49 protein-coding genes, 9 tRNA genes and 2 rRNA genes (2 of these 60 only partly in view) are annotated in these 49,409 nt (G+C 54.2%); 31 read left to right on the forward strand and 29 right to left on the reverse strand.

Features of this window, described 5'->3' with window-relative positions; translation table 11 throughout:
- Together JQC75_RS13235 and JQC75_RS13240 are read right to left on the reverse strand one after the other, a co-directional pair.
- On the reverse strand, positions 1–565 hold the 5' portion of the coding sequence (locus JQC75_RS13235; protein WP_239002011.1) for a DUF2804 domain-containing protein. The gene continues 467 nt to the left of window position 1, outside the view; only the first 565 of its 1,032 coding nucleotides appear in the window; it begins with the start codon at positions 563–565; its stop codon lies off the left edge, out of view.
- 242 nt (positions 566–807) lie between these two features.
- On the reverse strand, positions 808–1,368 hold the full coding sequence (locus tag JQC75_RS13240) for a porin family protein (RefSeq protein WP_203324541.1): 561 nt from the start codon (positions 1,366–1,368) through the stop codon (positions 808–810).
- Between the two features lie 142 nt (positions 1,369–1,510).
- Between JQC75_RS13240 and JQC75_RS13245 the strand changes: the two genes are divergently transcribed.
- The 4 genes from JQC75_RS13245 to JQC75_RS13260 all read left to right on the forward strand — a co-directional run bounded on the left by JQC75_RS13245 (position 1,511) and on the right by JQC75_RS13260 (position 4,602).
- Positions 1,511–2,071 carry a YajG family lipoprotein gene (locus JQC75_RS13245; protein WP_203324542.1) on the forward strand — a complete coding sequence of 187 codons (561 nt, stop codon included), beginning with the start codon at positions 1,511–1,513 and terminating at the stop codon, positions 2,069–2,071.
- Between the two features lie 21 nt (positions 2,072–2,092).
- Positions 2,093–2,680 (forward strand): peptidylprolyl isomerase, encoded by a 588-nt coding sequence (locus tag JQC75_RS13250; RefSeq protein WP_203324543.1) that lies wholly within the window; start codon positions 2,093–2,095, stop codon positions 2,678–2,680.
- A 65-nt stretch (positions 2,681–2,745) separates the two neighbouring features.
- A complete protein-coding gene (locus JQC75_RS13255; RefSeq protein ID WP_011760664.1) occupies positions 2,746–3,072 on the forward strand; it encodes a hypothetical protein in 327 nt (108 codons plus the stop codon).
- Between the two features lie 129 nt (positions 3,073–3,201).
- Positions 3,202–4,602 carry an AmpG family muropeptide MFS transporter gene (locus tag JQC75_RS13260; RefSeq protein WP_203324544.1) on the forward strand — a complete coding sequence of 467 codons (1,401 nt, stop codon included), beginning with the start codon at positions 3,202–3,204 and terminating at the stop codon, positions 4,600–4,602.
- A 13-nt stretch (positions 4,603–4,615) separates the two neighbouring features.
- Here the strand turns inward: JQC75_RS13260 and JQC75_RS13265 are convergent, their stop codons facing one another.
- On the reverse strand, positions 4,616–5,101 hold the full coding sequence (locus tag JQC75_RS13265; protein WP_011760666.1) for a YajQ family cyclic di-GMP-binding protein: 486 nt from the start codon (positions 5,099–5,101) through the stop codon (positions 4,616–4,618).
- A 198-nt stretch (positions 5,102–5,299) separates the two neighbouring features.
- Here JQC75_RS13265 and JQC75_RS13270 point away from each other — a divergent pair, with 198 nt between their 5' ends.
- Together JQC75_RS13270 and JQC75_RS13275 are read left to right on the forward strand one after the other, a co-directional pair.
- Positions 5,300–5,662, forward strand: coding sequence for a VanZ family protein (locus JQC75_RS13270; protein ID WP_380796523.1), 363 nt, complete (start codon positions 5,300–5,302; stop codon positions 5,660–5,662).
- Entirely contained in the window at positions 5,659–6,561 is a 903-nt protein-coding gene (locus tag JQC75_RS13275) for a ketopantoate reductase family protein (protein WP_203324545.1), read from the forward strand. Before JQC75_RS13270 ends, JQC75_RS13275 begins: the two co-directional genes overlap by 4 nt.
- A 27-nt stretch (positions 6,562–6,588) precedes the next feature.
- Here JQC75_RS13275 and JQC75_RS13280 read toward each other — a convergent pair whose 3' ends face one another.
- The 8 genes from JQC75_RS13280 to hemA all read right to left on the reverse strand — a co-directional run bounded on the left by JQC75_RS13280 (position 6,589) and on the right by hemA (position 14,291).
- Entirely contained in the window at positions 6,589–7,464 is an 876-nt protein-coding gene (locus JQC75_RS13280; protein ID WP_203324546.1) for a DMT family transporter, read from the reverse strand.
- 90 nt (positions 7,465–7,554) lie between these two features.
- Positions 7,555–8,403 carry a 3-deoxy-8-phosphooctulonate synthase gene (gene kdsA, locus JQC75_RS13285; protein ID WP_203324547.1) on the reverse strand — a complete coding sequence of 283 codons (849 nt, stop codon included), beginning with the start codon at positions 8,401–8,403 and terminating at the stop codon, positions 7,555–7,557.
- A 45-nt stretch (positions 8,404–8,448) separates the two neighbouring features.
- Positions 8,449–9,687, reverse strand: coding sequence for a DUF819 family protein (locus JQC75_RS13290; protein WP_011760671.1), 1,239 nt, complete (start codon positions 9,685–9,687; stop codon positions 8,449–8,451).
- Between the two features lie 48 nt (positions 9,688–9,735).
- Positions 9,736–10,524 (reverse strand): transglutaminase family protein, encoded by a 789-nt coding sequence (locus JQC75_RS13295; protein WP_203324548.1) that lies wholly within the window; start codon positions 10,522–10,524, stop codon positions 9,736–9,738.
- On the reverse strand, positions 10,521–10,919 hold the full coding sequence (locus JQC75_RS13300; protein WP_203324549.1) for a SirB2 family protein: 399 nt from the start codon (positions 10,917–10,919) through the stop codon (positions 10,521–10,523). The genes JQC75_RS13295 and JQC75_RS13300 overlap by 4 nt, the downstream gene beginning before the upstream one ends.
- 152 nt (positions 10,920–11,071) lie before the next feature.
- Positions 11,072–11,929: a peptide chain release factor N(5)-glutamine methyltransferase gene (gene prmC / locus JQC75_RS13305; protein ID WP_203324550.1), complete on the reverse strand. Its 858-nt coding sequence runs from the start codon at positions 11,927–11,929 to the stop codon at positions 11,072–11,074.
- 3 nt (positions 11,930–11,932) lie between these two features.
- Positions 11,933–13,024, reverse strand: a complete 1,092-nt coding sequence (gene prfA, locus JQC75_RS13310; protein ID WP_203324551.1) for a peptide chain release factor 1 — start codon at positions 13,022–13,024, stop codon at positions 11,933–11,935.
- Between the two features lie 16 nt (positions 13,025–13,040).
- Positions 13,041–14,291, reverse strand: coding sequence for a glutamyl-tRNA reductase (hemA, locus tag JQC75_RS13315; protein WP_203324552.1), 1,251 nt, complete (start codon positions 14,289–14,291; stop codon positions 13,041–13,043).
- Between the two features lie 229 nt (positions 14,292–14,520).
- On the opposite strand from hemA, the gene lolB reads away from it, so the two are divergent.
- The 3 genes from lolB (at position 14,521) to JQC75_RS13330 (ending at position 17,019) form a co-directional block, all read left to right on the forward strand.
- Entirely contained in the window at positions 14,521–15,144 is a 624-nt protein-coding gene (gene lolB, locus JQC75_RS13320; RefSeq protein WP_203324553.1) for a lipoprotein insertase outer membrane protein LolB, read from the forward strand.
- Positions 15,144–15,992, forward strand: coding sequence for a 4-(cytidine 5'-diphospho)-2-C-methyl-D-erythritol kinase (gene ispE / locus JQC75_RS13325; protein WP_203324554.1), 849 nt, complete (start codon positions 15,144–15,146; stop codon positions 15,990–15,992). Before lolB ends, ispE begins: the two co-directional genes overlap by 1 nt.
- Positions 15,993–16,071: 79 nt before the next feature.
- Positions 16,072–17,019: a ribose-phosphate pyrophosphokinase gene (locus JQC75_RS13330; RefSeq protein ID WP_011760679.1), complete on the forward strand. Its 948-nt coding sequence runs from the start codon at positions 16,072–16,074 to the stop codon at positions 17,017–17,019.
- Positions 17,020–17,438: 419 nt separating this feature from the next.
- On the opposite strand, the gene JQC75_RS13335 is transcribed toward JQC75_RS13330, so the two are convergent.
- The 9 genes from JQC75_RS13335 to JQC75_RS13375 form a co-directional block, all read right to left on the reverse strand.
- A tRNA-Gln gene (locus tag JQC75_RS13335) sits at positions 17,439–17,513 on the reverse strand.
- 44 nt (positions 17,514–17,557) lie between these two features.
- Positions 17,558–17,634 (reverse strand) — tRNA-Met (locus tag JQC75_RS13340).
- 1 nt (position 17,635) lies between these two features.
- A tRNA-Gln gene (locus JQC75_RS13345) sits at positions 17,636–17,710 on the reverse strand.
- A 23-nt stretch (positions 17,711–17,733) separates the two neighbouring features.
- Positions 17,734–17,808, reverse strand: a tRNA-Gln gene (locus tag JQC75_RS13350).
- Positions 17,809–17,847: 39 nt separating this feature from the next.
- A tRNA-Leu gene (locus JQC75_RS13355) sits at positions 17,848–17,932 on the reverse strand.
- A 29-nt stretch (positions 17,933–17,961) separates the two neighbouring features.
- Positions 17,962–18,038, reverse strand: a tRNA-Met gene (locus JQC75_RS13360).
- Between the two features lie 174 nt (positions 18,039–18,212).
- Positions 18,213–19,304 (reverse strand): redox-regulated ATPase YchF, encoded by a 1,092-nt coding sequence (gene ychF / locus JQC75_RS13365; protein ID WP_203324555.1) that lies wholly within the window; start codon positions 19,302–19,304, stop codon positions 18,213–18,215.
- 37 nt (positions 19,305–19,341) lie between these two features.
- Complete coding sequence (pth, locus tag JQC75_RS13370; protein ID WP_203324556.1) at positions 19,342–19,929, reverse strand: aminoacyl-tRNA hydrolase; 588 nt, start codon at positions 19,927–19,929, stop codon at positions 19,342–19,344.
- A 211-nt stretch (positions 19,930–20,140) separates the two neighbouring features.
- A complete protein-coding gene (locus JQC75_RS13375; protein ID WP_203327227.1) occupies positions 20,141–21,322 on the reverse strand; it encodes an FAD-dependent oxidoreductase in 1,182 nt (393 codons plus the stop codon).
- A gap of 196 nt (positions 21,323–21,518) precedes the next feature.
- Between JQC75_RS13375 and JQC75_RS13380 the strand changes: the two genes are divergently transcribed.
- From JQC75_RS13380 to JQC75_RS13410, 7 genes are all read left to right on the forward strand, one after another.
- A complete protein-coding gene (locus JQC75_RS13380; protein WP_203324557.1) occupies positions 21,519–21,818 on the forward strand; it encodes a hypothetical protein in 300 nt (99 codons plus the stop codon).
- Between the two features lie 174 nt (positions 21,819–21,992).
- Positions 21,993–23,417, forward strand: a complete 1,425-nt coding sequence (gene miaB, locus JQC75_RS13385) for a tRNA (N6-isopentenyl adenosine(37)-C2)-methylthiotransferase MiaB (protein ID WP_203324558.1) — start codon at positions 21,993–21,995, stop codon at positions 23,415–23,417.
- A 148-nt stretch (positions 23,418–23,565) separates the two neighbouring features.
- Positions 23,566–24,636, forward strand: a complete 1,071-nt coding sequence (locus JQC75_RS13390) for a PhoH family protein (protein WP_203324559.1) — start codon at positions 23,566–23,568, stop codon at positions 24,634–24,636.
- The gene (ybeY, locus tag JQC75_RS13395) at positions 24,626–25,087 is read left to right on the forward strand and encodes an rRNA maturation RNase YbeY (RefSeq protein WP_203324560.1); all 462 of its coding nucleotides are present in this window, start codon (positions 24,626–24,628) and stop codon (positions 25,085–25,087) included. Before JQC75_RS13390 ends, ybeY begins: the two co-directional genes overlap by 11 nt.
- A gap of 30 nt (positions 25,088–25,117) precedes the next feature.
- Entirely contained in the window at positions 25,118–25,996 is an 879-nt protein-coding gene (gene corC / locus JQC75_RS13400) for a CNNM family magnesium/cobalt transport protein CorC (RefSeq protein WP_203324561.1), read from the forward strand.
- A 59-nt stretch (positions 25,997–26,055) separates the two neighbouring features.
- Positions 26,056–27,594: an apolipoprotein N-acyltransferase gene (gene lnt / locus JQC75_RS13405; RefSeq protein WP_203324562.1), complete on the forward strand. Its 1,539-nt coding sequence runs from the start codon at positions 26,056–26,058 to the stop codon at positions 27,592–27,594.
- Between the two features lie 129 nt (positions 27,595–27,723).
- Positions 27,724–28,965 carry an EAL domain-containing response regulator gene (locus JQC75_RS13410; RefSeq protein ID WP_203324563.1) on the forward strand — a complete coding sequence of 414 codons (1,242 nt, stop codon included), beginning with the start codon at positions 27,724–27,726 and terminating at the stop codon, positions 28,963–28,965.
- A 33-nt stretch (positions 28,966–28,998) separates the two neighbouring features.
- On the opposite strand, the gene JQC75_RS13415 is transcribed toward JQC75_RS13410, so the two are convergent.
- Positions 28,999–29,499: a zinc ribbon-containing protein gene (locus JQC75_RS13415; RefSeq protein WP_011760690.1), complete on the reverse strand. Its 501-nt coding sequence runs from the start codon at positions 29,497–29,499 to the stop codon at positions 28,999–29,001.
- A 119-nt stretch (positions 29,500–29,618) separates the two neighbouring features.
- Here JQC75_RS13415 and leuS point away from each other — a divergent pair, with 119 nt between their 5' ends.
- The 14 genes from leuS (at position 29,619) to lipA (ending at position 43,523) form a co-directional block, all read left to right on the forward strand.
- Positions 29,619–32,198: a leucine--tRNA ligase gene (leuS, locus tag JQC75_RS13420; RefSeq protein ID WP_203324564.1), complete on the forward strand. Its 2,580-nt coding sequence runs from the start codon at positions 29,619–29,621 to the stop codon at positions 32,196–32,198.
- Between the two features lie 95 nt (positions 32,199–32,293).
- Positions 32,294–32,788 carry an LPS-assembly lipoprotein LptE gene (locus tag JQC75_RS13425; RefSeq protein ID WP_203324565.1) on the forward strand — a complete coding sequence of 165 codons (495 nt, stop codon included), beginning with the start codon at positions 32,294–32,296 and terminating at the stop codon, positions 32,786–32,788.
- On the forward strand, positions 32,788–33,816 hold the full coding sequence (gene holA, locus JQC75_RS13430) for a DNA polymerase III subunit delta (RefSeq protein ID WP_203324566.1): 1,029 nt from the start codon (positions 32,788–32,790) through the stop codon (positions 33,814–33,816). The genes JQC75_RS13425 and holA overlap by 1 nt, the downstream gene beginning before the upstream one ends.
- A 1-nt stretch (position 33,817) precedes the next feature.
- On the forward strand, positions 33,818–34,465 hold the full coding sequence (nadD, locus tag JQC75_RS13435) for a nicotinate-nucleotide adenylyltransferase (protein WP_203324567.1): 648 nt from the start codon (positions 33,818–33,820) through the stop codon (positions 34,463–34,465).
- 73 nt (positions 34,466–34,538) lie between these two features.
- Positions 34,539–34,865 (forward strand): ribosome silencing factor, encoded by a 327-nt coding sequence (rsfS, locus tag JQC75_RS13440; RefSeq protein ID WP_203324568.1) that lies wholly within the window; start codon positions 34,539–34,541, stop codon positions 34,863–34,865.
- Entirely contained in the window at positions 34,865–35,335 is a 471-nt protein-coding gene (gene rlmH, locus JQC75_RS13445) for a 23S rRNA (pseudouridine(1915)-N(3))-methyltransferase RlmH (RefSeq protein ID WP_203324569.1), read from the forward strand. Before rsfS ends, rlmH begins: the two co-directional genes overlap by 1 nt.
- A 40-nt stretch (positions 35,336–35,375) precedes the next feature.
- Positions 35,376–37,232 (forward strand): penicillin-binding protein 2, encoded by a 1,857-nt coding sequence (gene mrdA / locus JQC75_RS13450; RefSeq protein WP_203324570.1) that lies wholly within the window; start codon positions 35,376–35,378, stop codon positions 37,230–37,232.
- Positions 37,229–38,335: a rod shape-determining protein RodA gene (gene rodA / locus JQC75_RS13455; protein WP_203324571.1), complete on the forward strand. Its 1,107-nt coding sequence runs from the start codon at positions 37,229–37,231 to the stop codon at positions 38,333–38,335. The genes mrdA and rodA overlap by 4 nt, the downstream gene beginning before the upstream one ends.
- A gap of 9 nt (positions 38,336–38,344) precedes the next feature.
- Positions 38,345–39,334, forward strand: coding sequence for a lytic murein transglycosylase B (gene mltB, locus JQC75_RS13460; RefSeq protein ID WP_203324572.1), 990 nt, complete (start codon positions 38,345–38,347; stop codon positions 39,332–39,334).
- A complete protein-coding gene (locus JQC75_RS13465; RefSeq protein ID WP_203324573.1) occupies positions 39,315–40,151 on the forward strand; it encodes a septal ring lytic transglycosylase RlpA family protein in 837 nt (278 codons plus the stop codon). Before mltB ends, JQC75_RS13465 begins: the two co-directional genes overlap by 20 nt.
- Before the next feature lie 100 nt (positions 40,152–40,251).
- A complete protein-coding gene (locus JQC75_RS13470) occupies positions 40,252–41,427 on the forward strand; it encodes a serine hydrolase (protein WP_380796520.1) in 1,176 nt (391 codons plus the stop codon).
- Positions 41,428–41,542: 115 nt separating this feature from the next.
- Complete coding sequence (gene ybeD, locus JQC75_RS13475; protein ID WP_203324575.1) at positions 41,543–41,809, forward strand: DUF493 family protein YbeD; 267 nt, start codon at positions 41,543–41,545, stop codon at positions 41,807–41,809.
- A gap of 96 nt (positions 41,810–41,905) precedes the next feature.
- Entirely contained in the window at positions 41,906–42,556 is a 651-nt protein-coding gene (gene lipB / locus JQC75_RS13480; protein ID WP_203324576.1) for a lipoyl(octanoyl) transferase LipB, read from the forward strand.
- Position 42,557: 1 nt separating this feature from the next.
- Positions 42,558–43,523 carry a lipoyl synthase gene (gene lipA, locus JQC75_RS13485; protein WP_203324577.1) on the forward strand — a complete coding sequence of 322 codons (966 nt, stop codon included), beginning with the start codon at positions 42,558–42,560 and terminating at the stop codon, positions 43,521–43,523.
- A gap of 83 nt (positions 43,524–43,606) precedes the next feature.
- Here lipA and rimI read toward each other — a convergent pair whose 3' ends face one another.
- On the reverse strand, positions 43,607–44,053 hold the full coding sequence (gene rimI / locus JQC75_RS13490) for a ribosomal protein S18-alanine N-acetyltransferase (RefSeq protein ID WP_203324578.1): 447 nt from the start codon (positions 44,051–44,053) through the stop codon (positions 43,607–43,609).
- A complete protein-coding gene (locus JQC75_RS13495; RefSeq protein WP_203324579.1) occupies positions 44,053–44,322 on the reverse strand; it encodes a hypothetical protein in 270 nt (89 codons plus the stop codon). The genes rimI and JQC75_RS13495 overlap by 1 nt, the downstream gene beginning before the upstream one ends.
- Positions 44,323–44,428: 106 nt before the next feature.
- Between JQC75_RS13495 and JQC75_RS13500 the strand changes: the two genes are divergently transcribed.
- A complete protein-coding gene (locus JQC75_RS13500) occupies positions 44,429–44,896 on the forward strand; it encodes a Dps family protein (RefSeq protein WP_203324580.1) in 468 nt (155 codons plus the stop codon).
- A 97-nt stretch (positions 44,897–44,993) separates the two neighbouring features.
- Here JQC75_RS13500 and JQC75_RS13505 read toward each other — a convergent pair.
- The 6 genes from JQC75_RS13505 to JQC75_RS13530 all read right to left on the reverse strand — a co-directional run.
- A tRNA-Trp gene (locus tag JQC75_RS13505) sits at positions 44,994–45,070 on the reverse strand.
- A 415-nt stretch (positions 45,071–45,485) separates the two neighbouring features.
- Positions 45,486–46,487 carry a DUF4382 domain-containing protein gene (locus tag JQC75_RS13510; RefSeq protein ID WP_203324581.1) on the reverse strand — a complete coding sequence of 334 codons (1,002 nt, stop codon included), beginning with the start codon at positions 46,485–46,487 and terminating at the stop codon, positions 45,486–45,488.
- Between the two features lie 938 nt (positions 46,488–47,425).
- Positions 47,426–47,502: transfer RNA gene (locus JQC75_RS13515), tRNA-Asp, on the reverse strand.
- Between the two features lie 23 nt (positions 47,503–47,525).
- A 5S ribosomal RNA gene (gene rrf, locus JQC75_RS13520) occupies positions 47,526–47,641 on the reverse strand.
- 69 nt (positions 47,642–47,710) lie between these two features.
- Positions 47,711–47,786, reverse strand: a tRNA-Val gene (locus tag JQC75_RS13525).
- Positions 47,787–47,878: 92 nt separating this feature from the next.
- Positions 47,879–49,409 (reverse strand): 23S ribosomal RNA (locus JQC75_RS13530); it runs 1,363 nt beyond the window's last position.

Here is a 49,409-nt window from a genome sequence, read left to right on the forward strand (position 1 = left end):
GGCTGCCTTTCACATTCAAGGCATTGTGCTTTTGGGTGTAAGTCCAGCCGCTGTAGCCAGTGGGGCTGCAAAGTGCCATTGGCAGCGAAAGCGGCAATGCCTCAAGCTGCAACTCGGCCTTGAGTGGCAGGCCGTCCAGCACCAAATCCAGCGCCACCGACCAGAGTCCATCCCGACGGTTTATGCTGACCCCAGCCATGGAGCTGGAAGCCGACACCGGCGAAGGGCCAAGGGTAAAGCTGCCCGGTGGCCTTATCCAGTGCTTCTCATACACACGGTTTTTGCTTTTATCGTAGACGTAGCAAAAGCCGCTGCCGAGATAGCGGATATCAGCCAGGGCGATGCCTATCAGGTAATTGGGGGTGTTGACGGCGATAAACTCGAACTGTTTATAACCAAAATGACGTTGTAAGCGGGAGGCAGGCTTATCCATCTCGTTGGTCAGGATAAAGCTATCCAGCCCCAAAGACGCCACCGGGCCATCGAAGTGACCAAAGCGCGGGCGCCCTGCGGCCATCAGGCAATCCTGGATCCCCAAGGTTTTGAATGTGGCTGAATTGGTCATCCCCGGTGTGCTTGTTGAATGTTCCATCGTGCGATTTATTCTTTTTTTGGTTTTTTACTCTAACGCCGATTGTCGGCAGATTAAAGCCCGGCGTTACTGATTTGTAAAAACACCCTTGTGTGCGCCTCGCTGGCGGCCAAGGGCATCACCTGACCCAATAAGCAGCCGCACCGGTCACAGACAAAAACGCCCTCAAAGGAGGGCGCTATCAACGTCGAAACAGCCAGGTCTGCCAACAATCATCAAAACTGCCAGGAAAAGGCGATATTAACGCTCTGCACTTCGAGCTGTTTCAAATCTGTGTACTGGTACTCAACCCCCAGTCCAAAACCAGAGTGGAATCTGTGCTGCCAGCCGACCGCGCCAAAAAAGCCTTCGGCGTCTTCTTTGATGCGGGAGTCATCCAGATCGTATGTGATATTGGAAAAGGCCATCCCCGCTTTGGCATAGACGCTGTTGCCACGGGAGAAATTGTATTGGCCATACACTGCGGCCCGGTAGTTGGAGTACTCAAGCTCTCTCACATCCGACATTACATCGAACATGGCGCTGTAGGCACCGCCAGTCCCCTGGCCATAGCTGAGTTCCATGCCCCAATGACTGCTCAGCATATATCTGTACCAGATATCGTACTTGAATCCGTCACCGGCATCCCAGTGCTCACCATCACGGCTTTCATATTCCTGAGTACCGTAGCCCAGATTAACCCCTGCGATGTGAGGGCTGACTTCAGCCCGTACTTCAGCACTGGCAATACCCATCGCTATCAGTGTACTCATTACACTTAAACTGAATAGTTTCATTGATTTCCCTATGATTGGATGCGATTAGCAAAACGAGCATGCCAGAGACAAACTGAATGGTTCCTGAACTGGATTTCATTGACTGGCGATGGCGAACAAATCTGGTATTCTGATGCCACTTTTGTCTCGTATTGGATCCAAGATGAAGAAATCCTTAGCCGTATTGACTGCCATTCTGACCCTCAGCGGCTGCGCGGGCAGCCCTTCCAATTACCTGGCACTGAGCCCCGATGCTCCCGCCATTGCCAGCAGCGCCAGTGGGCGCATTGCCTTGAGCACTCAGGATGCCAGAAGCACCAACAACGCCGTGCGTATCACCAAAGGGGATGAGCCTGCCAAACTGCTGGGCACGGGTGAGTCGCCCGTGATTCAGCTGGGCAATCTCTTCCGCCAGTCTTTCAGTAATAAAGGCTTTCAGCTAGACCCGGCCGCCACCAACGTGCTTGAGCTGAAATTGGAACGTTTACAGTCAGATATCAATGAAACCTTGCTGGGTTACGAGGCCGCCAACGAAATTATCATCAGTGCCTATGCCCGTAACGAACAGCAGCTGTTCAGCAAGCGCTACACCGCTAAAGGCACCATGAAGGGACCGCTCAGCCTGGATCTGGCCACCCTGGAGCTGGAAATGAATAAGCTCATCACCCAGCTTGCCGGCGACATAGTCAACGACCCCGAACTGACCCAATTTCTGACGCAATAACAACGAAAAAGGAAACCATCAATGAAATGGATCATCGCAGCCCTGATGCTGGGTATGTCAAACATGACTCTGGCGGCCAAAGTGGACATTCAGCCAGACAACCTCTATCCCCAGGTTGAAATGCACACCACCATGGGCAAAATCGTGGTGGAACTCGACCGCACCCGCGCGCCAATAACCGTGGATAACTTCCTGACTTACGTTGTGAAAGGCGATTACGACAACACCATATTTCACCGCATTATTCCGGAGTTTGTGGTGCAGGGCGGTGGCCTTAACCCCAAACTGGAGGAGCTGCCCGAGTCGGCGCCTATCGTAAACGAGTCTGGCAATGGCCTGTCCAACGCCTTTGGCACCATCGCCATGGCAAGGGAGAATAATCCCCATTCAGCCACCCGCCAGTTCTACTTCAACGTGGCGGACAACACCAAGCTAGACCCTTCCAAGCGCCGCTGGGGCTATGCCGTATTTGGAGAAGTGGTTGAAGGACGCGAAATTTTGGAAGCCATGGCGGTGGTGCCCACAGAGCACAACAGCAAACTCAACTGGCCCGATGTACCTGTAACCCAAATCGTGCTCAAGTCAGCCAAATTGTTGCCAAGAAAATAAACTGTGTTTTGAGTCAGCACTCTAAAGCTGGCTATACTCAGATGGCAAAACAAGGAGGCGATACGATGACACCAACGGATTTCATCGATAGCAAAGCGCCCCAATTGGCTCAGTATGGAAGAGCGTTCTTGAGTGATCAGCTCGATTATCGCGAAATCCAGCTGTATTTATGGGATACCCTCGAGGAGTGGCAACAGTTGTCACCCCAGGGTGAAGCGCAGTCTGACACTGAAAGGGTGTTTTGGCATCTGATGCACTGCTTTGACCGCTGGCCCGTTTGGGTGCTTCGCGGCAATCTTTTTCTGCGAAAGCAGCTACAGGACTGCTGTGATTACCTGAGCATTGGCGGTCAGATCCCGGGCGGCTGCATCGGTGTACGACCAGCATCCTGACTCTGTCCCCAAGACCCGCCAATGGCGGGTCTTTTTTATGCGGTCAGCGGATTAACTTTTGCCAATCCGCTTGACCCGGGCTTGGCAAAGTAAGTTATTCTAGAGCCCCTTTTCGCCAGTCCGACCATAATGTATTTACCTACCGCTGCCTTAATCAGACTCTGGGATCTTCTGGAGGTATACCGCCATCGTCGGGTGCTGGTGATGCTGTTTCTGGGGTTCTCCGCCGGTTTACCCCTGATGCTGGTGTTTTCTACCCTGTCATTCTGGCTGCGTGAAGCCGGTGTCGATCGCACGGCCATCGGCTATTTCAGCTGGATTGCCATTCTGTACGCCTTCAAGTGGCTCTGGTCCCCACTGGTGGACCGCATGCCGCTGCCGGTGTTCTCTAAACTCTTTGGGCGGCGCAGGGGCTGGATGTTGTTCGCCCAATTGATGCTGATTGCCGCGATAGCAGGCATGGCCAGCAGCGACCCCAAGGACAGCCTCACCTACATGGCGGTGTGCGCCCTGATGGTGGCTTTTGCCTCGGCAACGCAGGACATAGTGATAGATGCCTTTCGCATTGAATCTGCCCCCCAGGAGATGCAGGCGGCCTTGGCGGCTGCTTATCAAATTGGCTATCGCTCGGCCATGATTATTGCCACCGCAGGAGCCCTGACCATTGCTGCCTGGGTCGCGCCGGAAGCCGATGGATACCGGCTCGCATCCTGGCAAACCGCCTACATGGTGATGGCGGCCCTGATGCTGATTGGAGTGATAACCACCCTGTACGCCAAAGAGCCCGCCGTCGACCAGGGACGCGCCGACGCCATGGAAGCCGAGATGCGTGAGCGCCTCAGCGAGAAATACTCTCCCCGCACGGCCGCGGCCTTATCCTGGGTTTATAACGCAGTCGCCGCGCCCTTTATCGATTTTTTCAAACGCTACGGCAAGAGTGCCATCCTGATATTGGCGCTGATTTCCTGCTACCGGATTTCAGACATAGTCATGGGGATTATGGCAAATGTGTTTTATGTGGACATGGGCTTTTCCAAAGAGGAAATTGCCTTTTTGAGCAAGGTGTATGGCCTTATCATGACCCTGGTGGGCGCCGCCTTCGGGGGCGTTTTGCTGGCGAAATACGGCACCATGCGTATCCTGTTTCTGGGCTCGCTCCTGGTAGCCACCACCAATCTGCTCTTTGCTTGGCAGGCGGTGGTCGGTTACAACATGGAGCTGCTGACGCTGGCAATATCCATCGATAATTTCAGTGGCGGTATCGCCACAGCGGCCTTTATCGCCTATTTATCGAGCCTGACCAGCAGCGGCTACAGCGCCACCCAATATGCGCTGCTGTCGTCTATCATGTTGCTGTTTCCGAAGTTTATTGCCGGTTTCTCCGGTGCCTGGGTCGATGCCTTTGGCTATGTGAACTTTTTCATCACCGCCAGCCTGATTGGTCTGCCGGTATTGCTGCTGGTGTGGCTGGTAGAAAAGGTGTCCCCCCCTGCCCGCGCAGATGTAAAGGGCAGGCAGGTGTCAGACTGAACCGGGACTTGAATCAATCGCGGAAATTATTGAACTGAAACGGCTGGCCCAACTCGGATGTGCGGGCCAGTTGCATAATGGCCTGCAAGTCGTCGCGCTTCTTGCCGGTGACCCGAATCGAATCCCCCTGAATTTGCGCCTGTACCTTTACCTTGCTGTCCTTGATGAGCTTGATAAGCTTTTTCGCTACGTCCTGCTCAATGCCCTGCTTGAATTTCACATTCTGCGCAAAGGTTTTGCCTGTGTGCACTATCTTGTCGTCCACTTCCATGGCCTTGGCATCCACGTTGCGTTTGGCAAGCTGACCCCGAAGGATATCCACCATCTGACGACACTGGAAATCAGACTCGGAACGCAGGATAACCACCATATCCTTGAAGTCCACGCTGTACTCAACTCCGCGAAAATCGAAACGGCCATCCATCTCCCGGCGGGTGTTTTCCACGGCGTTTTTCAGCTCTACGGCATCCACTTCCGAAACAATATCAAATGACGGCATTTTTTAACCCCTTGAAAAGCAAAACAGGCCTCTGACGGAACGGGCCTCAATCCGAATAGAGCATAGTGTAACGATCCGGCCAGCACAGGTGAAGCCCCAAGTCCATCGGTGAAGACACAGAGTTTTACAGGCCGGTGAGTGACTTTGGCTGTACATTTCCCTATCATGGGCGCCTATGTCTACCAACGAAAGTTCCGCGTGAAGAATCGGCAGTTTCTGTTCAAAGTCATTTTGGTGATAGCCCTGTGTATCACCAGCTATCTGGTCTTTTCCAAACCCAGCTATACCCAGTCTATTCCTCACCTGGACAAGGTGGGGCATTTCGGCACTTTCTTTGGTTTGGCCTGGCTCACCCAACTGGCGTTCAAACCACGCTGGTACATCATGTTGCTGGCTCTGGCCGCGTACGCCGGTTTGATTGAAGTCATCCAGTCGCGCCTGCCCTACCGCTCCGCCTCCTGGGGCGATATCGCCGCCGATCTTGCCGGTGTGGCCGCCTTCTTCCTCACTGCCTGGCTGTACCGCAAGTATCTTCGCGCCTCGAGGCTTGAGGGCGTATGAGCCAAATAGGCATCCTGGGTGCTGGCGCCGTTGGCCAGTTGATAGGGCATCAGTTGGCGGCATCGGGCACCTTGCCCATGCTGATTGACCGGCAGTTGCATGCCATCAGCGAACTGCTCACCCTTATGGACTTAAACGGTAACCCAAGCACGCTGCGCTTCACCAAGCCCGAGTACAATTCCCCCCCACTTGGCAAACTTGACCTCCTTATCGTTACCGTAAAGGCCTATCAGGTAGTTGAAGCCGTGACCCGGGTGCTCCCCGAATTATCACCGCACTGCCACCTGTTATTGCTGCATAATGGCCTCGGCCCCCACGAGCAGGTCGCTGCCATGTTAAATGGCCGGGGCTTGACCCTTGGCACCACCAGCCAGGGAGCGCTGCGCCTAAGCAAATACGACCTAAAACAAACCGGCAGTGGTCTCACGCAATTTGGTCATTGCATGGGGCCCGCCATGGCGCCAGAGCTTAAAGCCTCGCTGCTCAGTGCCATTCCCGGCAGCGAGTGGGTCGAGGCCATACTGCCAGCCCTGTGGCAAAAGCTCGCCGTCAATGCCTGTATCAATCCCCTCACCGCCATTCACGGCGTCTGTAATGGGGAGCTGGCAGATGATGCCTACCAAGCGACTATTGCCGCGGTGCTGAGGGAACTGGTTGAGGTCGCCAGGACTCAGGGCATGGCGTTACAGGAAGAGAGCTTGTCTGCCCGTGTGTATGAGGTCATTCGCCTTACCGCATCCAATCGCTCCTCAATGAGGCAGGATGTGGACCATAGGCGCAAAACCGAGATTGATGCCATCAATGGCTATCTGGTGAGCCTTGGCAATCGCCACGGCGTTGCCACGCCAACCAATAAAGCGCTGGTCGATGCCATTCACGCCCTGGAGCGACGCTTTTAAGCCACGCCTCCAGTTATTGCGGCCACATCATTGAGGCCACATCACCATGATGGCGGCAAGCGCAATCAGCACCAGCGCGGCCATGTCCCTCACCTGCACTTTTTGCTTCAGATACCAGCTTGACACAAGCATCATAAAGAAGATTTCCACCTGCCCCAGGGTTTTCACATAGGGGACGGCGGTAAGCGACATGGCCGAGAACCAGCCAATGGACCCCAGGCAACTGCTGACACTGATAGCCAACGTCAGCCGGTTTCTTACCATCATGGCCTTAAGCTCATCAGGCTTTCTTATCAGCAGCCACAGCAGCAAAATCACCGTTTGGATCAGAATAACCAGCAAGAGCACCCAGGCGGCTCTATGGGGGAAAGGCACATCGAGGCAGAGGCTTGCTTCACGTACCCAGAGGGACGTCAGCGCAAAGGCACTGCCGCTGGCAAGCCCCAGCAGCAAGGTTTTGGGCGACAGGGTACTGAGCCCGCCCTTGCTTGAGAGCATAAACACCGCCACAGTGCCCACAATCACCCCAAGCCAGCCAAAGAGCGACAGGCTGGTACCAAAGAAGGCCACCCCAAGTATGGCCGCTACCAGCGCCTCGCTCTTGGCAAGCCCGGCGCCAATGGCAAAGTTTTTAAGCTGAAACAGCTTCACCATTAAGGCAGTAGCGAGAATTTGCATCAGCGCCGCCCCGAGAATAAACCCCAGCGCATCCGCGCCGAAGGTGGGAATGGCCGCATCCTGCCACAGGTATAACCCGGCCAGATACAGTGCAGCCAACGGACCTGCATAGAGAAAGCGCGCCAGGGTCACCCCAAGCACGCCCACATCGCGGCTGAGCTCACTTTGAAAGGCGTTGCGCCAGGCCTGCATAAAGGCCGCCATCAGGGTGAACAGCACCCACATACAAACTCTCCCTGATCTCAATTCCCCAGAACAAAAAACGCCCGGCAGAGCCGGGCGTTTGAGCATATCACAGCCAATTGGCGCTGTGATTTACTTGCTGGTGTCCAGAGCAGGAAAAGATTTCACCAAATCATCCACGGCTTTCATCTGGGCCAGATAAGCTTCCAGTTGATGCAATGGTAGGGCGCAGGGGCCGTCGCACTTGGCGTTGTCGGGATCCGGATGCGCTTCGATAAAGAGACCGGCCAGACCCAGCGCCATACCGCTGCGGGCAAGCTCGGTTGCCTGGGCGCGGCGACCACCGGCAGAATCTTCACGGCCACCGGGGCGCTGCAGCGCGTGGGTCGCATCGAAAATCACCGGATAACCACTTTGCTTCATCTCATCCATGCCCAGCATGTCCACCACCAGGTTGTTGTAACCAAAGCAGCTGCCACGCTCACACAGGATGATCTCGTCGTTACCGGCCTCGTTGAATTTCTTCACGATGTGGCGCATCTCGTGGGGTGCCAGAAACTGTGGCTTCTTCACGTTGATGATGGCTCCTGTCCTGGCCATGGCAATCACCAAGTCAGTCTGGCGCGCGAGGAAGGCCGGCAGCTGAATGATGTCCACCACTTCGGCAACGGGGGCACACTGATAAGGCTCGTGCACGTCGGTGATGAGTGGCACATTGAAGGTATCTTTGATTTCCTGGAATATCTTCAGGCCTTCTTCCATCCCCGGACCGCGGTAGGAATTGATGGATGAACGGTTGGCCTTGTCGAAAGAGGCCTTGAACACGTATGGGATCCCGAGCTTTTGGGTCACTTCCACATACTGCTCGGCAATCCTCATGGCCAGATCCCGTGACTCAAGCACGTTCATGCCGCCAAAGAGAACAAAGGGCTTGTCATTGGCAATGGTGATATCGCCAAGTTGGATTGTCTTGATACTCATCTAAGCCTCTCAAAGAATAAACCGGCGCAGGCGCCGGTGGAAAAATCAGCCCACTAGCTGCAACAGTTGGCCACAGAGCCAGGCCATATAAGTGCCCAAAGCATAACCGAACACGGCCAAAAGCACACCTACCGGAGCCAAAGACGGGTGGAAGGCCGCGGCCACAACCGGGGCGGATGCGGCGCCGCCCACGTTAGCCTGGCTGCCGACCGCCATATAAAACAGCGGCGCCTTGATAAGCTTGGCCACCAGCAGCATAAAGCCCGCGTGCACCAGCATCCAGGTAATGCCAAGCAGGAAGTAAATCGGCGTCTTGAGGATTTCACTCACGTCCATGTGCAGGCCAATGGTAGCCACCAGCACATACAGGAAGGATGACGCCACCTTGGAGGCACCTGCCGCTTCCAGATGACGCAGCGGGGTAAAGGACAGCGCCAGACCGGCAGTCGTCACCAACACCACCAGCCAGAAGAAGCCGGAAGTCAGGCTGTACTGTTTGGTCCAGGGGAAGTGCTCGGAAAAGAAGGGAGCCAGGAAATCCGCTGCGATATGGGCAAAACCTGTGACACCAAAGCCCACCGCCAGAATAAGCATCAAATCGGTCAGGCTGGGGTTACGCTCATTTTCCGCCTTGTACTTTTCAACCTTCTCTTTAAGCGCCTCGATGGCACTGGTATCGGCGCCGGTTTTGGCATCGATTTCTTTGGCGCGGGAGGCCATAAATAGCAGTACCGCCATCCACACGTTGGCCACAATCACGTCGACGGTGATCATCACCGAAAACACACTGCCGCCCACCTCATAGATTTCTTTCATGGCCGCCTGGTTGGCACCGCCGCCAATCCAGCTGCCGGCTAGCGTAGTCATGCCACGCCATACAGAATCCGGCCCCATATCGTTGGTCAGGGAGGGGTCAATGGCCGACACCAGAAGCAGCGCCACCGGACCACCAATCACAATCCCCAGGGTGCCGCAGAGGAACATCACCACCGCTTTTGGCCCAAGCCCCATAATGGCCTTGAGATCCACCGACAAAATCAGCAATACCAAACAGGCAGGCAGCAGATAACGGGTGGCAACAAAATACAGCTGCGAGCTGTGGCCATCGACTATGCCGAAGGTGTTGAGCAGCGAGGGCAGGAAGTAGCACAGCAGCAACGCCGGGACAAATTTATAGAATTTTTGCCAGCTGGGGTGGCTGTGGGTGTAAAACACAAATCCCAAAATAATGGCCAAAAAACCCAGTACAGTTGCGTCGTTGGTAACCAATGGCGCCGTTGTCATCCTTTCTTCCCCCTGAAAGTGTTTATTATTTTGTAAGGTATGCGGTTGTTAATGCAGGATTTCGTGATGCTCACCCAGCTCGCGCAGCTGCATCTTCACCAGCTCCACGACAGGATCGTGGGGGCTTAAGTCGATAAACTGCCTGAGGTCGGCTTCTGCCGCCCGAATGGCACCCAGCTGCTGGGCAATAAAGGCCCGTTCACGAATGAGCATGGTGTCGTCGGGATGCCAGTCGAGCAGCATATTGCTGCAGGCCAGTGCCACATCAAAGCGCTGCTGCACTATGGCACCCGCCTTAAGCTCACCCAACATACGGCCAATGAGCGCCTTTACTCCGGAAGGCTTCACATAGGCCGGCTTCATTGGCGCCCAGTTACCCAGCTCGCCACGCACCAGCGCATGTACCCGTTTGCGGTCGATAATCTCGCCACTGAGCGGGTCGATTAACAGTTTTTTCTTCCCGTCCCTCATGCAAAGGAGGGTATGGCCGGGCAATAAAATGGGTTCAAGTGGCAAATCCAGTTGCTTGGCGAGCAGCATCAACACTGTGGCCAGCGTGGTACTGTTTCCCTGACGAAACATCAGGGTGTGTGCCAGACTCGCCGCCTCAAGGCTGAAGTAGTCATCCTTGGCTCGAAAGCCCAGATCCCGGTAAAACCAGCTAAGCAATGCCTTGAGTCTGGCATCCCGGTCCACCAAATAATGGCTGAGCACACCACCGGCGATTTCAAGCCAGGCCCACTCGGCTTTTTGCCGGTCCGCGAGCCCCAAATGCGCAAGTACATCCAGCGGCGTCTCCGGCAGGGAAACACCGTCTGCTAAGGAAAATTCACTCATGATGCCAGCATTATGGCCTGTTTAAAGACGGCGATTTTGGCCGCATACACGACCCAGGCGATGGCGCCAAGGAAGGCAAAAAAGCGGAAAAACTTATTGCGGTTGGACTTCATCGCCATGATGGCGAGCAGAATATAGGCAACCACAGCCAGGATTTTCTCGGTCAACCAAGGGTCAACGAAGGGATACTGTTTGATAAGGAAACACATCAGCAGACCCGAGAGCAAAAGACAGGTATCTATGATGTGAGGCGCAATGCGCATGACCTTTTTCTGCAGCAGGGCAGATTCTCTTAATTTGAGCACGAAACGCACCACAAAAAAGATCACACTGATTGCCACCAGCGTAAGGTGCAGATGCTTGAAAACGGGATAGAGGTTGTTGATGGATTCCATAGCCTGGCTGCCTTTTGTAAAAGAGTCCTGAAACTAAATGCCCGAAAAACAAAGGCGCTAGTGTACCCGAATCCTTAAGCCCTTACCAATGCTGCCCTCACCTGGGCAGGCCTTGGCTAATGTTGCTCTCAATAAGGGGGCCCAAAGTGGCCTCAGGCATCCTCACCATGCCACAACCCAAGGGTGCAGCGATCGTTGGAGCCAAAGTCCCGCACGGTGGCGACCTTGTCATACCCGAGAGATATCAGGGTTTCCCTCAGTTTCAGCGCCTGGGCAAAGCCGTGTTCAAGCAGCAGATACCCGCCCACATTCAGGTGTTCCCGGGCATGCTTGGCGATATGGTTCAGGTCTGCGTAGCCTTCGTCGGCGGCGGTGAGCGCGCTCAAAGGCTCAAAACGCACATCCCCCATCGCCAAATGCTCATCGTGCTCATCGATATAAGGCGGATTGGAAACAATCAGGTCAAAATCGTCATCCTTCACCGCGCTGAACCAATCGCTCTGGAGGATTTCCACCTGGGTTAAACCCAGTTGCTCACGATTGGCCTTGGCAAGGGCGACTGCATCATCCACCTTATCCAGCGCCGTAATGCGCCAGTTGGGGCGCTCACTTGCCAGCGCCAGAGCAATGGCGCCTGTGCCCGTGCCCATATCCAGCACCCTGGCGTTATCCGGCAGCGGCAGATTGAGCGCCGTCTCCACCAACATCTCGGTGTCAGGCCGTGGAATAAGGGTGGTTTCATTCACCAAAAATTTCAGTGACCAAAACTCCCGCTCGCCGAGAATGTGCGCCACAGGCACACCTTTGGCGCGGCGGCTCACCAGCTGCTCGAAGTGTTTCCACTGCTCGATGGTCAGCGGCCGTTCGGGCCAGGTGTACAGGAAGGTGCGATTTTTACCCAGGCAATGCTGAAGCAACACCTCGGCATCCAGGTTGGCAGACTCGCTGCTGGAGGCCAGAGTGCTGAAACCCCATTGTAAGGCTTCGCCTATGGTGGATTGGGCTGCCAAGGTTTACCCCTGCTCATCCGCCAGAGCCGCCAACAGATCGGCCTGGTGTTCCTGTACTATGGGTTCGATAAGGGCGTTCAAATCCCCTTCCATCACCTCATTCAGGCGGTACAGAGTCAGGTTGATACGGTGGTCGCTCACCCGTCCCTGAGGGAAGTTGTAAGTGCGGATACGTTCAGAGCGATCGCCGCTGCCCACCAGATTGCGGCGGGTGGTGGCTTCGGCGCTGCGGCGTTTCTCATCTTCGGCCGCCTGCAAACGGGCTACCAGCACAGACATGGCTCGGGCCTTGTTTTTGTGCTGCGAGCGCTCGTCCTGACACTCCACCACAGTGCCCGTGGGCAAGTGAGTGATACGGATGGCCGAGTCGGTTTTGTTCACGTGCTGACCACCGGCGCCCGAGGCGCGGAAGGTGTCGATACGCAGCTCAGATGGATTAATTTCGATAGCTTCTGCTTCGGGCACTTCGTGCAACACCGCCACGGTACAGGCCGAGGTATGTACCCGGCCCTGGGATTCGGTTTCGGGCACCCTTTGCACCCGGTGGCCACCGGACTCGAATTTGAGTTTGCCGTATACGCCATCGCCGCTGAAACGGGCGATCACTTCTTTGTAGCCACCATGTTCGCCTTCGTTGGCGCTCATGATTTCCACCTGCCAGCGCTGGGTTTCCGCATAACGGCTGTACATGCGGAACAAGTCGCCGGCAAAAATGGCGGCTTCGTCACCGCCGGCGCCGGCACGGATTTCAACAAAGGCGTTGGCTTCGTCGTTGGGGTCTTTGGGCAGCAGCAGGATTTGCAGCTCGGCTTCGAGCAGTTCCAGGCTGGCTTTGGCAGATTTGATTTCTTCCTGGGCCATTTCTTTGAGCTCAGGGTCGTCCTCTTCCAGCATTTCTTTGGCGGTTTCCAGGTCGGCTACCGCCTGCTGATAAGCCTTGAAGCCTTTTACCACGTCTTCAAGCTGGGCATATTCTTTGGACAGGGCGCGAAAACGGTCCTGATCGGAAATGATGCTGGCGTCGCTGAGCAGCGCCAATACTTCTTCGTTGCGCTCGAGCAAGCCTTCCAGCTTGCGGATGACGGATTCCTTCATTTAACTCTCAAAAGTCTCAGTGTTTATCCAGGCCGAGCGCGGTCCGAAGTTGCCCCAGAGTATTGAGGTCCCCCTGACGACTGGCAGTCGTCAGGGCCTGAGTCGGCGCATGGATCAATCGATTGGTCAGCTTATTGGCAAGCTCCAGAATAACCTGCTCGCCATCGGCGCCCTGCGCCAGCTTATTGAGGGCCCGTTCTACCAATTCATCTTTGATTGCCATACTGGCAGTGCGATATTCGCGAATACTGTCTACCGACTCCAGTGAGCGGATCCAATCCATAAACAGGAAAGATTGCTCCTGGGCTATCACTTCGGCTTGCTCGGCCGCCTCCTTACGGGAGGCCATATTCTGTTCGATGATGCTCTGCAGATCGTCGACCGTGTACAGGAAGGCATCGTCGAGTTCACCGACTTCTGCCTCAATATCACGGGGAACTGCTATATCAACCAATAACATAGGTTGATGTCGACGCTGCTTGAGTGCCTTTTCTACCATGCCCTTGCCAAGAATGGGCAGCGGGCTGGCGGTAGAGGATATCACGATATCAGCCTTTGGGAGAAAATCCGGTATTTGTGAGAGCGTAATAGCGGTGGCGCCAAACTCTTCGCACATGGCCTGGGCTCGCTCCACGGTGCGGTTGGCCACCACCATGGAAGACACGCCGTTTTCTTTCAGGTGCCTTGCCACCAGCTCTATGGTTTCACCGGCACCAATCAGCAACACCTGGGTGGATGCCAGTGAAGAAAAGATGTGTTTGGCCATGCTGACGGCAGCAAAAGCCACAGACACGGCAGCAGTACCGATTTCGGTTTCGGTTCGGACTTTCTTGGCCACCGAGAAGGTACTTTGGAAGAGGCGATCGAGGGTGACTGCCACAGTGCCGGCTTCTTTAGCCTTGGCAAAAGACTGCTTCACCTGACCAAGAATTTGCGGCTCGCCCAATACCAGCGAGTCCAGCCCCGAGGCTACCCGCATCAAGTGCCGCACCGCTTCCTGCCCTTCATGGTGATACACACAGGGCATCAGCTCGTCATGGCTCAGGTTGTGATAACTCTCCAGCCAATGGATGACTTCCTCGGCACGGGCGTTATTGCAGTATAGTTCGGTGCGGTTACAGGTAGAGACAATCACCGCCTCATTGGATGAGGTGGTACAGGCGAGGCTTCGCATCGCATCATGGATTTTGTCCGGGGAGAAGGCGACCTTTTCGCGAAGATCGACGGTGGCCGTTTTATGGTTTATCCCGATTGCTACAAGGCTCATCTGACTCTTTCTGGATCCTGTGCGGCGCTTGTTTGAATTACGCCATTCTACTGAATTGGGGCCATTAAAAACAGAATAGGCTTAACAAAACCGAATAAAGATCTCTGTTGTTATCCACTTTTTCCATCAATGCGGGGGCGAAAACCGTCCGCAGCCAAAAAGCGGGTAAGGCCATTGGTATAATTTTTAAAGCCCTCGTATCATAAGGACTTATTTAATTCAGTCATAGATGATTAACTTGCGCCGATTCACAAAATTCACTCTTGCCGGTCTCACAAGCCTTCTTCTGCTCAGTGGTTGCAGCCTGACGCCAACGGTGGCGCTGCAGCCTGTCAGCGTCCAAAGTGCCAGCGATGCCAAGGCCTGGGAGCTTAAAGGCAAGCTGCTCATTCGCACCAATGGCGACAAGGTTTCGGCCAACCTCTTCTGGCTGAATACCCCTGACAATGCCGAACTCAGACTCACCAGCATGCTGGGCACCACTGTGCTGCTGCTGACCCAAAACCGGGATGGTGCCACCCTTGAAGTGGATGGCAAGAGTTATTCAGACCCGAGCCCGCAGCGGCTGCTCGATGGCTTGAGTGGCTTTACTCTGCCCATCGATGCCCTGCCCTACTGGATAACCGGCCAGCCCATGGCGGGTGACGAAGTCGAGTACGATGCTCTCAATCGCCCCAAGACCATCATCAGCGCCGATGGCCTGTGGAGCATCAGCATTAGCAGCTGGCAGACTCAAAGCGGTGCATCTGTGCCACGCACGCTGGATCTCAAACACGCCAGCGCGTCTATCAAGCTACAAACCAATGAATGGCAGGCACTGGCCAGTGCCCATGGTTCGAAAGGAGCCCAATAATGCCTGTATCCCTCGCCTGGCCTGCACCGGCAAAACTCAATCTGTTTTTGCACATCAATGGCCGTTTACCCAATGGCTACCATGAGCTGCAAACCCTGTTTCAGTTTATCGACCATGGCGACTGGCTGGATTTTAAAGTGCTGAACACCCCTGAGCTGAAGCTGCACTCCAATCTCGGTCATGTTGTCGCCGACAGCGATAACTTAATTCTGAAAGCCGCAAAATCTTTGCAGAACGTCACAGGTTGCACCCGGGGCGCCGAGATCTGGCTCGACAAACGCCTGCCCATGGGAGGCGGACTTGGCGGGGGTTCATCGGATGCCGCCACCACACTGGTGGCACTCAATGCCCTGTGGCAGCTGAATTTGGATAAAAAAGCCCTGATGGATATCGGCTTAACCCTTGGCGCTGATGTACCTGTTTTTATTAACGGAATCGCGGCTTTTGCCGAAGGTGTTGGTGAAAAGCTGCAACCAGTGGACGTCGCCGAGCCCTGGTATCTGGTGCTGGTACCAGACGCCCATGTTTCTACTGCCGAGGTATTTCAGCACCCTGATTTACCAAGGAATACGCCCAAGCTGGACATGGCCTCACTCAGCCCTGAACAGTGGGCGAATGATTGTGAGGCTCTGGTGTGTGCCAAATACCCCCAAGTTGCCAATGCCTTAAGCTGGCTGGTAGAATATGCGCCGTCCAGAATGACCGGAACCGGTGCATGCGTGTTCGGGGAATTCGGCTCGCAGCAGGCCGCGCTGGAGGCGTTGGCTCAAAAGCCATCTGATATGCAGGGCTTTGTTGCGAAAGGACTGAATCGTTCGCCGTTGGAGTTGAGACTCGCTCAGCTTTAAACTACTTCTGCGCTGCACGCCAGGGAACGCGCGGCAGCAGCTACACTAAAATATCAAGCAAACGCCTGAGGTTCATACAGTGCCCGACATCAAGCTCTTTGCTGGGAATGCTACCCCCAGTCTCGCGAAAAAGATTGCCGACCGTTTATTTTGCAAACTTGGAGAGGCTGAGGTAGGCCGTTTCAGTGACGGTGAAATCAGTGTCCAGATCAACGAAAATGTACGTGGTGCTGATGTTTTCATCATTCAATCCACTTGCGCCCCCACCAATGACAACCTGATGGAACTCATTGTGATGGTCGATGCCCTGCGCCGCGCCTCAGCCGGTCGTATCACCGCCGTCATCCCTTACTTCGGTTATGCCCGTCAGGACCGCCGTGTGCGCTCTGCCCGTGTGCCTATCACCGCCAAAGTGGTTGCCGACTTCCTGTCCAGCGTAGGTGTTGACCGGGTACTGACCTGTGACCTGCACGCCGAGCAGATCCAGGGCTTCTTCGACGTACCAGTAGACAACGTGTTCGGTAGCCCAGTGCTGCTGGAAGACATGGTTGCCAAGAAGCTGGACAATCCAGTGGTTGTGTCTCCGGACATCGGTGGCGTTGTACGTGCTCGCGCCGTGGCCAAGCTGCTGAATGATTCTGATCTCGCCATCATCGACAAGCGTCGCCCGCAGGCCAACGTGGCCCAGGTAATGCACATTATCGGTGACGTTGAAGGCCGTGACTGCATCATCGTTGACGACATGATCGATACCGGTGGCACCCTGTGTAAAGCCGCCGAAGCCCTGAAAGAACATGGTGCCAACCGCGTATTCGCCTACGCCACTCACCCCGTGTTCTCCGGCAAGGCCGCTGAAAACATCAAGAACTCTGTGATTGATGAAGTGATTGTGACCGACACAGTGCCACTGAGCGAAGAGATGATGAAAGTTGGTAAAGTCAGCCAGCTGACCATGTCTGCCCTGCTTGCCGAGGCCATCCGCCGCGTGAGCAACGAAGAGTCTATCTCTGCCATGTTCCAGCACTGATAGCCCGGGTGCCGGTTAACAAGCCGGTACCAGCTGTCTGCCCATGGCAAAAAACGCATCCTCAGGGGTGCGTTTTTTTATGCCTGTACCATTTCTCGCCCTGATCCGTGTTTGCTTTTCCCTTGAACCCTACTTTTCACTTGAACCCTGCTTTTCACTTGAAATAGGACGTGCCTGTGTCTTTTACAGCTCCTGCACCTTCTTAATGAAAAGGCACTTGTCCAGCCTCTGCACGCGCCATGAGAGCATCTCCTTAAGACAGCCATATACAAGGCACCACAGAGACCGAAAACGGCCGACGCACAGCATTGGCATACTGCCGGGTATCTTCAGGGCAGCGGACCAGACTACACGGGAGAATCGACGCAGAATCAAAAATGACAAAACAAAAAGCCCGTCCATTGGACGGGCTTCATGTATGGCTGGGGTGCTAGGATTCGAACCTAGGTATGCCGGGATCAAAACCCGGTGCCTTACCGCTTGGCGACACCCCAATCTGGGTTCAAAAAATCCGGATTCAGCGGACTCTTCGAGAATATGGTAGCTACGGCGGGACTTGAACCTGCGACCCCAGCATTATGAGTGCTGTGCTCTAACCAGCTGAGCTACGTAGCCATGGCTGGGGTGCTAGGATTCGAACCTAGGTATGCCGGGATCAAAACCCGGTGCCTTACCGCTTGGCGACACCCCAATTTTTTTCGGAGGATGGAGAGATGGCTGGGGTGCTAGGATTCGAACCTAGGTATGCCGGGATCAAAACCCGGTGCCTTACCGCTTGGCGACACCCCAACAGCACTTACTTCTCCGACTAAGCGAAAGCTTAGTTCATGGTACGGGAGGAGAGACTTGAACTCTCACACCTTGCGGCACCAGAACCTAAATCTGGCGTGTCTACCAATTTCACCACTCCCGCTCCGGTCTCAATTTTACATCCTGAGAAGATGGTAGCTATGGCGGGACTTGAACCTGCGACCCCAGCATTATGAGTGCTGTGCTCTAACCAGCTGAGCTACATAGCCACTACGATTTCTCGCATCCCTCTTGGCGAGGAACGGGGCGTATTATGCTGATTCACCGAAGACAGGTCAACAGCTTTTTTAGCACATTTCACCCCAAAGATACCGTTCGCCTAATCCTTCATCAAAGCGGGTAACAGATAAGCAAAAAAGCCTGTTTCCCGCCCGACCAATGGCTTAGACGTTGAACAGGAAGTGCATCACATCGCCGTCTTTAACGATGTAGGTTTTACCTTCCACACGCATTTTGCCTGCTTCTTTGGCACCCTGCTCACCCTTGAAGTTAATAAAGTCTTCGTAGGAGATCACCTGGGCACGGATAAAGCCCCGCTCGAAGTCGGTGTGAATTTTGCCGGCAGCCTGAGGTGCGCTGGCGCCCACTGGCACAGTCCAGGCACGTACTTCTTTCACACCGGCGGTGAAGTAAGTTTGCAGGTTCAAAAGCTCATAACCGGCGCGGATAACACGGTCAAGACCCGGCTCAGTCAGGCCGAGGTCCGCCATGAACTCGTCGCGCTCTTCGATATCCATCTCGGCCAGCTCAGATTCGATAGCGGCGCAAACAGGCACGACCACCGCGTTTTCTTTGGCGGCAATGGCACGCACAGCGTCCAGGTGCGGGTTGTTTTCAAAGCCGTCTTCCGACACGTTGGCGATGTACATGGTCGGCTTCAGGGTCAGCAGGTTCAGATAAGCCACGGCTGCCAGCTCTTCCTTGGACAGTTCCAAAGAGCGCAGCATCTTGCCTTCATCCAGCACGGGGCGCAGCTTTTCAAGCACATCCACTTCGAACTTGGCTTCTTTGTCGCCGCCTTTAGCGCGCTTTTGCTGACGCACAATGGCACGCTCAACGCTGTCGAGGTCTGCCAGCGCCAGCTCGGTGTTGATGACTTCAATGTCGCCGGCCGGGTCAACGCGGTTAGCCACGTGCACAATGTTTTCGTTCTCAAAGCAGCGCACCACATGGCCGATAGCTTCGGTTTCACGGATGTTGGCCAAAAACTTGTTGCCCAGGCCCTCGCCCTTGGAGGCACCGGCCACCAGACCGGCGATGTCCACAAACTCCATGGACGTCGGGATAACGCGCTCAGGCTTAACAATGGCAGCCAATTCGTCCAAACGTGGGTCTGGCATTGGCACTACGCCGGTGTTTGGCTCGATGGTACAAAACGGAAAGTTTGCCGCTTCAATACCGGCCTTGGTCAGCGCGTTGAAGAGCGTTGATTTACCAACGTTGGGCAGACCAACGATGCCACATTTAAAACCCATAGCTATAACCCTTTATTTGACTTACTTGCTTAACTGATTATTCGGCCTTGAAGGAATGCAATCTGTGCATTGCCTTGGTCATGTCTTGCTTGAACAGGACTTCAGTGCTGCGCACGGCTTCATCGATAGCCGCATTCATCTTTTCCTGTTCGGTCGCGGGTGCCTTACCCAGCACATACCCGCTGACCTTGTTTTTGTCGCCGGGATGGCCAATGCCTATCCGCAAGCGATAGAAGTTTTTGTTATTGCCCATCTTGGCAATGATGTCTTTCAGACCATTGTGGCCACCGTGCCCACCACCCAACTTGAACCTGGCCACACCGGGCTCCATGTCCAGCTCGTCATGGGCCACCAGAATTTGCTCCGGTTCGATGCGGAAAAAATTCGCCAATGCCGCCACCGACTTGCCACTTAAGTTCATAAAGGTTGAGGGGATGAGCAAACGCACATCCTTACCACAGAGAATTGCCCTTGCCGTTAAACCGAAATACTTGGGATCCGGCGCCAGACTCACATTGGCGATGCGGGCCAGCTCCTCAACATACCAGGCACCCGCATTATGGCGGGTTTGAGCGTATTCCGCCCCTGGATTGGCCAGGCCCACAATCAGTTTAATATCGCACATGGAAAACAGAACTCTTGTCCCGAACCCGTTTCAGACTAGGCCAAAACCCGGGCACTGGTGTTGAAAACGGCGCATTTTAGCACCCAATTGCACGTCCCAACAAATAAAAGGCGCAACAAAGGGAGAGAGGCAATGAAGGAAAGGAACCTGGGCTTGTGAGTGGCATTAACACCAAGGCGCCCCGGGGCGCCTTGATTGATACCTGAGGGTGCTATTTCAGCCCCATGGCATATTTGAGTACCTGACGTTTGACAGGCCCATCCACATTGGCCAGTCGCAGCGCCGCATTACGCAGCAACTTAACGGGCAGTAAGTCGTTACTGAACGAGGCATAGAAGGCATCCATGGTGGACATCATCAGCTGATTGTCGCGCCAGCGCCGGTGCTGATAACGCTCCAAAACCGGTTTCGCGTGCCAGCGTTCGCCCTGTTTAAGTGCGCTGACAATTTCATCCAGCAGCACATCAACGTCTTTAAAGCCCAGGTTAACCCCCTGGCCAGCCAGGGGATTTATGGTATGGGCAGCATCACCGAGGAGCACCAGATTGGCATCGAAATAACGCTGAGCGTGGCGGCGGGTCAGCTTGAAGTAGCCCTTGTCCAATACCCGAAAATCCGGGTCAAGACGGGCTGGGAAATGGGACCGGATTGAGTCTGCCAACTCGCTGTGGCTCAGTTTTGCCAGCCGGGCTATGGTTGCCGCATCGTCATACCATACGAGAGAGGCATTTTTGCCCGGAAGCGGCAGCAGTGAACGGGGACCCTGGGGCGTAAACTGCTGCCAGGTCACATCCTGCTGTTCGCAGGCGGTGGCGATATTGATAAGCATGGCCGACTGGGCATAGTCCCACCCCGTCACCCCGATGTGGGCAAAAGCACGCACCAGGGAATTGGCCCCGTCCGCGCCCACCAGCAATCTTGCTTTGATGCGTTCCCCTGAGTCGAGGGCGACACAAATCGCATCCTCATCCACGAGGCGTTCAAAGCCCGTGACGTTGACGGGTGACTTAATGGTGACTGAATCCAGCGTCGACAGTGCGTCCCAGAGCGCCAGCTGTACCACCCGGTTCTCGACTATGTGTCCCAGGTGGTCAGCGCCGATTTGGCTGGCATGAAAACGGGTGATGCAGGATTCCACTTCCCAGGTTTCAAGCCCAAGGTAAGGCACAGCGCGCCTTGATATTATCCCTTCCCAGGCATGAAGGCGCGTAAGCAGCGCCTCGCTCGCCACACTCAGGGCCGATACTCTGACATCCAGCGGCTGACTCGCTTCAAACGCCTGTGGCACCTGGTTTTCAAGCACAGTTACTGACAATCCGGCGCGGCCAAGGCCTGCGGCCAGGGCTGCCCCTACCATGCCACCACCCACTACCACTACATCCTGTTCAATCATCTCAGTCAAAGAAGCTAAACCTCCGCCGTTTGTAAATTCCTGTGCCCATTAGTGTGCAATTGTTTCTAACTGTGGGTTTGGCCACACCTGGTTACAAAGGCCACGGCAGCCATCAAAAAGTAACACCTACACTCAAGCAGCCACAGTTGAGTTCCCGCCAGTATCGGCATTTTATGAAAGCATCGAGAGGTAGACTATGAAAACGTTACTCATAACCAGCAGCCTGCTGGGCTTCACCTTACTGGGCACCACCGCCCTCGCCACCCCCATGGAAACCATGACGGTAATCTATCGAAGCCCTGTGGATTATGCCCTATATCAACAAAAGGCGGAAATGCTGGGCTATTTTCAGCTGGAAGTGCATGAAGGGATACAGCTCGACGCCAAATCTCAACTCAGACAAATGGCTACACGATTTGCCCAAGCCGATAACCTGCTCGTTCATCGTTCTCAATCTGTTGAAGCCCCCAAACTATCAGTCAGTGCGCCGAGATAATTTTGACCTTAGCGATTAAAAGGGTATTGGCTCGGCACCAGGATACGGATGAAGTCGCCTTGGGCCTTGGCTAAAAAATACTCCGATTATTGCAGGCCAACCCTAGCCACGATGGGTTTCAATGGGTAAAATGTCGCGCTATTTTTTATGTGGTTTCAAGAGCGACGCAAACCGATGAGTAAAAAACTCCATATCAAAACCTGGGGCTGTCAGATGAATGAGTACGACTCATCCAAGATGGCCGATCTGCTGGGCGAATATCAGGGCTACACCTTGACCGAAGAGGCCGAGGAGGCAGACATATTGCTGCTGAACACCTGCTCAATTCGTGAGAAGGCGCAGGAGAAGGTGTTTCATCAGCTGGGTCGCTGGAAAACCCTGAAAGACAAAAAACCCAACCTCATCATTGGTGTGGGCGGTTGCGTGGCGTCTCAGGAAGGCAAGGCCATCAAAGACCGCGCCCAGTGCGTGGACATCATCTTTGGCCCTCAGACCCTGCATCGCCTGCCGGAAATGATTGACCAGGTTCGCGCCGGCGAAAAGGCGGTGATTGACGTGTCCTTCCCGGAAATTGAGAAGTTCGACCGCCTGCCCGAGCCCCGTGCCGAAGGCCCAACCGCCTTTGTGTCCATCATGGAAGGCTGTAGCAAGTACTGCTCTTTCTGCGTGGTGCCTTACACCCGCGGTGAGGAAGTGAGCCGTCCGATGGATGACATCATCCTCGAAATCGCCCAGCTCGCGGAGCAGGGCGTGCGAGAAGTAAACCTGCTCGGTCAGAACGTGAATGCCTACCGCGGCGCCAAGCACGACGGCGAAATCTGTACCTTCGCTGAGCTGCTGCGTTATGTTGCCGCCATCGACGGTATCGACCGTCTGCGCTTTACCACCAGCCACCCCATTGAATTTACTCAGGATATCATCGACGTTTACGAAGATACCCCAGAGCTGGTGAGCTTCCTGCACCTGCCGGTGCAGTCCGGTTCCGACCGTATTCTCACCGCCATGAAGCGCGGCCACATGGCCATCGAGTACAAGTCGATTATCCGCCGCCTGCGCAAGGCCCGTCCTGACATTCAAATCAGCTCCGATTTTATCGTGGGTTTCCCCGGCGAAACCGCCCAGGATTTCCAGGACACCATGAAGCTGATTGAAGACGTAAACTTCGACATGAGTTTCAGCTTTATCTACAGTGCCCGCCCGGGCACGCCGGCGGCCGATCTGCCGGACGATGTGGATATGGAAGAGAAAAAGCAGCGTCTGGCCGATTTGCAGGAGCTTATCAACCAGCAGGCCATGCGCTACAGCCGCCAGATGATGGGCACAGTGCAGCGCATTCTGGTGGAAGGCCCCTCGGTGAAGAACCCAATGGAGCTGCGTGGCCGCACCGAAACCAACCGGGTGGTGAACTTCGAAGGTCTGCACAAACACATAGGTACCTTCGTGGATGTAGAAATTGTGGACGTGTTCCCCAACTCCCTGCGCGGCAAGTTTATCCGCGGCGAAGACGAGATGGACCTGCGCAAGAGTCTGCGCCCGGAGGACATCCTCGCCAAGCATCAGAAGGCAGACGACTTGGGTGTGACCCATTTCAAGCCCTGATGGCACATACTTACAAGGGCGACGCGGGTCGCCCTTGTTGTTTTCAGGCAGTACACAGCTTTGCATCAAAGCAGCGAAACGCAGTATATTTCAGCTATAGGCGTTGGGCATTTGCTCAACAGGATGGATATTGACGCCGGAGTATTGATTGGCCAGTAAACTCACCACCATGAACCTCTATCTGGAGCCCGCAGACAGCCGCCGCCTGGCCTCCCTCTGTGGTCCCTTTGATGACAACATCAAACAGCTCGAGCGCCGTATCGGTGTTGAAATCAGCTACCGCAACAACCATTTTCAGATCGTTGGCCAGCCACGCAACTGCCTGACAGCCAATAACCTGCTCAAATCCCTGTACGTGGAAACCGCACCTGTGAAGGGCAGCACCCCAGACCTGGAACCGGAGCAGGTGCATATTGCCATTCAGGAAGCCATCGCCCTCGAAGCCGAAGACGAGCACGAGGATCTGAAAGAGCACTACATCAAGACCCGCCGCGGGGTGATTAAGCCGCGCAATCCCAATCAGAGCCAGTATGTGGTCAACATAGTGCGCCACGATATCACCTTTGGCATTGGCCCCGCCGGGACCGGCAAAACCTATCTTGCCGTGGCCGCCGCCGTGGATGCGCTGGAGCGCCAGGAAATCCGTCGCATTCTGCTGACCCGCCCTGCCGTGGAAGCCGGTGAGAAACTGGGCTTTTTGCCCGGTGATTTGAGCCAGAAAGTCGACCCTTATCTGCGCCCGCTTTACGATGCCCTGTTTGAAATGCTCGGCTTTGAAAAGGTTGAACGCCTGATTGAGCGCAGCGTGATTGAAATCGCGCCGCTGGCCTACATGCGTGGCCGCACCCTGAACGATGCTTTTATTATTCTGGACGAGAGCCAAAACACCACGGTGGAACAAATGAAAATGTTCCTCACCCGTATCGGCTTTAACTCCAAGGCCGTGATAACCGGCGATATCACCCAGATTGACTTGCCCAAGCATCAAAAGTCCGGTTTGCGCCATGCCATCGAAGTGCTGGGGGATGTGAATGAAATCAGCTTTAACTTTTTCCAGTCCAAAGACGTGGTACGCCACCCCGTAGTGGCCCGCATCGTTGAGGCATATGAAGAGTTCGAAGCCAAACAGCAAGCCGGCAAGGGTCGACACGACAGTCAGTACCGCCTGGCAGACAGCCCACAGGCAGACACTGCCGAAGGAGAGCCCCATGGCGCTTGAACTGGCATTGGATCTGCAATTTGCTGTTAACCCAGGTAATTTGCCTTCGGAAACAGAGTTTGAAACCTGGGTTCGGGTCGCCCTCGGCGACACCCTCGATGAAGCCGAGCTGACCATTCGCATTGTGGATGCCGCTGAGAGTCAGCAGCTTAACCGCGACTACCGCGGCAAGGACAAACCCACCAATGTGCTGTCGTTCCCCTTTGAGGCGCCTCCCGGAATGGAGCTGCCGCTGCTTGGGGATCTTGTCATTTGCGCGTCTGTCGTTGAAAATGAGGCCCTTGAGCAGCAAAAGGCCTTAGAGGCCCACTGGGCTCACATGGTTGTACATGGTTGCCTGCATCTGCTAGGTTATGACCATATTGAAGACGCCGAAGCTGAAGAAATGGAAGCGCTGGAAACCACGCTTCTGACCGGCCTCGGTTACCCCGATCCCTATAAGGAGCAATAATCGGCTTTTTAATGAGCCGTGAAAATCACTATGAGTGACGACATACCCCCGAGTAGCAACGCCCATAAGAAAGGCTGGTTTGAACGCGTTAGTCAGTTATTCCAGGGCGAACCTCAAAATCGTGACGATCTGGTGGGAGTGATCCACGATGCCGAGCAACGCGACCTCATCACCGAAGACACCCGGGAAATGATCCAGGGTGTGCTGGAAGTCTCAGACCTGAGAGTCAGGGACATCATGATCCCCCGCGCCCAGATTGTGGCCATCAAAATCGACAGCACAGTAGAAGAGCTGCTGGCTACCGTCATAAGTTCGGCCCATTCGCGCTTCCCTGTGGTCAACGACGATAAAGACCATATCGAAGGCATACTGCTGGCCAAGGATCTGCTCAAATACGGTTTTAATAACAGTGATGAACCCTTCGCGCTGGAGAAGGTGATCCGCCCTGCCGTGGTGGTTCCGGAAAGCAAGCGCGTGGATGTGCTACTCAAGGAATTTCGCTCCCAACGTTACCATATGGCCATTGTCGTGGATGAGTACGGCGGTGTGTCCGGCTTGGTAACCATCGAGGATATCCTCGAAGAAATCGTGGGTGAAATCGAAGACGAATTTGACCACGACAGTGTGGAAGAGACCGAAATCCGCAAGGTCAACAACACTGTATTTATGGTCAAGGCGCTCACGGCGATTGAAGACTTCAACGAAGAATTCGGTACCGATTTCTCCGACGAAGAATTTGATACCGTAGGCGGTATGGTGGCCCACGCCTTTGGCCATCTGCCTGAGCGTAATGAACAAATCAGTATCGGCGGCATCGAATTTAAAGTGATCAGCGCTGATACCCGGCGTCTTATTCAGCTGAGGGTCAAGTTTCCCGACCCTGAGCAGGCTGAGATCGTCGAGATCTGAGTTCCCCGGAACGGGCCTTCACGGCCCGTTTTTTCCTGTCTATGGATGATTGACTGCAATTGGATCTGAATGCCATCGCCGGCAGCCGCTGGCCCCGACTTGTTCTGGCTTTTCTTGCCGGCGCCTCAACCTCTCTCGCCTTCGCACCCTATTCGCTGTGGTCCGTTTACCCCATTGCGATAGCCCTGTCACTCTGGCTGTCGCAGGGGCTTTCACCCAAGGCCGCATTTGGCCATTGGCTCAGCTTTGGATTTGGCAGCTTTGCCTTTGGGATCAGCTGGGTACACGTTAGCATTGACCGATTCGGTGGGCTGCCACTGGTCGTTTCTCTGTCCTTGATGGCGCTGCTGGCGCTGTATCTTGCACTCTATCCTGCGCTCGCGGGGATGCTTTACGCCCGATTAAAGACTGCCCATGCCCTGCCCAATCTGTTACTGCTGTTCCCGGCGTTATGGATATTGACCGAGTGGGCGCGGGGATGGATGTTGACCGGCTTCCCCTGGCTTTGGGCAGGTTACAGCCAAACCGATGGTCCCTTGCTGCCTCTGGCCGCCTTCATTGGTGTGCAGGGCATAGGCGCGCTCGTTCTGGTGTGTGCCGGCGCCTTGGCGCTGCTCAGTCAAAAACGCGGGTTACCGCTGGCATTTTTGTTGCCAGTGCTGGCCCTTCTGGTATTCATGGCCAACCGATTTCCTCAGGTAGAGCGCAGTGGCGAAACCCTCAAGGTGCTGCTGGTACAGGGCAATATCCCCCAGAGCATGAAATGGGAACCTGAGCAGCTTTGGCCCACCATGCTCAAATACATGGATTTGAGTCGTCCGCACGCAGATGCCGATATCATATTGTGGCCGGAAGCCGCCATACCCGCCCCCGAGTCCATGGTGGCGGATTTTCTGGATAACGCCAACCGGGTAGCCAACCTCAACAACAATGCCATTATCACCGGTATCATCAGCCATCAGGATAATCATTGGTATAACTCGCTGATCGTGCTGGGTAATCATCACGAAAAAGTGCAGCAGGAGCCTGATTATGAGGCCAATGGCACCAACCGGTTCCGCAAACATCATCTGTTGCCCATCGGCGAATTCGTGCCATTCGAGTCCCTGTTGAGGCCCTTAGCCCCCTTCTTTAACCTGCCCATGTCTTCATTCAGCCGCGGAGACTACCTGCAGCCGAACCTGTTGGCAGCCGGTTTTCAGCTGGCGCCGGCCATTTGTTATGAAATAGCCTTTCCAGAGCAGTTGCGACAGAACGTGACTGAGCACACCGATCTGCTGCTGACAGTGTCAAACGATGCATGGTTCGGGGAGTCCAACGGCCCTCTGCAGCACATGGAAATTGCCCGCATGCGCTCGGCTGAGCTCGGTCGTCCCTTGCTTCGCGCCACCAATAATGGCGTCACGGCCGTGGTGGATGAATTTGGCCAAATCTCTGAGGCAGTGCCTCAGTTTGAAACCCAGGTGCTTAAAGCCGACGTTGCCCTGACCAAGGGCACCACGCTGTTTGCCCGCACGGGTCACTTGCCACTCTATCTGCTCTGTGTCCTCATCGTGTTGGCAGCTTGGGGTTACAGACGCAAACAAGCGCACCGATAAGTCGAAAGTTCGTCCACCGCCTTCCCCTAAAATCCATCAGCTTAGTGAAGACAACCACTTTTTTTGCTTGCCTGAAGCCACATTGAGACTAGGCTTATCTAAAGGTAAGTCTCCGGGGGGCAAAGGGACATGCTCGGGCAACAACAAATCCTGATAATCGACGATTCTGAAGCCATTTTGATGGTGGTAAAGACCATGCTTGCACGCATGGGCTTTGAAAAAATCACCACCATGACGTCCGCCACCAAGGCGCTTGCTGTTGTGGGACTGGAGCCGGCGCGTTTCCAGATAATATTGACCGATCTTAGAATGCCGGATACCGATGGGCTGGATGTGCTCAGAAAGCTTGGCGAAATGGGCTTTAAAGGGGCTGTGGCCATCATTTCTGAAATGGACAGGCGCATCATAAATCTGGCCGCCGACATTGCCCGGCGTCATCGGCTGCACATGATTGGCTGCATTTGTAAACCGGTGCAGCTGGACGATTTATCGGCCCTGGTTGAAAAGGCCTCTGAGCTGCGTGTCACCCTTGAGCCCCCTGCAGCATTGCTGACCCGAGAGCAGGTTCAGACCGCCTTCAATCAAATTCAGGTTATCCCCTACTACCAGCCCAAGGTAGATTTGAACAAATGCCAGGTTGTGGGCGTGGAAGCGCTGGCCCGCATTCGTTTCCCCGGGGAAATTAATGCCCTGAGACCCTGCCGATTTATGCCGGTTATTCAAGAATATGGCATGCTGCCTCAGCTCTCCCAACGCATGCTGCAACAGGCCTGTAAAGACTTGCCCACTATCAGATCTATCCTCGGCAACGACATAAAAATCAGTTTGAACATCAGCCCGGAAGAGCTGGAGAACACCTATCTGGCAGACAGTCTGGAGCATATCTGGCGTAAGAGTGGCACTGGCAACGATTCGCTGGTGCTTGAAATCACCGAAGAACATTACATACACAACAGTGCCCAGCTCGAGTCCCTGAACAGGCTGCGTTTGAGGGGATTTGGATTGTCTCTGGATGACTTTGGCATCGGCTTTACCAATATCAATCAGCTCAGAGACTTACCCTACACAGAAGTCAAAATCGACCGTTCGCTTATCATCAATATTCACAGAGACAGTTTTTGCCAGGCCATTTTGAACGGTCTGGTAGAAATTGCCCGCCAGTTGGGGATTACTCTGGTGGCAGAAGGCATAGAGCACATGGACGAGCTCAAATACCTGATGCAAACTCACCCTGAGTTGGTATTGCAGGGATACCTCATCAGCCTGCCCCGCTCTCTCGACACACTGAATACATGGCACAAGGGCTGGCAGCATCAATTTGGCAATCGGGCCAATATCCACCGGCATCAGCCCCCCGCCAATGAAGACTGAAATGCCAATCAAGACTAAAGTGCCAACAAAAAATTAAGGTGCCAGCGCCTCGCGAATAAACTCATCGTTATCACACTCAGGGCAATCAGGCACGACCGACGGGAATTCAATGTCCATCCCGTGGCCACAACTGGTACACACCATGCGTCCCTGGCTGATGATTTCGCCACTTTGATAGTAACCGTGATGTTTAAAGTCCTGTGCCAGTTCATGCCATTGCACCTGACTGCGGTCAGTTATCTCTGAAAGCCAATGCCAGAGCGTGTTTTCGATGGCAATAAAAGACGGACTGTGCGTCAGGGAGCTTTCGTTTTTTTCCTGAAGAAAAGCGGCGATGTCGCGCCTGAGAAATTCCAGTGCCAATGCCAGCTCTTCTTCATCGGCCTGGGCCTTGAGGCGTCCAAAGGCCTCGCCGGAAGTCATCAGCCGGAACAGATTCTTGGCGTTCAGCTCCGGGTTTGCCTCAAAGTGGGTGGCCAAATCCTTAATGAGATCCTGATACAGGGCCAGTAATTGCGTGCTTCTGCTGGTCATCGTCAATACTCCTTCAAGGGAACCTTTTTAATGAACCGCTTCTGGTTTATTCTATGCAGATCCCGCAGCGCAGACCAAGCGCGTGATCAAACAAACAGGCGGCAATGCCGGAAAAATTGATGCAAGAGCAATACATCCATTCGGAAATCGAGGCTGAGGTACAAAAGTACTGGGCCGATAACAAAACCTTTGAAGTCACTGAAGATCCTGCGAAAGAGAAGTTCTATTGCCTCTCTATGTTCCCTTATCCTTCCGGCCGACTTCACATGGGTCATGTGCGTAACTACACCATAGGTGATGTAGTTGCCCGTTTCCAGCGTCTGCAGGGCAAGAACGTACTTCAGCCCATTGGTTGGGATGCCTTCGGCCTGCCCGCCGAAAACGCGGCCATCAAAAATGCCACCGCGCCGGCCCCCTGGACCTACGAAAACATCGATTACATGAAAAACCAGCTGAAAATGCTGGGTTTTGGCTACGACTGGAGCCGTGAAATCGCCACCTGTACCCCGGAATACTATCGCTGGGAACAGTGGTTCTTCACCAAGCTGTATGAAAAAGGTCTGGTTTACAAGAAGACTTCGGCGGTGAACTGGTGCCCGAACGACCAGACTGTACTGGCCAACGAGCAGGTGCAGGACGGTTGCTGCTGGCGCTGTGATACCCCGGTTGAGCAAAAAGAAATTCCCCAGTGGTTTATCAAGATCACTGCCTACGCCGAAGAGCTGCTGAACGACATCGATAACCTCGAGGGTTGGCCTGAGCAGGTCAAGACCATGCAGCGTAACTGGATTGGTCGCTCCGAAGGCGTGGAAATGACCTTCAAGGTCAAAGACTCAGACGACAGCTTCGATATCTACACTACCCGTCCCGATACTGTGATGGGCGTGACCTACGTGGCCATTGCTGCCGGTCACCCTCTGGCCGAGAAAGCCGCCCTGAATAACCCAGAGCTGGCTGCCTTTGTGGAGGAGTGCAAGCAAAGCGGCACCTCTGAGGCCGAGCTTGCCACCATGGAGAAGAAAGGCGTGGCCACTGGCCTGTACGCCATTCACCCCCTGACCGGCGAAGAAGTGCCGGTATGGGCCGCCAACTTCGTGCTGATGAACTATGGCACCGGCGCCGTGATGTCGGTACCGGCCCACGACCAGCGTGACTACGAATTTGCCAAGAAATACAGTCTGGCACTCAAGGCAGTTATCAAGCCTGCCGATGGCGAGGTGGATATCTCTGAGGCCGCCTACACCGAAAAAGGCGTACTGTTTAACTCAGGTGAATTCAATAACCTCGACTTCGACGGTGCCTTCAATGCAATTGCCGATAAGCTCGCTGCCGAAGGCAAGGGCAAGCGTCAGGTGAACTTCCGTCTGCGTGACTGGGGCGTGAGCCGTCAGCGTTACTGGGGCGCGCCAATCCCTATGGTGACCCTGGAAGATGGTACTGTGATGCCAACGCCCGAAGACCAGCTGCCGGTTATCCTGCCGGAAGATGTGGTGATGGACGGCGTGCAAAGCCCCATCAAGGCCGATAAAGAGTGGGCCAAGACCCAGGTGAATGGTCAGGACGCGCTGCGCGAAACCGATACCTTCGACACCTTTATGGAGTCTTCCTGGTACTACGCGCGCTACTGCTCGCCAAAGGCCAACGAAATGCTGGACCCAGCCAAAGCCAACTACTGGCTGCCAGTGGATCAGTACATCGGTGGTATCGAGCACGCTTGTATGCACCTGTTGTACTTCCGCTTCTTCCACAAGCTCTTGCGTGATGCAGGCCTGGTGAACTCCAACGAGCCTGCCAAGCGTCTGCTGACCCAGGGCATGGTGCTGGCCGATGCCTTCTACTACAACAACGAGAAAGGCGCCCGCATATGGGTATCGCCCCTCGATGTGACCGTGGTAGAGAAAGACGACAAGGGCCGTATCCTTAAGTCCGTGGACAACGAAGGCCATGAGCTGGTGTACACCGGCATGAGCAAGATGTCCAAGTCCAAGAACAACGGTATCGACCCTCAGGTGATGGTAGAAAAATACGGCGCCGACACTGTGCGTCTGTTTATGATGTTCGCCTCACCGCCAGAGCTGACTCTGGAATGGCAGGAATCCGGCGTGGAAGGTGCACACCGCTTTATCAAACGTCTGTGGAAACTGGCCTCTGAGTACAGTGCTGCCCCTGCCACCGAAGCCCTGGATGTAGCCGCGCTCAATGGGGATCAAAAGACACTGCGCCGTGAGCTGCACAAAACCATCGCCAAGGTGACTGATGACCTGGGTCGCCGTCAGATGTTCAACACCGCCGTCGCCGCCGTGATGGAGCTGATGAACCATCTGCAAAAGGCGCCGCTGGAGTCTGCCCAGGACAAGGCGCTGATGAACGAAGCCCTGTCTGCCGTGGTACGTCTGTTGTACCCCATCGCACCGCACGTCTGTTTCAACCTGTGGCGTGAGCTGGGTAACAGCAGTGCTATCGAAGATGCAGGCTGGCCAGCCACCGACGAGTCAGCGCTGGTTGAAGACAGCAAGCTCATCGTGGTGCAGGTAAACGGTAAGGTACGTGCCAAGCTCACCGTAGCGGCCGATGCCACCAAGGAACAGGTGGAGGCCCTGGGTCTTGCCGAAGACGCCGTGCGCAAATACACAGACGGTGTGACTGTACGCAAGGTCATCTATGTGCCGGGCAAATTGCTCAACATCGTTGCCAACTGACCTGTAGCCTGCGACACTGTCGCCGGTTCAGGGGATTGAAGAAAAACCCGCTGCTGCGGGTTTTTCTGCTTAACAAAAGGAAGAAGCATTTCGCCATGGTTAGAACATTGCTTACCGCCATTTTGGGTTTGGCGCTGCTCACTGGCGTCACAGGCTGCGGCTTTCGTCTTCAGGGCAGTTATCAAATTCCGGCCTCCCTCAAGCAATTGAGTGTCGACAGCGCCGATGAATACAGCGAGCTGACCCGCTTGGTAAAAGACCGCCTACGCCTCTCCGGGGTCAATGTGGTCGCTTCAGATGCCAAGGTGCCTTCAGTGAGGTTGCTGCGCGACACCCTCGAGCGCACGACCCTGTCGCTCTATCCCACCGGCCACGTCGCCGAATACGAGCTGATATACCATGTCGACTTTGCCGTGGCTTTTCCCGGTGAAGAGGCCAAGCCATTCAGTGTGGAAATCCGCCGCGACTATCTGGATGACCCCCGCACCGCACTGGCCAAGAGCCGCGAAATGGAACTGCTGCTCAAAGAAATGCGCCAGCAAGCGGCCGACAATCTTATCCAAACACTATCCGCCCTCGGGGAACGCTGATGCGGGTCTATCCTGAGCAGCTGGGCCGCCATCTGACACCGCTGGCCCAATGTTACTGTTTATTCGGTGACGATGCCTGGTTGATAGAAAACGCCCGCTCTCAGTTATTGGAAGCCGCACGGCAGCAAGGATTTGAAGAGCGCATCAGCCTGGAGCAGGATAGCGGCTTCAACTGGAACGACTTACAAAACGAGTGGCAGGCATTGAGCCTCTTCGCCAGTCGCCGCATTATCGAACTCACCCTGCCCCAGGCCAAGCCCGGCGCCGACGGCAGCGCCATGCTGACGGGCCTGATGGCGCAGCCCAACCCGGATCTGCTGCTTATACTGCGCGGCCCCAAACTCGCCGCCGAACAAACCAACAGCAAGTGGTTTAAAACCCTCGACAACGCCGGCGTTTATGTTCCCTGCAACACGCCTGAGGGACAGCAGTATTTCCGCTGGTTAGATGGACGCATTACCGCCAACCGATTGATGCTGGACAGCGACGCCCGCCAGTTGCTGGCAACCCTGTATGAAGGGAATCTGCTGGCTGCCGAGCAGGCGGTGCAATTGCTGGCGCTGCTGGCAGCAAATCGACGTGTCAGCGCCGAAGAGCTGAGCCAGTATTTCGACGACCAATCCCGCTTTAACGTGTTTCAGCTAAGCGATGCCCTGCTTGGAAACCAGCAGCAGCGGGTAGCCCATATACTGGCCCAGCTCAAGGCTGAAGGCACGGCCTTGCCCATTGTGCTCTGGGCGGTGTTTCGCGAACTCGCCAGCCTGCTGCAATTGAAAACTGCCATGGTACAGAGAGAGTCTTTGGCACCGCTGTGGTCAAAGCTTCGGATTTGGGACAAACGCAAGCCGCTCTATGAAGCCGCGCTGTCGCGATTGTCGCTGCCACAGATTGAAGCCATGCTCGCCCTCTCATCCACACTGGAGCTCAAACTCAAACAGGGCGGAGAAGAGGACTGGACGCTGCTGACTCATCTTTGCCTGCTGTTTGATGCCAGTGCCCACAGTGCTTTGGTGGATACCCGGGGTTAATATGAGTATGCGTAAGGCAAAGCGGCATACCGCGATTCTTGGTGGCACCTTTGACCCGCCACACTTCGGCCATATCAGGCCACTGCAGGATGTGCTTAAGCACTGGCCCTTGCAGGATTGCTGGCTGTTGCCAAACCATATTCCGCCCCATAAACCGGGCACCCATGCCAGCACGAGTGCAAGACTGGAGATGATAGACGCACTCTGTCATCAATTCCCGGCATTCAGCCTGTGCGATATTGAGCTTCGCCGCGATGAGCCCAGCTACACGGTCAACACACTTAAGCAGTTGAAGGAACTTTATCCCGACAGGGTGTTCTACTTTGTCATGGGGATGGATTCTTTTCTGTCGCTGGATAAGTGGTTTCAGTGGCAGCAGCTTTTTGACCTTTGCCATCTGGTGCTTTGTGCCCGGCCCGGTTATCAGCTGGCAAACGAGCATCCCATGGCAAAGCTGCTATCACAAAGGCAACACACGGGAGCTGACTTGCCGGCAGAGGACAGCGGCAAAATGCTCATCACTGACATCAGTGAGCAGGATATCTCCTCTACCGACATCCGCACGGCTTTGGCCAGCGGGCGGGATATTCGCCAGTTTGTGCCCGAGTCAGTGGCCCGGGTGATTGAGGCCCAAGGCCTGTACCGCTAGGCGGTGTATTCCACCACTGGCTGCTGCTATACTGTCGCGCTCTTTTTTTAGGAAACACATGAGGTAATTTCGCGTGCGAAGCGAAGAACTGAAGCAATTTGTTGTCGACAAGATTGAAGATCTCAAAGCTCGGGATCTGGTGGTACTGGATGTCAGCAAGCACTCCAACATCACCGATTACATGGTGATTTGCTCGGGTACCTCGAAAACCCACGTGCGCGCCATCGCAGAAAACCTGCTCTCCAAGGCCAGAGAAGCCAACATCACCATACTCGGCAGCGAAGGCCGCGACACCAGCGAATGGGTTCTGGTGGACTTGGGCGAAGTGATTCTGCATGTGATGCAGGAGCAAACCCGCGACTTTTACCAGCTCGAAAAGCTCTGGCAAGAGCCAGCCTGATGAAGCTGCAACTTGTCGCCGTGGGTACCAAGATGCCCGACTGGGTCACCCGGGGATTTGAAGAGTACCAGCGCCGTTTCCCAAGAGATATGGCGCTGGAACTGGTCGAAATCCCCGCTGGCAAGCGCGGTAAAAATGCCGATATCGCCCGCATCCTGCAAAAGGAGGGCGAACAAATGCTTGCAGCAATTCCCAAGGGTAATCATATTGTTACCCTGGATCTTCCCGGCAAGAACTGGACAACTCCCGAACTGGCCGGCGCCCTGTCCAAATGGCAGCTCGATGGCCGTGATGTCAGCCTCTTGATTGGTGGCCCTGAAGGCCTGGCTCCAGCCTGCAAACAGGCCGCAACCCAGAGCTGGTGTTTATCGGCGCTGACTCTGCCCCACCCCCTGGTGAGGGTAGTCGTAGCGGAAAGCCTCTACCGGGCCTGGAGCATTAACAACAACCATCCTTATCACAGGGAATAGCGTGCCCTTGTCAGGCCGCTGATTGCACCGGAGACGTTGAGTGACACCAAAAAAACGGGTAGCCATGCATGACCACGCCGCAGAGGCAGCACTGTTTAAGCGGCGGGCCATATTTACCTTTCTGTGCGTGGTGGCACTTTTTGGTGTCCTTCTGACCAACCTGTATCACCTGCAGGTGACTTCTTATGCGGATTACACCACCCGTTCCAACGACAACCGCATCCGGGTAACCCCCGTCGCCCCAAGCCGGGGCCTGATTTACGACCGCAATGGGGTGCTGCTTGCGGAAAACCAGCCGGTGTATTCCCTTGAGCTTATCCCCGAAAAGGTCAAAAACGTTCCCGAGACGCTGGCACAGCTCTCGTCAGTAATAGCGCTGACGGAAGAATCCAAAGCCGAGTTCCTCGAAGCACTCAAATATCATCGCCGGTTCAAACCGCTGACGCTCAGGGATAACCTGACCGAAGAGGAAGTCGCCGCATTCAGCGTAAATCAGCATCAGTTTCCCGGCGTAAGGGTGGAAGCCGGTCTGAAACGCTTCTATCCCCACGGCGAACTTCTGACCCACGTGCTGGGCTTCGTGGGCAAGATCAACGCCAAAGACAGGACCGCGCTGGAAAAGGCCGACCGCTGGCCAAACTATGCCGCCAGCAAGGACATCGGCAAACAGGGCGTTGAAAAGTATTACGAAAACCTGCTACACGGCAAACCGGGGCACCTGGAAGAAGAGGTGAATAACCGTGGCCGCACCATTCGTACCCTGAAGACAGTGCCACCAGAGCCCGGTCAGGATCTCTATCTGACGCTGGACATCAATCTGCAGAAAAAGGCGATGGAACTGCTGTCAGGTCGCCGCGGCACCATAGTGGCCATCGACCCCCGTGACGGCGGCATCATGGCACTGGTATCCAGCCCCTCTTACGACCCCAACCTCTTTGTACAGGGGATCAGCTCAAAGGATTACAGCGCCCTGCTCAACGACAAGGCAAGGCCGCTGATTAACCGTGCCACCCAGGGGCTGTACGCCCCCGCCTCAACCATCAAACCCCATATGGCACTGATGGGGCTTGAAGAGCAGGTCGTCACCGAACGCACCCGCATCTGGGATCCTGGCTACTGGCAAATGCCCGGCGTCGAGCGAAAGTGGCGTGACTGGAAAAAATGGGGCCATGGCTACGTGGATGTGTACCATGCCATTGTCGAGTCCTGCGATATCTTCTTTTACGACATGGTGCACAAGATGGGCATAGATAAGATTGCCGCCTTTATGCATCAATTTGGCTTTGGTGAAAGCACCGGCGTGGATATCTTCGAAGAATCTGCCGGCATCATGCCCTCTTCGGACTGGAAGCGTATCCGCCACAACCAGCCCTGGTATCCGGGCGACACCATCTCGGTGGGGATTGGTCAGGGCTACTGGACGGCAACCCCCATCCAACTTGCCAACGCCACCGCCATCCTTGCCAATCGCGGCAAGCGCTTTGTTCCCCATCTGCTCAAGGCCATGAAAGACAACAGCGCCAAAATTGAGCGGCCACCAGAGGAGATGCCCTCGGTTTCGCTGAAAAACCCCCGCAACTGGGAAATCATCAACGAGGCCATGCGCCAGACGGCCCATAAGTCGCGTTTCACGGATGCCACTTATACAGCCGCCATGAAAACAGGCACGGCACAGGTGTTTTCGGTGGCACAGGATGCCAAATACGATCACGACAAGGTGGCCGAGCACCTGAGAGATAACGCCCTGATTGTGGCTTATGCCCCCTTTGAATCGCCCAAGATAGTTCTGGCAGTCGTGCTGGAAAACGCCGGTTGGGGCGGCGCCAATGCGGGTCCGGTGGCACGTGCCATGCTGGATGAATTTATGCTCCATGAACAGTGGAAGGTGCAACCATGACAAGGGATCATGCCCGTAAAAATATCTGGCAGCGGATGCACATCGACTTACCGCTTTTGCTTGGACTGCTGGCCATTATGGGATTTGGCCTGTTTGTTATCTGGTCAGCCTCGGGTGAAGATCCGGCCATGCTGGAGCGGCAACTGGTGCGTATAGGGCTTTCCCTCGGCATCATGCTGTTTATGGCGCAGGTAAACCCGGAAATCCTGCGCCGCTGGGCACTGCCGATTTATATCGCGGGGATTATCCTGCTGCTCGGAGTACACTTTTTCGGTGAAATCAATAAAGGGGCACAGCGCTGGCTCAACCTGGGTTTTATGGAGTTTCAGCCATCCGAACTCATTAAGCTCGCCTTCCCCATCACCATGGCCTGGTTTATCAGCAAGTTTACCCTGCCGCCAAAGAAACGTTATCTGGCGGCTGCGGCCATTATCATGCTTATCCCAACCCTGTTGATTGCCAAGCAGCCTGACCTCGGTACCTCAATCCTGGTGGCGGCATCGGGCATCTTTGTGTTGTTCCTGTCCGGAATGAGCTGGTACATAGTACTAGGGCTGCTGGCCTCCGTGCTGTCGTTTCTGCCGATACTCTGGTATTTCCTGATGCACGACTACCAGCGTCGCCGGGTACTGACACTGCTGGATCCGGAAAAAGATCCCCTTGGCGCCGGTTATCACATTATCCAGTCGAAAATCGCCATAGGTTCAGGCGGTGTGGACGGCAAAGGCTGGCTGCAGGGCACTCAGTCTCAGCTGGAGTTTCTGCCCGAGCGTCACACTGACTTTATTTTTGCCGTGATTGGTGAAGAGTTTGGCCTCATCGGCGCCATCCTGTTACTGACCATGTACATCTACGTGATAGGCCGGGGACTGGTCATTGCATCGCGGGCACAAACCAACTTTGCCCGTTTGTTGGCCGGCTCCATTACCCTGACCTTCTTCGTGTACATCTTCGTGAATATCGGCATGGTAAGCGGCATTTTGCCTGTGGTGGGCGTGCCCTTGCCCCTGATAAGCTACGGAGGTACCTCAATGCTGACATTGATGACGGGTTTTGGCATTCTAATGAGCATTCAAACCCACAGACGCTTTGTCGACCGCTAAGGAATGCCGATGAGTTCTGCCCCGGGCCTTGCCTTGTTGCTTGGCCTTTTCGCCGCCAATCTTGCGCTTGCTGCCGAGACCGAAATAGACACTGCCAGGGACAGCTTTATTTCCCGCCAGAGCGCCCTTGGCTTTTCCCGCGCGCAAATCGATGCTTTTCTGGCCGATGCTCAATATAACCCCAAGGTGATTGAAGCCATCAGTCGCCCATGGGAAGCCAAACCCTGGTATCTCTATCGGCCGCGCTTTCTCACCGAGGCAAGGCTTAACGCCGGGCTGGAATTCTGGCGTACCCACGAAAGCACCATCGACAAGGCATCGGCGCAATTTGGGGTTGAGCCCCAGATGATTGTGGCCATCATTGGTATAGAAACCCATTACGGCCAAACCATGGGCAGTTACAGTGTGCGCGATGCCCTGTACACACTGGGGTTTTACTACCCGCCCAGGGCCAGCTTTTTTCTGAAAGAGCTGGGAGAACTGCAAAAGCTTGAGCAGGAAGAAGGCCTGAATCTGGGAACATTAAAAGGCTCTTATGCCGGTGCCATGGGATTTGGTCAGTTTATGCCATCCAGCTACCGATACTACGGTGTTGATTTTGATGGCGATGGCCGCAAAGACTTACTCGGCAGTCCAGCCGATGCCATAGGCAGCGTTGCCAACTACTTTCACCAACATGGATGGCAAGCGGGTGACGCTGTGGCCGTTCGATTGGAGAGTCATGATGAGGCGCCGCCCACAGCCGCCCTCTGGCAAGGAGAGCCTTTAACCCTCAAGGCATCCGATATCCTCGGTGGCAGCTTCGGCCTTGCCGATAAACGGGATCTGGATGTAGCGCGACCTGCGATGCTGTTTAAATTAGAGCAGGAAACTCATGACGAATACTGGATGGGTTTTAAGAATTTTTTCGTAATCACCCGTTATAATCGCAGCCCTCTTTATGCCATGGCGGCCTATGAATTCAGTGAGCAGCTCAAACATGCCCATGCCAAGTATTAAATCCTGTTGGCCTTTATTGGCCATAGCGCTCGTTCTGGGCGGTTGCTCCTCGTCACCGGAGCCAACAAGCAGCAACAAACCCAGCACCAAGGGCGACAGGTATCATCAAAAGCACGATGCCTACCCTGACTCGGCGCCGGATGTCAGCCAGGTGCCTGACGCCGTCCCGCGTTATGAGCCGTACAGCCGGGGGGGCAACAAGCCATACTCGGTGATGGGTAAGTCCTATAACGTACTGGCTTCCGCCGCCAATTTCCGAGAATCAGGACTCGCCTCTTGGTACGGCACCAAGTTTCACGGTTATCACACCTCCAACGGCGAGGTGTACGACATGTACAGCATGACAGCAGCCCATAAGACCTTGCCATTGCCAAGCTTTGTCCGGGTGCGAAATCTGGATAACAAAAAGGAAGTCATTGTCAGAGTCAATGACAGGGGGCCGTTTCACGAAGGGCGTATCATAGACTTATCCTATGCTGCGGCTTATCGCCTCGGCATGCTGAACACGGGTACGGCCCGAGTCGAGATTGAAACCATTTACATTCCCTCGCCGGAAAATGAGGCTTATACCAGCAGTCAGGACCCCAACCATTACTTTATTCAGGTTGTCGCATCCAAAGACAAAGACAGGTTGAATCGGCTCGGCAAGGAGCTGGCCGACAAATACCAGCTTGGCTATCGATTACAGGAAAAAGATACCCTCTATCGCCTGCAATTGGGCCCCTTGGGCCACGAAGGTATCGCCAGCAAAATGTTGCAGCAAATGCGCCAGCAGGGATACCCAAGCGGCTATCTGGTCACTGAGCCCAAATCCTGAACATGAAGGAACCTTCACTGCAATCCCTTGTCAATTAATGTTAGACTCGACGGGTTTCATACCGTTTACTAAAACCTCCAGAGAAAACGTGTAGTTAATGATGAAAGTATTCAAACCTAGCGCCCCAAAATCGATGTTGCTCCTGGCCATTGTGTCTGCCAGCGCCTTTGCAGCACCACCGACCGTTGTTCCTGAAGCCCCCTCCGTGGCCGCCAAAGCCTATGTGTTGATGGATTACCACACCGGCCAAATCATCGCCGAAGAACATGCCTATGAGCAGCTGAATCCAGCCAGCCTTACCAAGATGATGACCAGCTATGTGATTGGTCATGAAATGAAAGTGGGAAACATCTCACCGGAAGATGACGTCACCATTACCAAAAACGCCTGGTCAAAGAACTTCCCCGATTCCTCAAAGATGTTTATCGAGGTAGGTAAAACCGTAAAAGCCGCCGATTTGAACCGTGGCATCATCATCCAATCGGGTAACGATGCCTGTGTGGCCATGGCTGAGCACATTGCCGGTACAGAAGATGCCTTCGTGGATATGATGAACTCTTGGGCCAAGCAGCTCGGCATGACCGACAGCTATTTTGAAAACAGCCATGGGCTGGACTCTGACAACCACAAGACCACCGCCTATGACATGGCGATTCTGGGCGCAGCACTTATCCGTGATGTGCCGGAAGAGTACCGAATCTACTCCGAAAAAGAGTTCACCTTTAACGGCATCAAGCAATACAACCGTAACGGCCTCTTGTGGGACAAGAGCATGAACGTGGACGGTATCAAGACCGGCCACACCTCTGGGGCGGGTTATAATCTGGTGGCTTCTGCCACACAGGACGACATGCGTCTGATTTCAGTAGTCATGGGCGCCAGCAGCGAGGCTTCACGTAAAGCCGAAAGCAAAAAGCTGCTGTCCTATGGTTTCCGCTTCTTTGAAACAGTGACTCCCTACAAGGCTGGCGACAGCTTCGTTAATCAGCAAATTTGGTATGGCGATCGTGAAAGCGTTGATTTGGGTGTCGCCACAGATACGCCTCTGACCATTCGCCGTGGTAAAGGCAAAGAACTCCAGGCCAACTTCGAGCTGACCAAGCCACTGGAAGCGCCACTGGCCAAAGGCGAAGTTGTGGGCCGCGTGTATTTCCAGTTGGATGGCAAAGACATAGCGCAATTCCCGCTGGTCACGCTGCAGGAAGTGAACGAGGGCAGCTGGTTCTCCAAACTGATGGATTATTTCAAGCAGCTCTTTGCCAGCTGGCTGAGCTAAGCCAACTCAGATGAAAATGCCACCTTAGGGTGGCATTTTTTTCGCCCCCGGGCCTTGATTGGGCTATAATCGCCGCCATATTTGAGCCTCGAGCCCATGATTGAGATAGATGACGATGTTGAATACCACTTTTGACCAGTACCTGGAGTTTCCCTGTTCCTTCCCCTTTAAGGTTGTGGGTGACGCCAGCGATACCCTGGCCGATCGCGTGGTAGCCGTGGTGCAACAACATGCCCCCGGCGACTACAGCCCCACTTCCAAAGCTTCTAGCAAGGGCACCTATGTGTCGGTCACCATTCGTGTGAGTGTGACCAGCAAAGAGCACATCGAGACCCTGTACACTGCGCTTGCCGCCATCGACGGCGTAAAGCGGGTACTTTAATGTTTCTCACGCGTCGGCAAAGCGTGATCTGTGTTACATTTCGACTGTCGCGGCGTATAATGCCGCCAAGCCGAATCTGAGGGGGAGAGGTTGCCCTTGCAAGCCAAGACTCTGCATATCAGACACCTGGGAAATCAGGACTATGAAACCGTCTGGCACGCCATGCAGCACTATACCGATAACCGCGATGAAAATAGCCCGGATGAACTCTGGTTGGTTGAGCATCCCCCCGTTTTTACTCAGGGGCAAGCCGGTAAAGCCGAACATATTCTGAATCCCGGTGACATTCCCGTTATTCAGGTAGACCGTGGTGGCCAGGTGACTTATCACGGTCCGGGTCAGCTGGTCGCCTACCCCCTGCTGGACATCAAACGCCTGAAAATCGGTGTGCGTCAGCTGGTTACCCACATTGAGCAAAGCATAGTCGACATGCTTAAACCCTACGGTGTTGATGCCTATGCCAAAGCCGATGCACCCGGGGTGTACGTTGACGAGCGCAAGGTTGCATCGCTTGGCCTTCGTATTCGCCGAGGCTGCTCCTTCCATGGGCTGGCACTGAATGTCGACATAGATATCTCCCCCTTCCAGCGCATTAACCCCTGCGGTTATGCCGGCTTGGAAATGGTGCAGTGCAAAGCACTGGGCGGCCCCAATACCGTAAACGAAGCCGGTGAGAAATTGACACTGACCTTTAGCCAGCTTCTTGGCTATGAGCACCTGGTCCATCACCAAGGATTAGCAGAATAAAATGAACAGACCCGAAAGATTGCAGCCGGGCGTCAAACTGCGTGACGCAGACAAAGTCGCCCGAATTCCGGTAAAAATCATGCCATCCGAGCGTGAAACCATGCTCAGAAAGCCAGATTGGCTGCGGGTAAAGCTGCCTGCCTCCAATCAACGCATCACTGAAATCAAACAGGCATTGCGCAGCAATGGTCTGCATTCTGTGTGTGAAGAGGCCTCCTGCCCCAACCTGGCAGAATGCTTCAACCACGGTACCGCTACCTTTATGATTTTGGGTGCCATTTGTACCCGCCGCTGCCCATTCTGCGACGTGGCCCACGGCCGTCCGCTGAAACCTGATGCCGATGAGCCGGTGAAACTGGCCAAGACCATCCGCGATATGAAACTCAAGTACGTGGTGATCACCTCGGTTGACCGTGATGATCTGCGTGACGGTGGTGCCCAGCACTTTGCCGACTGCATCCGTGAAATCCGCGCCCTGAATCCGCACATCCAGATTGAAACCCTGGTGCCCGATTTCCGCGGCCGTATCGATGTCGCGCTGGATATCTTAAGCACCAATCCACCGGATGTGTTCAACCACAACCTGGAAACTGCGCCGGCGCACTATCGCAAGGCTCGCCCGGGCGCCAACTATCAGTGGTCGCTGGATCTGCTCAAGCGCTTTAAAGAGCGCCACCCCCATATTCCAACCAAGTCAGGTTTGATGATGGGCCTGGGTGAAACCAATGAAGAAATCATTCAGGTACTCAAAGATCTGCGTGCACACGATGTGAACATGCTGACTCTGGGCCAGTACCTGCAGCCGTCCAAGTTTCACCTGCCGGTAGAGCGCTACGTGAGCCCACAGGAATTTGATGAGCTGAAAGCCATTGCCGAAGATCTTGGATTTAGCCACGCCGCCTGTGGCCCGCTGGTACGCTCAAGCTACCATGCCGACCTCCAAGCACAGGGCAAGGAAGTCAAATAAGCAGGTTGCAATTAAGCCCGCTTTAAAACTGAAAAACGGCGCATAAGCGCCGTTTTTTATTGGGTTATCCGTGCAGAGCAGGCTCAGCAGTGTTCAAGCCTTAAATCCATCAATACCGCATCTTCGCGGCCATCAGCTGTGGGGTAATAGCCCTTTCGCCTGCCAATTTCTGTAAATCCCAGGCGCTGATACAGGCTAATGGCAGCCCTGTTGGACGCACGAACTTCAAGCATCAGCACCTGTGCGCTATGGCGTTGCGCATCGGCAATAACCTGCTGGAGCAGTAACTTGCCCAGCCCTTTGCCCTGCGCCGAGGGCAGCACGCAAATATCAAACAGCGTTGCCTCATCCACAATCTGCTGCACTATGGTAAATCCCAGCAGCGCATCATCCTCATAGAGTCCGCTACAGCGGTACAAAGGGCCAAAGCAGTCGGCCAACGCGCCCTCAGACATCGGATGGGAATGAGCCTTAAGCTCGATGAGCGCCATTATTGGCGCATCTTGCCGACTGAGTGAAACTATCTTCATTACAAAACTCCGCAGTCACTGAGCGCCCGCCAGAGCGCACGTTTGCCCTCTGGGGTTTCCAGCTGCCCCAGCGCCACAGAAGTGCCTTCGCCAGTACGGGACCCAAGTACGATGGAGAGCTCTGTCATCTGGCATTGCAGCGCCGCAAACAACGGATGGTCAAACATCCTGCTAACCGCCTGAATAAGCTCAGGAGATAAAGGCGCTGACTCGCCTGCCTGACGCCAACGGGTGATCCCCATGGCATCCAGGTATGCCGCTTTTTCCATTGTTATTCCTATTTATCTAATCGAACCACCCAATCTATTATTTCAATTTCAGTAATATTTTTTAATTCATTATTATGATTAAAACTGAAACCAAAGGAGACTTATCATGATCAACAATGGTATCGACCAGCAGCATCGACTCGCTATCGCCAAGGGCCTGTATAAACTATTGGCTGACAGCTATGGCCTGTATCTCAAGACCCACAGCTTTCACTGGAATGTAACCGGCCCCATGTTTACCAGTCTGCATCTCATGTTTGAGCAGCAGTATAACGAACTTGCCCTTGCGGTGGACAGTATTGCAGAGCGGGTTCGGGCCTTGGGCGTAAAAGCCATTGGTTCCTACAGCGCTTTTGCCGCTGTAACCGACATTCAGGAAGACACAGGTGGCCTCAATGCCAGAAACATGATTGCCAGCCTTATAGAGGGCCAGGAAATTATTATTCGCGGTGCCAGAGCGCTTATTCAGCTCGCAGCTGAAAGTGGCGATGAAGCCTCGGTGGATTTGCTCACCCAGAGAGTCAGTGTCCATGAGAAGAACGCCTGGATGCTGCGAAGCCTGCTGGAAGAATAACGCACTGACAAGGTGCAGCTGAACGCGGTAACCGGAGAGTTAACCAAACCCTGAAAAGACGAAAGGCCGTTCATTTCTGAACGGCCTTTCTGGTATATGGCAGGGGTGGCAGGACTCGAACCCGCAACCGTCGGTTTTGGAGACCGCTGTTCTACCAATTGGAACTACACCCCTGTTGACGGAGGGCATTATGCAAAAAGCCCCCCTAAAGGTAAAGCACTTTTTAATGAAAACCGCTTGGTTGCAGCTTTTTCAGCCATAAAGACCTGTTTAGCTCTCTGTCGTGCTGCCAAAGCTTAAATCTCTTCTTTGAGCCTGGGTGGATTGGACTCTGGGTTTTACCGATAACGTCCAACAGAGGCCGCTCTGGTCAGCTTTAAGAGAGGATTATCAATCGGCTATAGAGCCACAGAAAGCCCACTTGTGCGTTTCAGGGCAGCGCCGGCATAGAATGAAAACATCCAGGCGACGTAAAAACATCGCGCTGATTAGCTCTGGGCGAAAGATGTGAATGGAGAGAAGAATGGGAGTTGGCTGATAATAATGGAAAGCCAACTCCCGCCTCTACCTTGCGAGGGGGTTGGGTTGGTTAACCACCGTGATGGCCACCATTTCCTTTGCCGCACTGTATTACAGTTTGACTTCCGCCATTTGCACCGGCTCTGATAGTCACGGTGCCTGCATCTGCAAACATTGAGAATGAGCCATTCTGAATATCATCCATGTTCGGGTTGTCTAAATGACCAAGACAGCTATAGCCAACACGATAAGTACCTTCTGGCAGAAAACCCATTTCAAAAAACCAGTTACCCGAACGATCTTGTCTCATTGGGGAAACGGCTATGGGTGCAACATGACCATTTGATCCGGAATCATGCACATCGCCCATCTGTTCAAGGCGGGTAACGGAACTCGGATATAAGTAGGCCAAATGACTAAACGAACCGCTGGGAGGGAGTGTCACAGCATTGCCAGCTTCGCAGTCAGCAATCCATTGCGGGTCCATTTCACCCAGCAAATGCCCCATTGATGTATTGTTTACTGACCAACTGCCAAAATGGCGCAGTGTATAGTTAAAGTCGCCATCACGATTGAGGCCCATATACAGCCCAATCTCCATAGTAAAGGCATGGTGTTGATTTGCCGAAACTGAGAAGTCCATGAGTGGGAGCATGCCGTCCTGCACCTGCATTGGGTGAATGCCTTGGCCATCTTCCACATAGCAGCCATTATTGCCATCACCAGCGATCACTGACATATGAACATTATGATAGTTACCTACTGGAATACTCAGGCCATCAACAATCGTGATACTTTGTTTACCTTGATAGTCAAGAAGGTTGAAGTTCTTATCTTTCAATGAATAACGGTGCTGGATATTGGACTCATCTGTCATCACCAATTCATCCAGTTGGATTATCACACCAACAACCCCCTTCATAGGAGAGTCAGATATGGCGATACTCACAGTCCCCGTTTGATTTCCAGTTGCAGGGATGTTTGGCGAAAGATTGTCATCGGTATTATTACTTTCTCCACACGCTATTAAAAATGTGCAGAAAAATAACAGGATAAGTTTGGAACACCTCATATTACCCCCCCAGCTGATTTAATGGTGCAGCATGACCGTCAATCATCATGCGATAGAGGGTAAAAAATTGTGATGGGCATCAAAGCCATCAACATTTGATTAACAGCGGCATGGGTTTTTAATCAATTTGAGAGCAAGCATAGAGAACTGGAAAATAACTATTCACTTTTGAGTAATACTCAGGCAGGAAAGGACTTCCAGCACAAGAAAAAATCAAAAATCTATCTCGGCTGAAAGATTCGATTTGATTTACAAATATCAAGAATCACTCCCAAAACCCTGAAATATTCTTCAAGGCAGAGCCAACCAACATCCAATTAAATGTTCGGAAAATTCAAATATAGACTTGATATAGCAAGCTCAAGAAGAACATTTGGCCCCGGTTCGCCCCCCCTAAACTGAGGTAACCCTGAATGATGTCACCCTGAACTGATGCTTCCATAAAGCCGCTATCACGAAGCGACTTACTTGCAAGCGAGAGACAGGCGTGTCCGGCTCTCCTGTCCTTCAAGGTACTCAAACTCCTGACTATCAAAGGCCGAACTTGGCTGTTAAGCAAGGATGGCTTTAGACGAGACCATTGGTCCGGCATCCTGTGCCCCGGGGCTTCCTGACTCCGCCCAGAGTGCACAGCGCTTTAGGGAGCGTTAAATACGAAAAACCCCGCTGTTTCCAGCGAGGCTTCATGTTGTTGGCGGGCGCGCTGTGTATATGAGCGAGAGGCTGGAATTCCGAACTGAGCTGTTAAACAAGGACGCTGTTGGACGGACTCGATGATCCGGCATTCGACTGAGCGGCCGATGTGGCCCAGAGTGCGCAGTATTTTCGGGAGCGTTAAATACAAAAATTACCAGCGTAAGCGTAGCTGGGGCGAATTTATCCAAGACGCCATAACGAAAAAAGCCCCTGCATTGCTGCAGAGGCTTTCGTCTTTATGTTGGCGGAGCGGACGGGACTCGAACCCGCGACCCCCGGCGTGACAGGCCGGTATTCTAACCAACTGAACTACCGCTCCTTTGGGCTAGGCCCAAATTAGGCGTCTGGCAATGACCTACTCTCACATGGGGAGACCCCACACTACCATCGGCGCTGCTCCGTTTCACTTCTGAGTTCGGAATGGGATCAGGTGGGACCAGAGCGCTATTGTCACCAGACAAATTCGTTATGCCCTCGCTTTTCAGCAAGAACATGCAATTCGGAAAGCTGCATTTCGCAGAAAAAGATGGTGGTCGCTACTGGGATCGAACCAGTGACCCCCTCCTTGTAAGGGAGGTGCTCTCCCGGCTGAGCTAAGCGACCGGTATTCTGTTCTATTGAGTTATCACTTCAATCAAGTCTGGTTTCTTCAAGACTATCTACTTCAACCATCAGTCAAAACCCATCTGGGTTGTATGGTTAAGCCGCACGAGTCATTAGTACAGGTTAGCTCAACGCCTCACAACGCTTACACACCCTGCCTATCAACGTCCTGGTCTCGGACGGCTCTTCAGTGGACTCAAGGTCCAAGGGAAGACTCATCTTGGGGCTCGCTTCCCGCTTAGATGCTTTCAGCGGTTATCGATTCCGAACGTAGCTACCGGGCAATGCCATTGGCATGACAACCCGAACACCAGCGGTTCGTTCACTCCGGTCCTCTCGTACTAGGAGCAACCCCCCTCAATCTTCCAACGCCCACGGCAGATAGGGACCGAACTGTCTCACGACGTTCTGAACCCAGCTCGCGTACCACTTTAAATGGCGAACAGCCATACCCTTGGGACCGACTTCAGCCCCAGGATGTGATGAGCCGACATCGAGGTGCCAAACACCGCCGTCGATATGAACTCTTGGGCGGTATCAGCCTGTTATCCCCGGAGTACCTTTTATCCGTTGAGCGATGGCCCTTCCATGCAGAACCACCGGATCACTATGACCTACTTTCGTACCTGCTCGACGTGTCTGTCTCGCAGTTAAGCTGGCTTGTGCCATTACACTAACCACACGATGTCCGACCGTGTTTAGCCAACCTTCGTGCTCCTCCGTTACTCTTTGGGAGGAGACCGCCCCAGTCAAACTACCCACCAGGCACTGTCCCTAGTCCGGATTCACGGACCGAGGTTAGAACATCAACACTACAAGGGTGGTATTTCAAGGTCGACTCCACGAGAACTGGCGTTCCCGCTTCAAAGTCTCCCACCTATCCTACACATGTAGGGTCAATGTTCAGTGCCAAGCTATAGTAAAGGTTCACGGGGTCTTTCCGTCTAGCCGCGGGTATACGGCATCTTCACCGCAATTTCAACTTCACTGAGTCTCGGCTGGAGACAGCGTGGCCATCATTACGCCATTCGTGCAGGTCGGAACTTACCCGACAAGGAATTTCGCTACCTTAGGACCGTTATAGTTACGGCCGCCGTTTACCGGGGCTTCGATCATGAGCTTCTCTTGCGATAACCCAATCAATTAACCTTCCGGCACCGGGCAGGCGTCACACCGTATACTTCCTCTTGCGAGTTTGCACAGTGCTGTGTTTTTGATAAACAGTTGCAGCCACCTGGTATCTGCGACTGCCGTCAGCTCAGGGAGCAAGTCCCGTCACCAACAGCAGCGTACCTTCTCCCGAAGTTACGGTACCATTTTGCCTAGTTCCTTCAGCCGAGTTCTCTCAAGCGCCTTGGTATTCTCTACCCGACCACCTGTGTCGGTTTGGGGTACGATTCCTGCTAACCTGAAGCTTAGAAGATTTTCCTGGAAGCATGGCATCAACCACTTCAGTGCCGTAGCACCTCGTCATCAGCTCTCGGTATATGTGTGCCCGGATTTGCCTAAGCACACTACCTACCACCTTAAACACGGACAACCAACGCCGTGCTGGCCTAGCCTTCTCCGTCTCTCCATCGCAGTTAGCAGAAGTACGGGAATATTAACCCGTTTCCCATCGAC

It is taken from the genome of Shewanella litorisediminis (assembly GCF_016834455.1).
In the GTDB taxonomy this organism is placed as follows: Bacteria; Pseudomonadota; Gammaproteobacteria; order Enterobacterales; family Shewanellaceae; genus Shewanella; species Shewanella litorisediminis.

Coding starts and splice junctions, on each gene's coding strand:
- JQC75_RS13240 (WP_203324541.1), bottom strand. CDS start 1,368: ATGAAACTATTCAGTTTAAGTGTAATGAGTACACTGATAGCGATGGGT.
- JQC75_RS13245 (WP_203324542.1), top strand. CDS start 1,511: ATGAAGAAATCCTTAGCCGTATTGACTGCCATTCTGACCCTCAGCGGC.
- JQC75_RS13250 (WP_203324543.1), top strand. CDS start 2,093: ATGAAATGGATCATCGCAGCCCTGATGCTGGGTATGTCAAACATGACT.
- JQC75_RS13255 (WP_011760664.1), top strand. CDS start 2,746: ATGACACCAACGGATTTCATCGATAGCAAAGCGCCCCAATTGGCTCAG.
- JQC75_RS13260 (WP_203324544.1), top strand. CDS start 3,202: ATGTATTTACCTACCGCTGCCTTAATCAGACTCTGGGATCTTCTGGAG.
- JQC75_RS13265 (WP_011760666.1), bottom strand. CDS start 5,101: ATGCCGTCATTTGATATTGTTTCGGAAGTGGATGCCGTAGAGCTGAAA.
- JQC75_RS13275 (WP_203324545.1), top strand. CDS start 5,659: ATGAGCCAAATAGGCATCCTGGGTGCTGGCGCCGTTGGCCAGTTGATA.
- JQC75_RS13280 (WP_203324546.1), bottom strand. CDS start 7,464: ATGTGGGTGCTGTTCACCCTGATGGCGGCCTTTATGCAGGCCTGGCGC.
- kdsA (WP_203324547.1), bottom strand. CDS start 8,403: ATGAGTATCAAGACAATCCAACTTGGCGATATCACCATTGCCAATGAC.
- JQC75_RS13290 (WP_011760671.1), bottom strand. CDS start 9,687: ATGACAACGGCGCCATTGGTTACCAACGACGCAACTGTACTGGGTTTT.
- JQC75_RS13295 (WP_203324548.1), bottom strand. CDS start 10,524: ATGAGTGAATTTTCCTTAGCAGACGGTGTTTCCCTGCCGGAGACGCCG.
- JQC75_RS13300 (WP_203324549.1), bottom strand. CDS start 10,919: ATGGAATCCATCAACAACCTCTATCCCGTTTTCAAGCATCTGCACCTT.
- prfA (WP_203324551.1), bottom strand. CDS start 13,024: ATGAAGGAATCCGTCATCCGCAAGCTGGAAGGCTTGCTCGAGCGCAAC.
- hemA (WP_203324552.1), bottom strand. CDS start 14,291: ATGAGCCTTGTAGCAATCGGGATAAACCATAAAACGGCCACCGTCGAT.
- lolB (WP_203324553.1), top strand. CDS start 14,521: ATGATTAACTTGCGCCGATTCACAAAATTCACTCTTGCCGGTCTCACA.
- ispE (WP_203324554.1), top strand. CDS start 15,144: ATGCCTGTATCCCTCGCCTGGCCTGCACCGGCAAAACTCAATCTGTTT.
- ychF (WP_203324555.1), bottom strand. CDS start 19,304: ATGGGTTTTAAATGTGGCATCGTTGGTCTGCCCAACGTTGGTAAATCA.
- pth (WP_203324556.1), bottom strand. CDS start 19,929: ATGTGCGATATTAAACTGATTGTGGGCCTGGCCAATCCAGGGGCGGAA.
- JQC75_RS13375 (WP_203327227.1), bottom strand. CDS start 21,322: ATGATTGAACAGGATGTAGTGGTAGTGGGTGGTGGCATGGTAGGGGCA.
- JQC75_RS13380 (WP_203324557.1), top strand. CDS start 21,519: ATGAAAACGTTACTCATAACCAGCAGCCTGCTGGGCTTCACCTTACTG.
- miaB (WP_203324558.1), top strand. CDS start 21,993: ATGAGTAAAAAACTCCATATCAAAACCTGGGGCTGTCAGATGAATGAG.
- ybeY (WP_203324560.1), top strand. CDS start 24,626: ATGGCGCTTGAACTGGCATTGGATCTGCAATTTGCTGTTAACCCAGGT.
- corC (WP_203324561.1), top strand. CDS start 25,118: ATGAGTGACGACATACCCCCGAGTAGCAACGCCCATAAGAAAGGCTGG.
- JQC75_RS13410 (WP_203324563.1), top strand. CDS start 27,724: ATGCTCGGGCAACAACAAATCCTGATAATCGACGATTCTGAAGCCATT.
- JQC75_RS13415 (WP_011760690.1), bottom strand. CDS start 29,499: ATGACCAGCAGAAGCACGCAATTACTGGCCCTGTATCAGGATCTCATT.
- leuS (WP_203324564.1), top strand. CDS start 29,619: ATGCAAGAGCAATACATCCATTCGGAAATCGAGGCTGAGGTACAAAAG.
- JQC75_RS13425 (WP_203324565.1), top strand. CDS start 32,294: ATGGTTAGAACATTGCTTACCGCCATTTTGGGTTTGGCGCTGCTCACT.
- holA (WP_203324566.1), top strand. CDS start 32,788: ATGCGGGTCTATCCTGAGCAGCTGGGCCGCCATCTGACACCGCTGGCC.
- nadD (WP_203324567.1), top strand. CDS start 33,818: ATGAGTATGCGTAAGGCAAAGCGGCATACCGCGATTCTTGGTGGCACC.
- rlmH (WP_203324569.1), top strand. CDS start 34,865: ATGAAGCTGCAACTTGTCGCCGTGGGTACCAAGATGCCCGACTGGGTC.
- rodA (WP_203324571.1), top strand. CDS start 37,229: ATGACAAGGGATCATGCCCGTAAAAATATCTGGCAGCGGATGCACATC.
- mltB (WP_203324572.1), top strand. CDS start 38,345: ATGAGTTCTGCCCCGGGCCTTGCCTTGTTGCTTGGCCTTTTCGCCGCC.
- JQC75_RS13465 (WP_203324573.1), top strand. CDS start 39,315: ATGCCCATGCCAAGTATTAAATCCTGTTGGCCTTTATTGGCCATAGCG.
- JQC75_RS13470 (WP_380796520.1), top strand. CDS start 40,252: ATGAAAGTATTCAAACCTAGCGCCCCAAAATCGATGTTGCTCCTGGCC.
- ybeD (WP_203324575.1), top strand. CDS start 41,543: ATGTTGAATACCACTTTTGACCAGTACCTGGAGTTTCCCTGTTCCTTC.
- lipA (WP_203324577.1), top strand. CDS start 42,558: ATGAACAGACCCGAAAGATTGCAGCCGGGCGTCAAACTGCGTGACGCA.
- rimI (WP_203324578.1), bottom strand. CDS start 44,053: ATGAAGATAGTTTCACTCAGTCGGCAAGATGCGCCAATAATGGCGCTC.
- JQC75_RS13495 (WP_203324579.1), bottom strand. CDS start 44,322: ATGGAAAAAGCGGCATACCTGGATGCCATGGGGATCACCCGTTGGCGT.
- JQC75_RS13500 (WP_203324580.1), top strand. CDS start 44,429: ATGATCAACAATGGTATCGACCAGCAGCATCGACTCGCTATCGCCAAG.
- JQC75_RS13510 (WP_203324581.1), bottom strand. CDS start 46,487: ATGAGGTGTTCCAAACTTATCCTGTTATTTTTCTGCACATTTTTAATA.